Genomic DNA, 57,671 nt, shown 5'->3' with positions numbered 1-57,671 from the left:
GACAGCTTTTCTCGAGGTTCTACAGGATTGATGAGCATACACCAAACATTTCGGGACTTGGGATCGGACTTTACCTTTCGAGGGAAATTATTCTCAGACATGGAGGACAAATATGGGTGGAATCCGAACTCGGTGTGGGTAGCACATTTTGGTTCACTTTGCCCGTTGTCTAATGTGCTGCGCAGCAATTGAGAGTTAGTAATTGGCGGCGCAGGGTGTTGGGTGCCGACTTTAATTTAAATCAAATCGCCAATTGTGGTTTGTGTTAAGTTTCCTATTTATCGTAGGCTGCTTCCAATAGCTGCAAGGTACGTTCGTCGGGATTTCCATGGAAATATTTTTCCAGCACCCTTGAAAATATGGGATCAGTACCTTTGGCTTTGGCGAACAGAGTCATGCTCGAATGCAGTTTGAGGTCATCTGGCGAACCAAAGATCTGGTGTGCGCTTCCTTTGTTCAGTTCAAAAAGCACAGTTGATATTTTAATCAAGTTTGGTCCAAGTACAGGGTGACTTAAGTAGTTGCTGGCCTCTTGCAAATCGTCAATGGCATAATAAACTGCCATGTCGCTGCTTCCCAATCCTTTTATCTGAGGAAAAATATACCACATCCAATGGGAAGTTTTTCTACCCTTACTAATTTCTTCCAGTGCCAACGCATAATGCTGGTTTTGCGCCTGTAAGAATCTATCAAGTCTGCTCATCTCAATAAGTTTTTGAAGGTTGTACTCTTGCCTCGGGGCATCAATTGTTAAACATCTCTTCTTGCGAATTGTTCGGCTAGAAAATACAACGAATTACCTAGGGTGACCAATGATAAATTCATTGAAACGCTGGAGACAATCACCAGAGGCGGAATTATACTGTGTGATTATAATGCTGGGATTTACCGTTACAGATTATAGTGCGCATTTTTATTCTGTAGCTGAAGGATTACGGCCCGATGCATGTTGCGTAATTTCCCGCACCGTACTGTCTAGTTCACGCACCGAAAGTTCCATGTATCCAACAATGTCCTTCAGCTCATCTCCACCTTCTACCTCCCTTAGCAGGTTCATCAGGCCCATTATCCTCGATAGAGGTGCACGGATCACATGCGATTGAAGCCATGAAATGTCCCTGAGCTTCCGGTTCTGTTCCTCGATCCTCGCCAGATAATCGTTGCGCTCGGTGACATCAAGCACCAGCACTAGCCTTGCTAGTCTACCCGAGTAGGTAGTACTGCTGCTGGTAATCTCAGCCAAGAAGGTACTTCCGTCCTTTTTGATATGAGTGAAAGTGCCTGCCATGTAGCGATAGCTTTGTCGTGAGCGGTCGGCAATTACCATCTTGGTGTGGTGGATTTCCGTTGAAGGTCGGATGTCCATGATCGTCATGCTCAGGAATTCTTCTTTGGTATAACCATATTGATCCACCGCCGCTTGGTTAACGTCAAGGTAATTTAGGGTCTCCTGGTCAAACACAAACATGGGGAGAGGACTAATTTGGAAAAGTTCGCTATATCGCCGCCCCGCTTCGGCAAGGTCCTGTGCCCTTTCCAGTGATTCTACCTCCGCTCGCTTTCTTGCGTCGATATCCTGAATACTGCCAAATATCCTTTGACATTGGCCATTGATAAACTCGCCATCACCTAGGATACGTATCCACCTTTTTTTTCCACTGGAGCCTGCAGTTTCAAGTTCCATATCGAACGGTATGCGTTTTTTCAATAGCTTAACAAGCGAGTCCCTTAAATCAAATGGGATTTTCTCGTCGTAGCACATGTGCTCTTCAAATACCTTGGGCATGTATTCTGGGCTTATCCCGAGTACATTGTTGGCCATAGGCGACCAGTAAATATTTCCAGTAGGAAACCTCACTTCCCAGCTGCCGATTCTGGCAAGTTCGGTAGCTTCCTTCAAAAGTTCGGTAAGTTCGTTCTGTTTGGTAATGTCTTTAGCTACACAGAACAGAAGTCCTTCTTCGCTTGCCCTGCGAACTGTCCATGCAAGGTGCACAATATTTCCATCCCGGCATACGTACCTATTTTCGTAATACCTTGTGCTTGGCTTGCCGTTTCTGAACCTCGCCATGCGTGCTAGACTTTCTTTTAGGTCGTCCGGATGGATGATATCATCTATCCGCATACTTAGTATTTCCTGCTCGCTGTATCCTAATAAAACGGTCATCGCTCTATTCACTCTTTTATATCTCCGGTCGGTACCTATGGTACAGATAATGTCCACTACGCCGTCGAATATGGTCTGTAGCTCCTCCTTTAGCTGCTTTCGCTTCAGTTCGGCGGCGATATGCCCACCAAGTTCGCTGAGGTAGGAGGTTCGGAAAAAACTTCCTTTGTAAACGTCGCTGAAAGCCAATATCAATACACCAATATTCTCATCGCCAGATTTTAGCGGAATACAGCGCAAGTCGGTAGTGCCGCCACTGTCTGTTGGTGTAGTTTTCGGAGCCTCTACGTGATGATTAGTTGGATTCCAGCAAACCAGTTCTCCCGTATAAAATGCTTGATAGATAGGTCCACCTGGCTCGCCGATGTCATCTGGTGGAACAAAATCACCGGTCGCATATTTCAGCTTTCCTGTTTCGGTTGCGGCCAACCAAACAGCCATGTGGTTTACTCCTCTGGGAGGAAATGTTTGCAATGCTGCGGAAAGCGCCTTTTCCACGGTTTCCTCTCGCTGGAAAATGGTGCTGATTTCTGCTAGAAATGATCGCTGGTGCTCTGCAGCTTTACGCTTGGAAATGTCGCTGATAAAAATGGACAGCCCGTTTTCGCTTGGATAGATGCGGTTCTCCTGCCAAATTCCCAACGGACGATAGTAGTCTTCATTGATCACCGTTGTTCTTTCGCGGTGGGCGTTCTCTATTGCATGATAGGTTGCGGAACCTACCGCATCTGGAAAAACCTGCCAGATGTTCCTTCCTATCATATCTTCGGAAGGTATGCCCACAAGTGAACTTATTCGTTGGTTGACATAGGTATAGTTGAGGTCGTGATCCAGAGCGATAAATCCATCATTGATACTTTCGAGCAGACCATTCATTTGCTCGGTACGGCGGCGCAGTTCTTCATCCGCATTTTTAGCCGCCGTAATGTCGAAACGTATAGCTATATATTGATAAGGTTTTCCGTTAGGATTCAAAAAGGGAATGATCGTAGTTGCTACCCAGTAAAAGCTGCCATCTTTGGCACGGTTCCGCAGTTCGCCACGCCAAGTATCGCCGTTTGCTATGGTTCTCCAGATTGACCGAATGTAAGATGTGGGATGATAGGACGAATTGAGTATCCTGTGGTCTTGCCCGATCAGCTCATCTCTGGAATAACCTGAGATCCTGCAGAAATAATCGTTAACATAAGTAATGCTGCCCTTATTGTCCGTGATGGCAACAATAGCAGAGTCGTCGAGGGCATGCTTGTAAGCCGAAAGTTCACGGTTGGCCAGTTGTAGCTGGATATTCTCTTCCTGCTGCAGTGTGATGTCGCGGAAGTTGACAACTATTGCATTGATGCTTTTTTCATCCAGCCAATTGGTAATCAAACAATTTAGATGGATATAATGGCCGGCCGCATGTTTACAACGGAAATTACATGCCCTCGTTTGGCCCGGACACCTCAGGAGTTCGTCCAGTAGAGCCCTCATTTCCTGAAGATCCGCAGGATGAACCATTTGGTCAACTGACATCGCCGTGCGGTCGTCATCTGAAAAACCGGTGATAGCCGAAGCAGAAGGGTTCCTATAAAAAAGCTGGAGAGAGTAATCAAACAGGCTTATGCCAGCATAGCTGTGTTCTATCAAGTTACGGAACAAGCCGTCGCCAATGCTGTGATCAAGGAGCTGATTAGTGTTCGTTTTTAAAGTAGGCCGTTGTTTTTCCCAAGATAGGTGCAATCCGAATCCCTCGAGATTTCCTGCGATGTAAAGTGGGCGCAACGTAGCGGAAACTGAAAATGAAGATTCGGCGAACTTATATGTGCACAGCTGCTCCGCCTCTTCATTGTCAATAGCAAGTTTGGATAAATATTCCCAATTTAAATTTTCGAGTAGGTCTTCTATATTCTTTCCTGCGATGAAAAATCTATTTATATCACCCAGTGGGGCCGCTTTTTGACCTGGCAAGATAATCCCCGAAGTATCCAGTAACAGTACGGTTCTGTCGCTAAGTTTTGAAATCAGAAATTCGGTGAGAAGTTCATCGAGTCCGGGCGTTAATATTTTCATCTGTGAGCTTTTACGTTAAAGTATCGATAGTAGAAACAAGATAGGAAAAAACATATGATGTAACGCTATGATATTTTTTTTACAGAGATTTTTGTGCAGCACTTAGTTAACCTGTAGTAGCAATATGTTTATCACCAGAATGGTCAATATCAATATTTGGCCATCTAAGGCGATCTAAAAGGCATCAGCCATCAGCTCCTAGCTATCTTCTAATCAGAATCAGTTCTTTTGTTTGCAGTCTTTCAGAAAGCCAAGCCCTGATCTTGGTCGTGTCCGTTTTTGGAGGACTGCTGTAAAGCAGTAAAAAGCTAATCCTTACGCTATCCGTAGCGGGGTATCGTTCTACCTTTCCAAGAGTAATGTCCTCCAGATTCGGGAACAGGATTCCCATTTCCCTTACCAGACTGCGGTCGTTAACCTTGTACCTGTCGAGTTCCTGTCGGAGGTTGTTAATGGTGAGGTCTTTTTCCGAAATGGAGGCATTGCGTTTGTTGACCTCGCTGAGAATCTCGGATTTCAGGTCGGTATCATCTTGCCTGATGTTGAGCTTGGCCTTTACGCCCTTCTCTTCGAGCAGCTTGTTGTATGTACTTATCTCCTGAGCACTTAACTTCCTGTTAAGGAAGGCAAGTTCAACCTCCTTTGGGTTGGAATGGTAATTGATTTTCTTGTAGATCACCGTATAGCCTCGGCTTGTAAACTCGTTGCCGATGAATTCTTCTACGGTCTTATTGAATTTTTTCTGGTTCCATAGCGTATAGGCCAGATAGCAGCTAGGAATGATCATGACCATGATGAGTGCCGTGATGCCGTAGCGGATACGCTTCCTATACTTGTCTTCTATAATGGCAGAGGGGTACTTGAGGTATTTGACAAGTAGGAAGGTGGAAATGCAGATGAAGAAGCAATTGATGGTGTAAAGGTAGAAAGCTCCAAAGAAAAAACTGAAGTTGAAGGTGGCCAATCCATAGCCCGCCGTACAGAGCGGGGGCATGAGCGCCGTAGCGATGGCCACGCCGGGGATCGGGTTGCCCTTTTCCACTCTGGTAGAAGCAATCACACCCACTAGTCCACCGAAGAAGGCGATCAGCACATCATAGATGTTCGGGGCTGTCCTGGCTAATAGTTCGGACTGCACGTCCTTGAACGGACTGACGTAGAAATACACACAGGAAACTACCAAGCTCACCATCGTGGCAATCAGCAGGTTCTTCATTGATTTCTTCAATAGCGAAAAGTTGTAGGTGCCCAGCGCAAATCCGGCACCAACGATTGGTCCCATGAGCGGTGAGATCAACATAGCTCCGATGATTACTGCGGTAGAGTTAACATTCAAACCAACCGAGGCAATTAGTATTGCACAGGCTAAAATCCAAAGATTAGATCCTCTGAAGGAGGTGTTTACGGTCACATTGTCCAGTACCACCTGCTTGTCCTGCTCTCCGTCGTGGAGATTAATAAAATTGTAGATAGGATTATTCATTCCGATGATTTACGTCTCATTTTCCTTCCATGGGATCCTTAAAGCAACAAAAATAGGGCGTCAGCCCGTCAGTTGAGCTTGGTTTTTTTTCCGACATGGAAAATTTACTTCCATAGGTCGCCAAAAAATTAATCCCTTGCCGTTCTCGCAACTACTTTTAGTTCGTTGCTCCAATATAGCAGATTATTTTATTTTCCTCGGGCATATGTCGATTTTTTTACTGCTCGCAATATATTTAGGACTCTCTCTGTAGCCGAAGGTTTTCAGTTTCGTGGCAATGCCAAGTACAGCTAGTCTAGGGCTGTTAGATTCTGGCTTGCTAGGATCTATCTATAATTCTTAATTGCTAAATATTTTAGAAAACTAAAAAAATTAGTATATTTGTTTATGGTACAGCAAAATAGAAGGTTAAATATAACGACAAATATGGTGGCCATGGAGCGTTTGGCGCACATTTTAGAGGTAACGTTCCCAACTATGAGATACTTGGAGGCCAGTGCCGATTGCACCTATTTCTACATGGAGTTCGGTACCGCTGCCGGAAATATAGCTGGAGTGATGCGTGAACTTGATCAACTGGTGAAACCTTATATAAAAAGGTACGGAGAGCGGGGGCAGTCCTACGTATTTAATGTGCACAAGGGCAGGGAACTGATAAACATTATCCGTTACAACCAGCCTGATTATGGTTATAGAGTACAGCTGGATATTAATAATAGAGTCCAACAACTCTTCGTGGTAGACCTGCTGGGTAGCGGAGACTACTGGGTATTTAATGAAGAGTTTGAGCAGATGGGGATGATGTACCGTCCGGTGCGTAGGCCGGCTATAGGCCAGTACCGCATGGATGTTGCAACCGCCTTTTCCGATGCCAGCTATTGGACAACTTCCAGTAGGCGACTGAGACCGCACCTAGAAAAGATCGTCAGATCAATCCATCTTTCAATACAGGAATAAAGGCATGTAATTAGGGGCGCTGAAGCCATCGCAGCGCCCGCAAAATCTATTTCTTTTTACTGCCACCGTTCTTCTTGTCGTTGATATATTGTTCCAGTGTCTTGCGGTCGTTGGAGCCTGTAGCACGTTTAGCCCCAGTAACCTGTTGGATGCTCACACCCATCTTTTCTGCAATGTAGTACAGTTCGTGATTCTGAGAAGAATTCACTTTTTTCCTATCGGTTTTTAATCCTCTTTTTGTCATGGCGTTTAAGTTTTAATGTAACTGATGGGAACAGGGATAGAACAACCTAATTGCCGCTTTGTTTTACGTATGCGCAACGGTTTTCTGCTGAGTTAGCAGCTTTCTTAAATCCTTTTTATTTCGTTAGCGCTTGTTTGGCCCAGTCAGTACAACTATTTATGTAAGCTGTTCCTGTATTAAAGTACCAGCGGAAGAGATTCTTTCACAAGGCGTGAATGAACATGATGCTTAACAAGATAGGAACAGAAATGGCGATTTGTTAAGGGCACCTGCCACCGATGATGAAATTCATGTTACCGATTAACTTTGCCTTTCAATAAGATCGACATACCAGTAGCCTTGTTCGGCTTCCCCAGTTGGCGAGGGGAAAGTTCGGTAAACTTTTTCGCCCAAGATAAAATCGATCGGTTTTTTGAATATTGGCCCGTCGAATACAAAAGTATGGAACTCGCCGTTTTCGCCACAAGGATCTACACCTTTTGGAAGATCATTCATCAACTGCTCATCGATGATGCGACCACAAAAATCTTCCAAGCCATGTTGGGCGCACACGATAACGGTTTTGTAACCAAGGGCGAGAAATTCTTGCAGTACCTCCGTCGTATTTCTGTTCCACAAAGGGAATTCTGCGTTCATTCCTAGTGCTGCCAATTGTTTTTCTCTATATATTCTGAGGTCTTCCAAAAATAGATCGCCAAAGATGGCATGGGTAATTCCCTCAGCTTTAAGCGAGTTGAGATGGCTATTTATTGTGCTTTCGTAGGTAAACATATCTGGCATATCTGGCAGTTTAACCTGGTAAAGTGGTAAACCAAGGCTTTCTGCTTGCTGAATTAAAAGTCTTTGGCGTACACCATGCATGCTAACTCTATCATGCGCTTCGCTTAGTGTGGTAAGCAGGTACCTGATATCGAAATGTTGTTGCTGCAGGACATGATGCAGTGCCAAACAGCTGTCTTTGCCACCGCTCCAATAAAATAGACTGGGTATGGAATTCATTTGTCAAAGTTAGTTGATTTGAATAAAGTTGCCTCGCATATTATACTATTGGATATAAAACTTATATTAGTAACTACCAATTTAAGCCGTTACCATGTTCAAGCTATTTTTTTATAGAAAGCTTTGGGTATTAAGTTTTTTATTGATCAGTTTGTTCAGCAAAAACTTAGTCGCTCAATCTAATCACATACTATTCAAGCACCTTTCTCTAAGTCAGGGTTTATCGCAAAGCCCCATTTTTTCACTTTTTCAAGATAAGGCCGGTTTTATTTGGATTGGCAGCCGTGATGGATTAATGCGATACGATGGTTACGAATTTAAGCACTTCAAAAATGAAGGACTTGATAACAGGAGTATCAATCATAGTGATATCAGTGCCATTAAACAAGATGAAAATGGTAATTTATGGATTGCTTCTTCTAATGGACTTTGTTGGTTCGACATGCAAAAAGAAACCATCAATTATGTGCCGTTGAAAGGCTTTAATGCGGTATTTGACTTAATATTGGCTAATGATGCTACTCACCTTTTTTTAGCTACGGATAACGGTGTTTTTACTTTCAATTATCGCAATTTCACCTTAGAAGGCAAGGGACGGCTGCTCAGAGCAATCCGTGTAAATAGGTTGTACAGGGACAAAGACGGCATTATTTGGGCCGGTACAAAAAAAAATGGTGTTTTCCGTACCGATATTAAAAAGGATAGGATATATCCTTTGCCAGACGCGATTAAAAATAACAACGATATTGCAGGTGCAGATGTAATGGCCATCAAACAAGATAAGGACGGAGAGTTTTGGTTTGGCACCGGAAATTCTGGCATTTATAGGTACAATCCAAAAAGTAACGAATGTGTCAATTACAAAAACTCTTCGGAAGCCAATAGCCTGTTATCCGACTTCGTAAAAGCCATTTACGAACGTGGTAATGGAGATATTTGGATTGGCACTCGTAATGGGCTGAGCATCTATAATAAACTAAGTAAGAAATTCACTAACTACAGCCACCAAAGTGACAATCCGAGCAGCTTAAGCTATAATACCATATGGGCTATCATGGAAGATCAGTCGAAAAGCGTGTGGATTAGCACTTATGCCGGCGGAATTAACATTTACACGCCCAGTAACGCAAACTTTACCCACATTGGCGAGCAAAAATTGAAAATTCCAGGCCTAAATCATCCGGTTGTTAATGCCATATTGGGATATAAAAATAGTGGAGTTTGGGTAGGAACCGACGGTGGCGGGCTCAATTTTATAGATAGGCAAACGGGGGATATAAAATATTACTCGGTTAAAGATAGGCAGCTAAGAAACAATAGTAATATCATTAAAACGCTGTGTTATGATGCTGCTGGTAACTTATGGATTGGCACCCATGATGGGCTTTGCAAGTTTGATTATGCAAGCCACGAAGTAAAATACTTTAATATCAGTAGTGGGACTTTTTTAAGTGACATTAGAATAAATACCATTTTAGCTGACGATAATGGTATTTGGATTGGAACAGATGAAAGGGGACTAAGATATCTGCATAAAGATGGCAGTGTAAAAGAATATTATGCAGGAAAAGAAAAAAATGCTTTAACTAGCAATCACATCAATGTATTAGTTAAAGATGTAAATGGAGGGTTTTGGATAGGAACGGCCAACGGTCTTAATTTCTTTGACTTCAATACTAAAACTTTCACGCATTTTCTGACACCAAGTAGCCAAAATTTAACGAGTAATGTGGTGTTGTCACTTTTTCAAGATGCTAGAGGTTGGATTTGGGTTGGCACCCGATCAGGATTGAAGATATTAGACAAAAGTAAAAAAGCACTTGTAGGGGTAGAAATTAAAGGACTGAAAAACGAAGTAATTAAAGCGATTACACAGGATGCTGAAGGGAATATATGGGTAAGTACGGCACAGGGAATTTCCAAAATAACATTGGATAAAAAGCAAGCTAGCATCAATCAACCTCAATATAGCACACAAAATTATACGTACGAAGACGGCTTGTTGAGCAACCAATTTATGCTCAATTCTGTAGACGTAAATGCTGCTGGAGAAGTGATGTTCGGGGGAGTAAATGGAATCACATCGTTTGTGCCTAAAAACATTGTCAAAAACACCTATAAGCCAAAAGTGGTGATTACTGATTTTTTCATTCAGAATCGCTTAATTTCCTTACAAACACCTAACACACCACTCGAAGTAGCGATTGATCAAACCAAATCACTAACCTTAAATTATGATCAAGCATCGATAGGATTCAAATTTGCCGCTTTAAACTATGTCAACTCCGAAAACAACATCTACTCCTATAAACTTGAAGGTTTAGATAAGGATTGGAATAATGTGGCGCAACAACGAACGGCCAACTATACCAACCTGGCACCAGGAAATTATGTGCTCAAGATAAAAGCAGCAAATAACGATGGCATTTGGGGAGCCGAAACCACGCAGTTAAAAATCAAAATTTTACCACCATTATGGCGAACTTGGTGGGCTTATTTAATTTATGTACTAGCGGGAACATTTACTTTTATTGTAATCATCAGATTTTTTAAAAGGCAGGCCAGGTTGGAAAGAGATCTTTTCCATGAACATACCGAATATCAACGTCAGCAGCAGCTGCACCAAATGAAGCTCGACTTTTTTACGAATATCTCTCACGAAATTAGAACGCCACTCACCTTGATTTTTGGCCCTGTAGAAAAACTGCTTGCCGAGACGAAGGACAATCCCAAAATAAACAAGCAAATTTTATACATCAGAAATAATACTTCTCGCTTGTTGAGGTTAATTAATGAACTGCTAGATTTTAGGAAAACCGACACAGGTAACATGAAGCTACACGTTCAATCCTCTGATTTGGTTGAGTTTTTAGGCGAAGTATTTTCGATGTTTGATGCACTTGCGCTTGAAAAAGGCATTACTTTTCAGTTTGTTCATCAAAATCAGGAGATTCCCTTATACTTCGATAAGGACCAATTAGAGAAGGTTTTTCTTAATCTCCTGTCAAATGCGTTTAAATCTACAAGTGACAGCGGCGCAATTACGCTTAGTATAACCGACGGTGTTGATGACGTCACAATTTCGGTGAAAGACAATGGCAAGGGAATTCCGTTGGAGAGTCAGGAAAAGATTTTCTCGAATTTCTATCAAGTAGAATCCCACATCAATGCGGGTACTGGAATTGGACTATCATTGTCTAAGGCAATTGTTGAATTGCACCACGGGAAAATATCCGTCTCAAGCATGCCTGCTAAAGATGGTAAATTAGGCGCTACAGAATTTAAAGTGACTTTGCTCAAGGGATTCAAGCATTTCTCCGCCGAGCAACTCAATGCAATTCCTAAATTATTAGAAGCGAATGGGCGGCCGCTGCCAGTTTCCATTGGTCAATTAGAGGTAGAAAATAGCCTGCCGGAAGCTTTTAACGAGGCAGGGAAAAGTAAATATAAAGTTTTAGTGGTGGAAGACAATGCAGAGGTGCGGGCTTTTATTGCGGATAATTTGGCTGAAGATTATGAGGTTTTAGAAAGTGAAAATGGCAAAAGAGGTTTGGAAGTGGCAACCACCATTGTACCCGATTTAATAATCAGCGATGTGATGATGCCAGAAATGGACGGTACAGAACTTTGTGCCAAGTTAAAGGCAGATGAACGCACTAGCCATATTCCTGTGGTTTTACTAACTGCGAAATCAGCTTACGAACATCAACTAGAGGGACTTAAAATGGGAGCCGATGCCTACGTCACTAAACCTTTTGGCGTAGAGTTGCTGAAATTAAAGGTGGGTAATCTCATCAAAGCAAGAAATGCGATGAGGTTAAAGTTTAGTAAACAGATTGTGTTGGAACCTCAAGAACTAGTAATTGAGTCGGCGGATGAAAAATTCCTCTATAAAGCCATATCGATTATTGAAAAAAGCATGGAAAATCCAGACTTCGGCGTTGCAGTTCTGGCAGCTGAAATAGGCATGAGTCAGCCTGTGCTTTACAGGAAAATAAAGGCAATTACTGATTTATCTGTCGCTGATTTTATCAAATCTATCAAGTTAAAAAAGGCAGCTATGTTACTAGCTAATACCGATATGAGTGTAGCGGAGATAGCATTTACAGTAGGTTTTAGTGACAGAAGGCATTTTAGTAAAGAGTTTATTAAGATGTTTGGAAGAAGGCCAACGGAATATGCAGAATCTTTGAAGCAATAAGTTAATGTCAGGTATGGGTTTAGCCGATTATCGATATTTTATTGTTTGTTCTATTAATGCAGCTAACTTAAAAGCTGATGCTGATCTCGAACGTTAGGGGCAGCATGACGAAAGTTTACACCTATCGTTACCCTGACCAAAAAGTAGCTTCGAAGCAAATTTCCTTTAGTAACCTATCAGCTAGATTAGCGGCCAAAATTAAGTTGACTAAATCTATTTTTTAGTTAAGAAAATCATACTATCAAGAAAACTAAATCACTAGTTTTTGCATGTTTAGCAGGTCTCGTTTTAACTCAAGAAAGATGTATCTAAAAAACCTTCAGATGATAAAATCTATTAAAATAATGGTGTCTTTCATTGATTTGAATGATGAGTCGCACCAAATATTTAGATTTTTCACCCCTGTGTTAATTGTCATATCTACAACTTTGTAACAATCGAACGGAGTTTTGAAGCAGGATTTTGAAAGTGTGATGACCTAACATAGTTAATCTTAGTAATGTTCACTCCCTTGCTGCTCAGTCTTCTTTAAAACCTTTTCGATATCAACCATAATATAAACCTAAAATGAAGAAAGTACTATTTGTAGTGTTTTGCATGATCATACCTGTATGTATATGTTATGCGCAAAACGCCGTAGTTAAGGGAACTGTTACCGATTCAAAGACAGGAGAAACCATTGTTGGTGTTGGCGTAGTCATCAAAGGTACCACTAAAGCTACTCAAACCGATGTTGATGGCAATTTTTCAATAAGCGTTCCAAAAGGGGAGGTGTATCTGGTATTCAAATACCTTGGTTACGTCAGCCAAGAGGTAAAAGTTTTGGCACAGCGCAATATCGACGTTAAGCTAATTCCTGACGTAACTAGTTTAGATGAAGTTGTAGCAATTGGCTATGCTTTGGTCAAAAGGAAAGACCTCACAGGATCTGTTTCCTCTATTAATGAACGACAGTTGAAAGATGTTCCGATAAACTCAGCAGCGCAGGCATTAACTGGTAGAATTGCGGGTTTGCAAGTGACCACTTCTGAGGGTTCTCCCGATGCAGATATTAAAATTAGAATACGAGGTGGAGGTTCCATCACGCAAGATAATTCGCCGCTTTATATTATTGACGGAATTCAGGTAGAAGAGGGCTTAACATCGTTGTCGCCGCAGGATATTGAATCCATTGATGTGTTAAAAGATGCCTCCGCTACGGCCATTTACGGCGCAAGAGGTGCAAACGGTGTAATTTTAGTGACTACCAAAGGTGGTAGAGAAGGTAACACAGTAGTAAGTTACAATTACTTTGCTGGTGTTAACCAGTTGAATAAAAAACTGGAAGTAATGAAACCTTACGATTTTTTAGTCTATAACTACGAAAGGAGCAGGGGCAATGTAAGTGATAGCACCGCTTTTGCAAACAGATACGGTGCTACGTTCGCCAGTCTTTCCGCTTTTCAGAATGATAATGGTATAGATTGGCAACAAGAATTGTTAGGTAGAGATGCTTTCATGCAGACGCATAACGCAAGCATCTCTGGCGGTGCGAAGGGGACTAAATTTAACACAAGCTATTCTAATAATAGGCAACAAGGTGTGTTGCTAAATTCTGATTTTGTAAGACATACCTTAAACTCAAAGTTTACACATTCTTTAAGCAGTAAGGCTACGGTGGGCGTAAATTTTCGTTACACTGATACACATACCGAAGGTGCTGGCGTTTCGGATCCTTCAAGTGCACAGTTTAACGGTTTAAGGAATATCATTAAATACCGACCAATTATTCCGGGAGCGCTTTCTGTGGACGAAGAAGATTCAGATTATTTTAGTGAAACTAACGTAGGTAATGGTTTAGGGATTGTAAATCCAATAGTACTTAATAATGCCAGATACAGAAATAAGAAAAATGTAATCTCTAACTATAACGGCTATCTCAACTACGAATTCAATAAGTTCTTTTCCTTCCGTTCAACCATCGGGATCAATATCAATAAGTTGCAAACTGATGCATTTAACGATGTAGTTTCGGTCAATACGCTTTCCCAAGCCACGATGGTAAACCAACAAGCTAATACCCTTAATCAATCCAACGTACTCAACTTTTCAAATGCAAGATCTAAATCAGCTTTTGCGAAAAAGAATGAAATAAGCGCTTTGATTGGGCAAGAAATATTCATCTCTCGTACCAAAGGTTTGGACACCCGATTCGTAGATTTTCCTACTGGAACTGATGCTACTAAAGCACTAAATCAACCAACGCTGGGCAAAGCATTGGCAACTTATCCACAGGTAATTGCTTATAACAATAAGTTGCTGTCATTTTTTTCAAGAGCCAATTACACCTATAACAACAAATATTTAGCTACGCTGACACTTCGTGCCGATGGTTCTTCAAAGTTTGGTCCGAGCAATAAATGGGGATTCTTCCCATCAGGATCTTTTGCATGGCGCCTGTCGGAAGAAAAATTCATGAAGCCGTTGTTGACTAAAATCTCTGACTTAAAACTACGTGTGAGCTACGGGCAATCTGGTAATAACAGAATCAATGATTACTTGTACCAGACTTCATTCAGCTATACATCACTATATCCACTCAATAATGATTTAACCAGCATTGGCTATGAGTCGTTGGATTTGCCAAACCCTAATTTGAAATGGGAAACTACGGTATCTAAAAACATAGGGCTTGATGTAGGCTTGCTTAAAAATAAGATTCAATTCTCTATTGATGCCTACCAAAATGATGTGAATAATGTATTGATCAAATCGCCAGTACCTAATACTTCCGGCTATACTACACAACTTCGCAATATTGGCGCTACGTCCAATAAAGGGATAGAGCTTCAGTTGAGTGCTTACTTGGTTCAAAACAAAAACTTTACCTGGTCCAGCAACTTCAATATTTCATTCAATAAAAATGAAATCAAGAAAATTTCTGACGAACAGCTGTCTTACTTTCAAAACTCCTTATGGGGAATATCAGGCCAGTCGGCAGATTATTTAGTGCAAGTTGGGAAGCCTATAGGCAGTATGTTTGGCTACGTTACTGATGGTTTTTACACTGTTAACGATTTTAACTACGATCCAACTACACGCATCTACACACTTAAAGCTGGTATTCCAAATCCTACAGCGGCAATTGGCGTAGTGCAGCCGGGCAGTATCAAGTTTAGGGACATTGATAATAATGGCGTAGTTGATCTTAACGATAGACAGGTGATTGGAAATGCTAATCCAGATTTCTATGGTGGATTGAACCAGATGTTCACTTACAAAAACTTCGATGCCAGTATATTTTTAAATTTTCAGTTTGGTAACGATGTGTTGAACGCCAATAAGATAGAGTTTACGAATGGCTATGCGCCATCTACTAACTTGTTAGCTACCATGAATGATCGTTGGAAAACTATTGATGCTAACGGGAAAGTGCTGCAAAGGGTGGTTACTGTTGGCGGTCAAACCGTAGTTGCGGGAGCACCACCTGCAGAGTTGGCTGCAGCAAATGCCAATGCTAATATATGGATGCCGCTAAGAGGTAATTTAGGTTACACCTTACATTCGTGGGCGGTGGAAGATGGCTCTTTTTTGCGAGTGAACAACGTTACTGTAGGTTATACATTTGGTTCATCCTTATTGAAAACACTGCATGTAAAAAAGTTAAGAGTTTATGCAACGGTTAACAACTTGGCTATTTTAACTAGCTACACGGGTTACGATCCGGAAGTGAATACCAGACGTGCCACGCCTTTAACGCCTGGAGTCGATTATTCAGCCTATCCAAGAAGTCGTACCTACTTATTCGGAATCAACCTAGGTCTATAAACCAAAAATCAAATATTAATAAGTGATGATGAAAATATTAACAATCAACTATAGCACGGCGAATAAGATGTTTTTGCTGCTTTTTGTTGCTTTGGTTTCGGTTTCCTGTAAAAAATTCCTAACCGAAGAACCTGTTACGGCGGTTTCAGAAAAGGCGGCATTCAGTAATCCGGTAAATGCCAAATACGCGGTCTTAGGTGTATATAGCCAATTGTCAGGAGATAATGGCTTTGGAAATAGGCTTAGCCAAATGTATCCCTACGATACCGACGAGATGATTTGCGGTGCCAATATCAATATTCCAGATAACAACTCAAGAGATTTGGCTAGGTATAGCATTACGGCCAATAATGCAGTGTTAGAAAAACCTTTCGTGCAGTTGTATACAGGCATTGAAAGAGCAAATATCTGTATTAAAAACATTCCGACAATGGAACAGTATGCCAACGGTTCGCCGTCTGAACAAGCTGAATTGAAACGCCTACACGGAGAGGCGCTTACGCTAAGGGCTTTGTTTTATATGGAGTTGATCAAACATTGGGGAGATGTACCTGCAAGCTTTGAGCCTTCCGCTGATCAAGCTACACTTAACCTGCCAAAAACGGATAGAGATGTCATTTACGACCGATTGTTAGAAGATTTAAAGAACGCTGCAGCAATGGTGCCTTGGCGACGTGATGCTGGCGTAGCCGATGATGAACGAATTACCAAGGGCGCAGTGAAAGCGCTAAGAGCTAGAATCGCTTTGTACAGAGGTGGCTATTCGCTCAGAAAATCCAAGCTAATGGAAAGAAGAGCCGACTACCGAAACTTCTATCAAATTGCGAGAGATGAATGCAGAGATATTATGGCGGTGAGAAATAAACATACGCTGAATCCGAGTTTTGAGGCAGTTTTTAAAGATGCTTTACTTGCTCATAAATTGGAACCCAATGGAGAAGTGCTGTTAGAGGTAGCCATGGCTGGAAATAATTCAGCAACGGATAGCAAACTGGGCGCTTGGTGCGGACCAAGAGTCAACGGCTTTGGTAATTTTAGAATTTTAGTTACTCCAAATTATTTCTACGCTTTTAATCCGCTAGATAAGAGAAGAAACGTAACCACTGCGCCTTATTCTGTAAATAATACTTTAATGAAAGTTGGTGCTTCTATGGTTAACATCGCTGATGGAAAATTTAGGAGAGATTGGATTACGCCAGCCATCCCTATTGATGTAGGTGCCACTTGGTATGGTGTAAACTGGCCAATTATAAGGTTTTCTGATGTGCTTTTAATGTTCGCCGAAGCTGAAAATGAACTGAATGATGGTCCGACGGCAGAAGCCATTGCGGCTGTTAATGAAGTGAGAAGAAGAAGCTTCGCTAAAGGCGTGAAAGAAATTAGGGTAACCAACGGAGGATCGGGATATACCACAGTGCCAACTGTTACCATTACAGGCGGAGGTGGTAGCGGTGCTATGGCAACAGCAACGGTTTCCTCGGGTAGAGTGACCAACATCTACGTAGCAATGCCGGGTGATGGTTACACCTCATCGCCAGTGGTAACTATAACGGGTAATGGTTCAAATGCAGTAGCAGTGGCTGATATATCCACCGATAGCGATGCCGACTTAACTGCCGCTCAAACACAAGGTAAACTGTCCTTTTTGGAAGCGATCCAAAATGAAAGGTTACTAGAATTTGGTGGTGAAGGCATCAGAAAGTACGACTTAATCAGATGGAATTTGCTGCATACCAAAATACTTGAAGCCAGAGAAGAAATGTTTAAGATGATGAGAAGGGAAGGTAAATACCAAAATTACCCGACCTACCTCTTTTTCCGCACCAACTCAACGGATTTAGTATTTGGTAACTCTCCTTATGCGCCTTCGCCAACATCAATTACTGGTTTTACCAGAGTGAATTGGCTGCAAGCGCTTAGCGATGTTTTCATCAATAAACTAGCTGCTGATTTTCAGCCCTACCGTAGTGAATTATATGCCTTGCCGCAATCTACCATAGAAAGTAATAGAGTTTTATCACAAGATTATGGATATTAAAATTAAACGAGAACGCCATTTGTGCTACGCTGCTGTGTTGTTTTTACTAATAACAATCATACAGGCTTGTACCTCTTCGGCGCAAAAGTTGGAAACTACAATTCAAGCCGGTAGCGGCTGGAAGCAATTAGATTCCTTGTTAAAAGATATCGTACAACCAGTATTTCCTGATCAGGATTTTAACGTAGTTGATTTCGGCGCAATTGGTAATGGTAAAGCGGATTGTAGCAAAGCGATTAAGGATGCTATTGAAGCTTGCCAAAAAGCCGGCGGTGGTAGAGTTATTTTTCCAGCCGGAAAGTATTATAGTGGACCTATTCATTTGAAAAGTAATGTTAATCTCCATTTGGTGAAAGACGCAACTATCTTATTCTCCACCAATCCAGATGATTATTTGCCGCTAGTTTATACGCGTTGGGAGGGAGTGGAGTTGATGAACTATTCGCCGCTGATCTATGCGTTTGAACAGGAAAACATCGCAATTACTGGAGAAGGAACTTTAGACGGCTGTGCTTCTGCTCAAAATTGGTGGCCTTGGAAAGGTTTGCCAGAGTATGGTTGGAAGCCAGGAACGCCAAACCAAAAAGATAGTGGTAACCGACCAGCTTTGTTTAAAATGGGTGAAGACGATGTTCCCGTTAAAGATAGAAAGTTTGGAAAGGGCCACTATTTGCGCCCTCAATTTATACAGCCTTATAAATGTAAAAACGTCTTGATTGATGGTGTCACCATTGTCAATTCACCAATGTGGATCATCCATCCAGTGTTATGCGAAAATATAACCGTTAACAACGTACGTATTGATAGCGATGGACCTAACACTGATGGTTGCGACCCTGAATCTTGTAAAAATGTACTCATCAAAGACTGTTACTTCAATACTGGAGATGATTGTATTGCACTAAAATCGGGCAGGAACCGCGACGGGCGTAGGATAAATGTGCCTTCGGAAAATGTCATCATCCAAAACTGCACTATGGCAAACGGACACGGAGGCATTGTGATTGGAAGCGAAATATCTGGCGGAGTTAGAAATGTATTTGCCGAAAACTGCAAAATGAGCAGTCCGCTATTGGATAGGGCTTTCCGATTAAAAAGCAGTTCAAAACGTGGAGGTATCACAGAAAATATATGGATTAGAAATATCGAAGTTGGTCAGGTAAAGGAACAAGCTATTATGGCGACCATGTTTTATGAAGATGAAGGCGCATTTATGCCGGCATTCAGAAATATTGAAATAAGCAATATGAGAGTTAAAAAGGGAGGCAACATCGGCATCGTGCTGGAAGCTTATCCTACTTCAAAAGCAAACCAAATCCGGCTAATTGATATACAAATCGACAGCGTGAAATACCCTTATCATCTATATAACACTCAAAATGTGAGCTTTCAAAACGTTAAAATCAACGGAAAAAATTACAACGACGCTCAAAACAGTAACCAAAAAGAAATAGCTATACCTATTGCCCGTTAACTATGTTTAAAAAATATCTCTATATTTTCTTTGCGATTTTGTTGAGCTGCAACTTAGTGTTGGCGCAGCGATCAAAAACAAAACTGCCTGTTAAGCAATGGTTATCCACAGCTGCTGAGCAATATCAATCTTTAATTGCGCAGTGTCCTGACAGTGCCAGTTACCCACGAAGTGTCGACGGAAACGGAAAAACCATTTTCGTAAAGAGTAAAGATTGGACAAGTGGCTTCTTTTCGGGAAACTTGTGGCATTTGTATCTGTTAACCGGTAATAAAAAATGGATAGCTCCTGCAAAAAAATGGACTGAATCTTTAGACAAAGAAAAGTATAACGGTGGCACACACGATTTAGGTTTCATGATGTATTGTTCGTACGGTACGGGTAATCTTGCCCAGCCATCGGAAGCCTACAAACAAGTTATTATTCAATCAGCAAAAACCTTGGTTACACGCTACAGCGATAAAGTAAACGCGATAAAATCTTGGGATTTCGGTAAAGATAAATGGCAGTATCCAGTAATTGTTGATAATTTGATGAATTTGGAGTTATTGCTCGAAGCCACCAAACTTACGGGTGATAGTTCTTTTTATCATGTGGCGATCAACCATGCGGATACCGATTTAAAATATCGCTTTCGCCCTGATAACAGTACTTATCACGTGCTCGATTTTGAAACAGAAACTGGAAAATTACGAAACAGAAGAACGTATCAAGGTTATGCAGATAGTTCATGCTGGTCGCGTGGACAAGCTTGGGCCATACACGCTTTTGCCAACATGTACGAAAAAACCAAGTTGCGCAGGTATTTAGAAGCTTCTGTAAAAGCTGCAGATTATTTCATCGCAAAAACTGCCGAAGGCGATGGCATACCAGCTTGGGATTTTAACGACCCTTCTGTAAAAGTACCTAAAGATGCTTCGGCTGCTGCGGTAGCTGCTTCTGGGTTAATTATGCTCAGCAAGTATGTGCCCAATAAAAAAACCGTGTATCTAAAAAAGGCGGAAGCAATGTTAAAAACCTTGGGCTCGCCAGCGTATTTGGCCGAAGCTGGGACAAATAATTTTTTTCTTTTGAAACACTCCACTGGTAACTGGCCAGCAAAAAGTGAGATTGATCAACCCTTAATTTATGCAGACTACTACTTTTTGGAAGCCCTGTATCGACATAAAAACTTATAACAGCAGCAACATGAATAGCAGATATATTTTTACTTTTTGGTGCTTACTGATTTTGATTAATTGTAGTGCTTCTTATGCGCAAAATGCCAATAGGAATGTGCTAAAAGATTTCACCGAAGCGAAATTAAAGGAAACTCTTTTAACAGCGGAGCAATGGAAACCTTTTCCTCAGTCGCCACAACAATGGAAAAGCAAATACCCAGAAGTAATGTTAAAAAACATCGTTAGTATTGGCGAGGAGGCTTTGAAAAAAGAATATCCAACCATCACCGCTACCATTACTTTAGATTATTTGCGAAATGGAAATAGCAAAGCCAGATACGAAAAACAACTGTTCGATAGGAGAGAGATGCTCTGGTCTTTATGTCTTGCGGAATCGGTTGAAGGTAAAGGCAGGTTTTTAGATAAGATCATTGATGGCATTTGGACCATTTCAGAAGAGAGCTTCTGGGGCAGCACATCTATACTTCATATGCAAAAAGCCGGAAAGGGTTTGCCTGATGTGGAAGATCCAGTCGTAGATCTTTACGTCTCTGAAACAGCTTCGCTACTAGCTTGGGTTGATTACTTTAATGGCCCCGCTTTGGATGGCGTTTCTAAGCTTATTCGTCAACGCATTCGCCATGAAGTAAATCGAAGAATGTTTAATCCAATGCTAACGGCAAAGTATTTCTATCTAGTGAAAGAAAATCCAAATAACTGGGCGCCGTGGATCATGTCTAACTACATTAATGCGCAGTTGTTGCTGGAGAGAGATGAAACTAAACGCACAAAAGCCATCAGTTTTGCAGTTAAATTGATCGATAAATACCTTAATGGTTTGGGTGATGATGGTGGTAGCGACGAAGGCCCGGGCTACTGGTTCAGAGGTCCTGTTTGCGTGTTCGATGCGTTGGCACTACTTTACGATGCTTCGAATCATAAATTGACCGCCTATAACCATCCCTATCTGCAAAAAATAGGTTCGTATATCTACCGAATGCATTTGGGTGGAGAAAACTACATTAACATTGGAGATGCTGTTCCAGCAAGGAAAATGGATGCTTTAGTGATTTTTAGGTACGGCGAAGCTACAGGTGATCAAACCATGATGAATTTCGGTAGCTGGAATTTCCATAAGTATTACGATCAAAAGGATTCACCATTTTTGAATGATTCAAGGAACTCAAAATCGAGAGCATTATACAACATGGCGGCGATTAGTGCTTGCGCTAACTACGCCTATCAACCGCCAAGTGTAACAGATAATTGGATTTCAGATATCCAAATCATGTCGTCAAGAGCGGAAAATGGTTTAATTGTAGCGGCCTATGGCGGTCACAATGGTAAAAGCCATAACCATAATGACGTCGGCAATTTTTTGTTATACCTTGATGATGAACCGATAATTATCGATTTAGGCGCCGGAGCTTATACCGCTAAAACTTTTTCAGATGATCGGTATTCGCTATGGTTTAATACATCGTCGTACCACAATTTGCCTACAATAAATAATCAAGGTGAAGCTTCTGGGAAAAAATATGCGGCTAAACAAGTGGAATATACTAAAAGTGCTAACAGCACCAGCATTAAAATGGATCTTTCAGGTGCTTATCCTCAAACAGCGGGAGTGCAGCAATGGCTACGCCAGCTCAATTTAGATAAGAAAAAAGGAGAGCTCACCATTACGGAAGATTACCAGATCAATCCGCCAGTAAAAAGTATAACCGAAAGTTTCATGACCGTATGTGATGTGGATTTAGCTACACCAGGGAAAATAGTGTATGCAACAGCATCAGGCAAAAAAGTACTAATGGATTACGATAAAAATGCTTGGGAAGCAAAAAAAGAAATGATGGATTTGAACAGTGTAGAAAGTTCAAAATTTAAAGAAAGTTGGGGCGGGAAACCCATTTGGCGTGTGCTTTTAACCAACAAACTTAATGCGCCAAAAGCTACTACCACCTTCAAATTCAATAAAATGTAAAACCAATGCGCTGCTTTTAAACTATGGCAGTACTTATAGAAACTAAAAAAACCAATCACTTAAACCCTCAAATATGAAAAGTATAATTTTTACGCTAGCTATTCTATTCACTACCTTTGCAGGTTTTTCGCAAAACTTTAGGGAAGATTTTGACTACGCCTTAGGTAATATCATAGGAAATAATAATACTCAAGCCGGTACAGCATGGTCTGAAAATAATAACTATCCATTGACTGGCGGTAACCAAATTCAAGTGGTTAATACAGGTTTAAATTTCCCTTTGTATAACGGAAAAGGCAATGCCATTTTAATTAAGCGCTACACAGATGAAGGTGCCGGAGCTCAAATTCCATTTAAAACCGGCGCACCATATATCATATCAAGTTCAGCCACCAGCGGTACCATTTATGTGTCGTTTTTAATGTCAATTAGTAAGCTGCCAGTTGGCAACGTACATTTTTTCTACTTGGGTAACAATAGCTCAGGTAGGGGAAGAATCCTGCTAAGAAAAGCTTCTGGTGTAAATGCTTTTAACTTTGGCTTGCTCAATAATGCTAGTGGTAATATCGCTTGGACTGACAATAGCATAACTTACGATCCGCTACAAACTTACATGGTCGTGCTGAAATATGTTAGGGTTGCTTCTGGCAACGATCAGTTGAGCTTGTTTGTGTTTAACAGCACCGATGGCGGCTCGCTCACAGAACCTGCTACACCTAGATTGTTTGATGATACTCATAACCAAAAGCCAACAATCAATGGCATTGGTTTTAGACAACAAAGTACTTCCACTACTGATGATATTGAGATTACTGTAGATGGAGTTAATGCCTCAACTACTTGGTCTGGCGCAGTTACGTTACCGGTTGAACTTACTTCGTTTACTGCTGAAAAGAAAGGCAACGGTATACGCTTAAATTGGGCAACTACTTCCGAAGCGAATAATTCTCATTTTGAGGTGTTGCGGGCAAGCGACAATCTAAATTTCACTAAAATAGGGCAGGTAAATGGAGCTGGAAACTCCACTTCGGTAAAAAAATATAGCTTCTTTGATGCCAATCCGCTACGAGGAGTTAATTATTACCAATTGAAGCAGGTAGATTATGATGGAAAATTTGAAAAATCAGACATCGTACATGAGACAATAGAACTAACAACGGAGAAGTTGGTCGTTGCATCCTTAGCCGACAAAAGTGTTCAGTTGTCGTTCCATTCTACATCGGCAGGTTCTGCTAAAATTCAGCTGCATAATAGTTCTGGACAAACCATCTTAAATAAACAAGTTCAAGTTACCAAGGGCAACAATGATATCACTATTAAGCCAAGCGAATTACAAAAAGGTTTGCTGGTAATTTCCTTAGCTACGCCTTCAGATAGTTATCGTTCAAAATTCATTAATTAAAGCATTAACGCCACGTGAATTTTGTCGATTTGAAACAAAATAAAATTGAATAAATGAGATTAATTGCAATAGTACTTTGCTTGCTTTTAGGTAAAGTGATTGAAGTAAAAGCACAAGATTCTATCCCGCCGAAAAAATTAATTTGCCCAGCTGGTTATACGGAAAAACTTGATGTGACGGCTTTTAAGGTAAATGATTGGGAAGGTAAAATGGACATCTATTTGCCACCAAAAGAACTTGGTTTGGCACCTTTGGTCATCAACATTCACGGCGGAGGTTGGAATAAGGGGACTAGACAAGCTGCGGTAGGTGGTTTATATGGTTTTTTGAAGAAGAATTATGCCATCGCCAATATTTCTTACCGGTTGACAGGTACGGCTACTGCACCAGCTGCCATAGAAGATGTACGTGCAGCGCTTTTTTACCTGCTTAGAAACCTAAAAGAGTTAAATATTGATCCTGATAAAGTAGTGTTGATGGGCGGTTCGGCGGGGGGACATTTAGCATTGATGTGCGGATTATTAGGCAATAATCACATTTTCGACGATGTTGCTGGAAATAACAGACCAAAGGTTAAAATTGCTGCTATTATTGATAAATACGGTATTTCCGACGTTTGGGATTGGGCAAATGGTCCCAATAAAACCAGCATTTCTGCTAGAAAATGGCTTGGAGATAAAGCAGATGATCGGGAGTTTGCAAATTCGGTATCACCCGTTAGCTACGTGAGCAAAGATAGCCCTCCGGTTTTCATAGTCCATGGCGATGCAGATCCCATTGTTCCCATTTCGCACTCGGAAACGCTATATCAAAAATTACTTGCAGCAGGGGTGAAAACAGAATTTCAAATTGTAAAGGGCGGTTTACATGGTAAATTTTCTCCTGAAGACGATAAGGAAATCGGTAGGCGTATTATGCAATTCCTAAATTCTTTAAAGATTCATCAATAAATTAAAATGTAAGGTTAAAATGAATTGGTTATGGAAAAAATGAAGTTAAGCCTCAACTTGAGACTGAAAAACGAGTTGATCAAGTACGTTTTGTATTCAAAAGTACTGGTGGTTTTTTTACCATTATTTTATTGCTATGGTTGTAAATCACCTGAGATTACCAATAATGCCCAACCTACAAAAGTGGAAACGAAAGCTGTTACTAGCACATTTAGCACTACGGACACCTTACTTGCGCAAAATTTTAATAGTTCTTCGAGTTTACCAACTTACATCAGTGCTACGCCAAACTATACACAGTTCAATAGCATCGGCGCAACAACCGGTAGCACGGTACAGGTTACAAATAACAAACTGCGTTTTACCCGAAATACTGGAGGTAACGCTCATTTTTCGAGAACCAGCGATTTCACTTCGATACCATCCATCATCCAATATAAGTTTGACATTGAAGTATCTGGTAATTCTGCGTTCCAAACAGTAGCTACTTTTCAGGTTGGCGAAAATTTTTCATCTGGAAATACTTCATCAGGTACACCATTAGAAAGTGATGCTAATGTCAACGCTAAAATTGCTATCTACACCACTGGTACCAACGGTGTTTTCAGTATCAAAGATAAAGACCTTAGGTCGGCTAATTTTGCTGGAAATCAAACCGTAACTTGGCTGATTAACGAGTCGGATACCTTGATTCGCTATGCATCACCTGATGGGAAAACCGAATTGGTTTCGGCTAACAGTTGGGACTTGTGGTTGGGAAGCACTAAAGTTTTTGATGATAGACCAGCGATCACTGCTTCAAAAGCACTAAAAAATCTAAAGTTTGCGTTTACTGCGGGTACAGGTGTAACCATCGATTTAGATAATATCTCGGTACTTAACCTCAGTCAATCACAAAACACTGACATTGCCGTTCCGCTATTCAGTTCTGGATTTGAAAACTCCACTTACCTTGCGCTTCAACCAAACAATACCATTTTATACAGAGGCACCGATTTTTCTGTCGCTGCGCCAAATAATTGGGAAAGCTTAGCTCCGGAAATTGGAAATGTGAAGATCAATTTCGAAGGAGGAGACACTACACAGCGAAAAGCAAAGATCGTTAACGATCCTACCAATCCAAACAACAAGGTGTTATATTATTGGTTGGCAAAAGCAAATGCACTTAACTTCGTAAAAGGACGAGTGCAAACCGATGCCTATGATGGTACTGGAGTAAAGGAGCTTTATCAATCGGTACGCATGTACCTCGGAGATGGCTTTAACACCATCAAAAACTGGAATAAAGAATGTGATTGGCTTACTATTTTCGAGTTTTGGAATAACAAAGCTTGGGATGATGCGCCAAATCCTTTCAGAATCAAAGTAACCATAGCGAAACCTAGCGCAGCCGTTGGTACACCGCTTAATTTCAGAGTTACGGCTCAAACTTACAACACCACAACCGGCAACTTTTCTAATAAATGGGAGGCAACTAACACCAGTTATACCGTGCCTGTAATGCAATGGTTCACTATCGATTATTACTATAAAGAAGGAGATGGAAATAATGGACGGTTTTATTTGGCGATAAAACCCGACGGAGGCGCAAAAACGGTGCTTTTTAATGAAGTGAATTGGACACAATCGCCAACAGACACTGCGCCTGATGGACTAACCGACGTGAATATTATGAAACTTTACACTTCGAAGGATTTACTCGTGTATTTGGGACAAAATGGTAAGGTGCTAGAAATTTACTGGGACAATCTACAGGTATGGAAAGATAAACGCCCGTAATCAACTTAAATAAGAACTAACATGATCAATAAACGACGCGAATTCGTAAAACAAGCAGGCCTTTTAACGGCATATTCATTTCTCGTACCAGTGCTAAAAGCCACGGCTGCAACTGTGGGTAAAAAAGATATTAAGATTTTACTGAGATCGGCTTGGCAAACCGTAAATATTGGTGATACCGGCCACACTTTTGGTATCATGGAACTTTTTAAGGAATATCTTCCCGCTGCAAAAGTGGTGTTGTGGGCTCGTAATTTGGAATTAGGGGCGGATGAACTGATGGCAAAAACTTATCCGAACTTAGAGATTATTAACGGGACCCAGGTTGGCAGCAACGGCGTTCCTGAAGACCCACGATTGAAAGCAGCTTTTGAAGAGTGCGACATCATGGTGCATAGTTCGGGATATAACGTTACCGCCCGAAGAGAGTTATGGGAATGGTGGAATGCCACTAAAAAACCATTTGGTGTTTATGGAGTGTCTCTTGATGAAGCAGATGATAAGCTGAAAGAGTTAATCAATAAAGCGTCGTTTTTTTATTGCAGGGATAGCGAATCGTTAAGATATCTACAGTCGCTCAAACTCAGTTGTCCTATTCAAGGTCTAGCTTTTGACGCCACATTTGCCATTCAACTGGAAAATGAAGCGTTGGCAAAATCCTATCTCCAATCGGTAGGACTTAAAGATGGCGAATTCATTTGTGTAATACCAAGACTGCGCTATACTCCTTACTGGCAAATGAAAAATAAAAAGCCAACTGCAGAGGAGGAAGTAAAAGAGGCGGTATCTAATCTTTACAAAGAAACAGATGCAGCTAAATTGAGGGAGGTGATTATTGAATGGGTTCGAACAACGGGTTTTAAAGTATTGGCTTGCGCTGAAGTAACTTACCAAGTAGGTTTGTCTAAAGAGGTTTTAGTTGATCCGCTGCCTGAGGATGTGAAGAAAAATGTGGTTTGGCGATCCACGTTTTGGAACCCAGATGAGGCGGGATCGATATACGCTAAATCAAGAGCGATTGTCACTTACGAATTGCACTCTGCCATCATTTCGTTCTCTAAAAACATCCCTGCTATACATCTCAAACAGTCAACCGATACTAGAAAAGGACAAATGTGGAGAGACATAGGTTTGGGAGATTGGTATTTCCAAATCGATGAGACGCCAGGTTCGCAAATTGCAACGGAGTTAATGAAAATACATAGCAACTATCCAGCTGCTCTTCAAAAAATACAGCAATCAAAAAAAGTGGTAAAACGTGTTCAGCATGATACCATGAACGCGATCAAAAAAACTTTAAAATAACGATAATGAAAATCAGAATATTACTGGTGGTTTTAGCCATGCTATTTATCAGGGCTAATTTGGTAGATAAAGTAACCGTTTTTATGGTTGGCGATTCTACTATGGCAAATAAAAAGCCAGAAAAATCTCCCGAAACCGGATGGGGACAAGTGTTTGGCAGTTTCTTCAATGATAATGTAAGAATAGTAAATACCGCGATGGATGGTAGGAGCACTAAAAGGTTTGTAAACGAGGGCAGATGGGATAGGGTATTGGAACGTTTAAAGCCTAACGATTATGTATTTATCCAATTCGGGCATAACGATGCTAAATTAGACAAGGAAGGTACGGGAGTTTCTCCACAAGAATTTGAAACTTACCTAGTTAAATTTGTTAACGATTGTAGAGCGAAAAAAGCAATTCCGGTGTTGATTACCCCTGTTATGCGCAGAAGTTTTCGCAATAATAAGTTTTACGATTCGCATGGTGAATATCCTCAAGTGACCAAAAAAGTAGCAAAAGATATGGATGTTGCTTTAATAGACCTACATCAAAAAAGCGAAGTGTTGATTTCAGGTTTAGGATCGGAACCTTCCAAAAAGTTATTTATGTGGCTTGATTCTGGGGTTAACGCAAATTATCCTTCAGGAAAAAGAGACAATACCCATTTCAACGAATATGGCGCTCAACAAATAGCTCAACTCGTGGTAAATGAAATAAAGCAGTCGAATTTAGATTTGAAAAAGTACATTAAATGAGCAGCAGATCTATTGTTATCATCAGCTGTTTGATTTTATTCAGCGGCGTTGTAAATGCACAAACCAAACTTCCATACCTAGATAGAAATTTGCCTGATGAAACCCGGGTTACGGATTTAATCAAGAGAATGACTTTGGAGGAAAAAATAGCCCAGATGTGTCAGTACGTCGGTATTGAGCATATCAAAAAAACAGAGAAAAAGTATCGGGATAAAAACCAGTTGAAGAATAATGACACCTACGGAGTTTATCCTAAGTTGGGCATAGCAGGTGTAGAGAAAATGGTGGAAACTGGTTTAATTGGTTCATTTCTACATGTGGTTACTGCAACTGAAGCTAATTATTTGCAAAGTTTAGCGCAAAAAAGCCGTTTAAAAATTCCTTTGATAATTGGGATAGATGCCATACACGGCAACGGATTAGTGGAAGGCAGCACTATATATCCATCCCCAATTGGCTTATCAAGTACTTGGGACACTTTGTTGGTTAAAAAAACTGCTCGTTATACCGCAATTGAAATGAGAGAAACTGGTTCGCAGTGGGCTTTTTCACCGAATTTAGATGTGGCAAGAGATGCAAGATGGGGACGTATCGGTGAAACTTTTGGTGAAGATCCTTTTTTGGTGAGCATGATGGGCGTATCGATGATTAAAGGATTGCAGGGCGAAAACGGATTAATGCGCAATGGAGTACTGGCTTGTGCCAAACATTTGGTTGGTGGTAGCCAGCCAGTTAATGGTTTAAACAAGGCACCAACGGATATTTCTGAACGTACGCTGCAGGAGATCCACCTACCACCATTCAAGGCCGCCGTAAATCAGGGGGTTTATACCATTATGCCTGCTCACAACGAAATTAACGGGATTCCTTGCCATGCAAATCAATATTTGATGGAAGAGCTGTTGCGCAAGAAATGGAACTTTGAAGGTTTTTACATTAGCGACTTTATGGACATAGAGCGCTTGGTTGAAATCCACGGCACAGCTGCCGACCAAAAGCAGGCTGTTGCACTTACCGTAAAAGCCGGAATGGATATGCATATGCATGGGCCGAACTTTTTAGAGCCCTTATTGGAATTGGTAAAAAGTGGTGAAATTTCGGAAGAACGAATTGATGCTTCGGTGAAACGCATCTTAATGGCAAAGTTTAAGTTAGGACTTTTCGAAAATCCTTTTGTTCCCGAAAAATCAGCTGCATTGTTCAATCAAACGCATCAGCAGGCAGCACTTGAGGCGGCCCATAAATCTATCGTACTGCTTAAAAACGATGGTATTTTACCTTTAAATGCATTGAAAGGGAAAAAAATTCTGGTAACAGGCCCAAATGCAAACAACCAGTCTGTTTTAGGAGATTGGAGCCTTAAGCAACCAGATGATAAGGTGTTAACGGTTTATCAAGGCATTGCTAAAGAAGCTGAGCTGCGTGGAGCTGCCACAACCTATTTTGATGCCGGCCAATCGATTTTGGAAATGCAACCCGATTTAATTAAGCAGGCTGGAGAGAAGGCAAAAGAAGCAGATATCATAGTGGTGGTAGTGGGCGATAATTCTTTGAGATTTGAAGCCAAAAGAACAGCGGGCGAAAATGTTGACAGAGACAATATCGGATTACCAGGTTTGCAGCAGCAATTGGTGGAAGAACTACACAAATCAGGTAAGCAGGTGGTGGTGGTGCTGGTTAACGGAAGGCCGCTAAGTATCCCTTGGATTGATGAAAATGTATCCGCTATTGTAGAAGCTTGGGAACCAGGTAGTTTTGGGGGCAAAGCAATAGCAGATGTAGTGTTTGGTAATGTTAATCCGAGCGGCAAGCTAACGGTAACTTTTCCTCAAAATGCTGGACAAATTGCTAGTTATTACAATCATAAGCCATCGCAGTATATTAACAAATATATCGATAGTAAAACCGGTTTTCTATATAGCTTTGGCTATGGTTTAAGTTATACCAACTATAGCTACAGCGACATTAAACTAAGTAAAACTCAGGTGAAAGACGGAGAAAGCTTTGAAGCTTCAATTGAAGTTACTAATAACGGCAAATTAGCTGGCGAAGAAGTAGTTCAGTTATACATCAATGGCTCAACCAGCGAAGTGAGCAAACCAGTGAAGGAACTTAAGGGATTTTATCGGGTGAAACTTTCGCCAGGTGAAAAGAAAACTGTAAAGTTTAAGGTTTCTCCGGAGATGCTTTATAACTACGATAAAAACATGAATTATGGTCTTGAACCAGGTGATTTTAAAATAATGATTGGGTCTTCTTCGCGAGAATCAGATTTAAAAGTGCAAACGTTAAAAGTGAATAAGTAACCGTTCAACCGTTCGATAGGCCGTATTCCAATTGGGATTTTTTTAAAGTAATTTTAATTTTAAGGTTAGTTATAAGTAATAATAGCTAATTTGTGATGCCGAGGCAAAAAAAACGTTGCTTCGGTTTTTACACATTAGCTCCGCCTTAAAATTTTACCAAAATGAAATTAATCCGTTATGGAAAACCAGCTCAAGAAAAAATAGGGATAAATATAGACGACAAAAATTACGATCTATCAGGATTTAATGAGGATTATGACGAGCGTTTTTTTGAAAATAATGGCTTACATCGCCTACAAGAATACTTGGAAGCAAACCGTTCTAGCTTAAAGGAAATTCCAGCAGATGCCAGAATTGGGGCTCCAATTGGCCGCCCCTCAAAAATTGTGTGCATTGGGTTAAATTACTTAGATCATGCCGCAGAAACTGGTGCGGCTATTCCAAAAGAGCCTATTATTTTTTTTAAATCTACTTCCGCTATCGTGGGGCCATTTGATCAAATTATGTTACCTAAAGATGCTGAAAAAACGGATTGGGAAGTAGAGTTCGGAATAGTAGTTGGCAAAACAGCAAGATATGTTGAAGAGGTAGACGCGATGGATTACGTTGCGGGATACGTTTTAATAAATGATGTTTCTGAACGTGAATTTCAGTTGGAAAGAGGCGGGACCTGGGATAAGGGCAAAGGCTGTGATACTTTTGCGCCTATTGGGCCATATTTAGTAACTAAGGATGAAATACCTGACATTTCAAATGTAAAGTTATGGCTGTCTGTAAACGGACAACTGTATCAGAATGGCAACACTAAAAACTTGATTTTTTCTGTCCCAAAACTTGTTGCTTATGTTTCACAGTTTATGACTTTGCTGCCGGGCGATGTAATTTCTACTGGTACACCAGCTGGCGTTGGTTTAGGATTTAAGCCGCCAATCTATTTGAAAGCTGGCGATGTGGTTGAATTGGGCGCCGACGGATTGGGAATTGCCAGACAAAAAGTAGTTGAGTTTAAGCTGTAGTTACTTTTAGCGGCAGCCATAACAAATGAACTTCGGTCCGCTAACCAGCGTATCTAGATTTTTTGATACGCTTTGTACCCAATAATAGCCATTAAGTACTTGATTTGGGTGTTTGCGTCAACCGTAGTCACTTTTTCATGTTGTGTAGGTATTAACCTTAAAATACATTATCATGATAAGTAGAGTAGCGCATGCATGGTTGGATTATCTATCTGCCTTAGTGTTAATTTTTGCACCTTGGGCCTTAAAGTTTAGCGATTCCGATGAAGCAACAGCCGTTTCAGTGGGGAGTGGATTTGTAGTTTTGCTACTGTCAATCGCTACAAAGTATGAAGGTGGCTTATACCGAAGAATTTCCATGTCAATGCATTTAAATTTAGACGTTTTCCTAGGCATTTTTCTGGTCGCTTCACCGTGGTTATTTGCCTTTAAAGACAAAGTTTTTGTTCCTCACTTGGTGATAGGTACAGTAGCAGTTTTAGCAGGTTTATTCACTAAAAGACAGTCTACTTCCAAGCAGTCGAGCTGGCAATGATCCTAGGATTCGCTAATAAGTTTTTAGTTTGTAGAGATCGGGATATCAATGTCGATTTCTGTCCTTCCCGGCGTAGAAGTGACTTTCATAAATCCTTTCAGCAGGCTAATTTTATCTCGTATTGAACGTAAGCCAATTCCTTTATGTCCTGTTTTACTAGCGTCGAAACCAATACCATTATCGCAAATATTGATGTGAATGAGTTGTTGTTGCACTTTCAATGTAATTTTGGCGTGAGTGGCTTTAGCATGCTTGCCGATATTCAACACTAGCTCCTGTATGGTACGGTAAACCGCCAACTCCAAATATTTGGGCTTTAGCAGTTCTAGACCTTCAAAATCAAACGAAAAAATAATTTTGGCTTCCATTTTATGACATACATCTTCAATAGCCGCTCTAATGCCAAAATCATTCAGTACAGTAGGCATAAGCTGATGTGATATTCGCCTTGTCTCTTTAATACCTTCATCCAAAAGTTGGGAAGTATATTGTTTCGTTTCCAAAAAACCATCTGGATTCGCTGATGCTAATTGCACATTTAAGGTAGAAAGGTTCAACTTTACGCCATAGAGCAATTGTCCAAGGCCATTGTGCAAACTTTCTGATATGCGTTGCCTTTCTTCTTCTTGTGTACTCAATATAGCTCTAAATATTTCAAGTTGTTTTTCTTCTTTCAACAAACGTTTCTCTTCTTCCAGCTGAGCTTTAAGTTCCATCAACTCAATTTCCCGGGAAATATCTTGGGATAAACTGATGACATGAGTTGGCTTACCGTTATCATCTGTTTTATAAATAGTTCTTTTGGTGCGCACCCAAGTAGGTTTGCCTGCAGCATTAAGAAGTCTGAAGGTAAGCTCTTTCACTTCCCCTGGCTGCGATGACAATAGCTCTTCAATATGCTTTTCAAATCTCTCTCTATCTTCGTGAAATACAAATTTGTCGAATAGCTTAGTGCCCATTTTGCTCAGTTCGTCCATGCTTTTTCCAAATAGTTTGAGCACTTTCTCATTAGCGTAAACCATTTGCATACGTTGTAATTCTATCACATACAGCATTCCTGGAGCTGCATCGGCAATGCCCTGAATTAAAGCGATATCTCCCAATACGTAGTCGTTATTGATCATATGACTCTCATTTTCCATAACACATTACTTTGCTGTAATAAAGCGTTTAAGTGGTGCATTTTGTTTTAAATAGAAAAAAATACTCGAAACAGTCAGGTGCTTAGCCTTATATATTAAGTAGATATACTAATTAGCGTATAAATCGCTTTCTTCAGTTTTGTATTATAACTGGCAAAATGATCAAGAACAAAAGCTCAACACTTGATAAATTGATTAAAGTTTTGGTAATCGAAAGTGACGTTGATTTACGGCACATCCTTTCAGAACTTTTTGATTTGGAAGGCTACGAATTTAAAATATACGAGAAATCGGTGGATATTGTAAATCTTGTATCCACTTACCAGCCTGATGTTGTTTTACTTGACTACAGATTGCCCTTAGTAAATGGGGGTGAACTATGTGATCGGTTAAAACATGATAGGAAAACAAATGGTATTCCGGTAATTATTTATTCGGCGTCTCCGGCTTCCGCTCTGCCGAAGTTATCAATTGACTACGATGCTTTCATCGCTAAGCCTTTCGATTTAAACGAGCTTTTATCGAGTATCGAAAATTTGGTAAGGCTGCCAAGAGCTAGGTAGAATTAATGTAACATTTGAGCTTACTGTTTGCTATTTTAAGTCAATGTGCTAATTTTGGTGCATTGAAAAAAGCAATACACATATTACTCTTAACCTTTTATTTGCTTTCAAGCACCGATATGCAGGAGCTTGCTAAACTGCCAGTGCTTTTTCAGCACTATTTTGAGCATAAGAGCGTAGATCGTAAAATGACTTTTTTCGCTTATTTGGAACATCATTACAACGAAACTGGACACGGTAACGACGGCGACGGTGATCGGGATAAACAACTTCCGTTCAAAACACACGAATTTTGTAACGTTTCCTTCATAAGCCCTGCTTTACCACCTTCTGGAGGTTTAAGTATTCAAAAATTTGCTCAGGTAATTGTCAAACAACAAATGCCAATCGACAACGAGCCGAGTTCCTATTCGGCATATGCCGGAAAAATTTGGCAACCGCCAAAACTTCTAAATCTACATTTCAAAGCTTAATTGGTAATAGCCCTTAGCGATTTTTGATGTTGATATCAGCATTAAAAATCAATAATTCGCTATAACACCAATTTATATATTTTCATTTTGACCAGCATTTAATGCTAAAGTTATTGAATTAGTAGACGTTTTTATCACAATATTTCATGTTGAATAAAATCATTGAGTTTTCTATTAAGAACAAACTCATCATTGGGCTTTTTACAATTGGCCTAATCATATATGGTAGTTTCGAATTGACCAAACTACCCATTGATGCGGTACCTGACATTACCAATAATCAGGTACAAATCATCACTATCGCACCTTCTTATGGAGCAACCGATATTGAGCGTTTAGTCACTTTTCCTGTGGAGCAAGCAAATAGTAACATTGCAGGAATTAAGGAGATTAGGAGCTTTAGCCGTTTTGGGCTTTCCTTGGTAACCCTAGTTTTTAACGATAATGTGGACGTGTACTGGGCCAGACAACAGGTAGCCGAGCGGTTGTTAATTGTACAGGAGCAAATTCCTAAGGGTATTGGTAAGCCAGAAATGGGGCCCATATCAACAGGTTTAGGCGAGATTTACCAATACGCAGTTAAACCGAAAAAAGGTTACGAAAATCGATACGACATTACCGAACTTCGTACCATACAAGATTGGATTGTTCGACGTCAACTTCTGGGCGTTAAAGGCGTAGCCGAAGTGAGTAGCTTCGGTGGCAAACTAAAGCAGTATCAAGTAACTATTGACCCCAACAAACTTGTAGCGCATAACGTCACCATGTCAGATATTTTTGATGCCCTTGAAAGCAACAATCAAAATACTGGCGGTGCCTATATTGAAAAGCAATCAAGTGTGCTTTACATCCGTAGTGAAGGTTTGATTGGCAATAAAGAGGATATCGAAAATATTGTAGTTAGAAGCGATCCAGAAAGCACACCATTGCTAGTTAGGGACGTGGCTAATGTGGAAATTGGATTTGCAACCAGGTATGGAGCTTTAACTTTTAATAACGAAGGGGAAGTTTCAGGTGCCGTAGTAATGATGTTGAAGGGGGCAAATAGTAATGTTGTTATCGATAATATTAAGTCCAAAATCAAACAAATTGAGCAAACACTTCCAGAAGGTGTGGAGATTGTACCTTTCTTAGACAGAACCAGTATGGTAAACAATGCCATTAAAACGGTAGAAACCAACTTGCTAGAAGGAGCTCTTATCGTAGTCTTTGTATTGGTTGTGTTTTTGGGCAATTTAAGAGCTGGTTTCATAGTAGCTTCGGTAATCCCGTTATCTATGCTTTTCGCCATTATCATGATGAATATTTTTGGCGTTAGCGGTAATTTAATGAGCTTAGGTGCTTTAGATTTTGGATTGATTGTAGATGGTGCAGTGATTATTGTAGAAGCGGTGATGCATCAACTCAGTCACAATAAAAAGTTTGCCGGCATTAATGCGCTCAAACAACCCGAAATGGATTTTGAGGTAAAAAGTGCCTCTTCCAAAATGATGAATAGTGCGGTTTTTGGTCAAATCATAATCCTAATTGTTTACCTGCCAATATTTAGTTTGCAGGGTATCGAAGGGAAGATGTTTAAGCCAATGGCACAAACGGTAGCCTTTGCATTGTTAGGTGCATTTATTTTGTCTTTAACTTACATTCCTATGGTGTCCAGCTTGTTTTTGAGCAAAAAAATCAAAACTAAGCCCAACATCTCTGATAGGGTAATGGCCAAGGTAGAAAAAGTTTACGCCAATACGCTTCAAAAAGTGATGGTTTTTCCAAAAACGATTATCGCTGCAGTATTGGGAATGTTTGTAGCTGCTATTGTCGTACTTACACATTTAGGAGGCGAGTTTATTCCGTCTATTGAAGAGGGTGATTTTGCGGTAGAAACCAGAGTGCTGGCTGGAAGTAGCCTATCAACCACGGTAGAAAACGTGCAAAAGGTAGCTGCAATTTTAAAAAGCCGCTTTCCAGAAGTTAAAAACATTGTAACTAAAATTGGAAGTAGCGAGGTGCCAACAGATCCCATGCCGATAGATGTGGGAGACATGATCGTAAACTTAAAGCCTAAGAAAGACTGGACTTCTGCAAAGACATTTGAAGAATTGGCGGAAAAGATGGGAGAAGCAGCTAGCGAGGTTCCAGGGGTGACTACCAGTTTTCAATTTCCTGTGCAAATGCGCTTTAATGAGTTGATGACTGGAGCTAGGCAGGATGTGGTTTGCAAGATTTTTGGAGAGGATTTTGACACCTTAGCACGCTACTCGAAAAAGCTAGGGAATATGATAAGAAAAGTGGATGGTGCTACGGAAATCTATGTGGAGCAAATTTCTGGGATGCCGCAAATTGTAATCAAATATAACCGAGCTGTAGTTGCCCAATACGGATTAAACATTGCCGAGATCAACAGGAATGTGAACACGGCATTTGCAGGCCAAAGTACAGGTTTGGTTTTTGAAGGCGAAAAACGTTTCGATTTGGTGGTTCGCTTGCAAAATGATAAACGATCGAGCATCAAAGACGTACAGAACCTGTTGATACCTACGCCTAATGGTGCACAAATTCCGTTGTCGCAAATTGCGGAGGTATCGTTGGTGAATAGCCCAAGTCAAATACAGCGGGAAGATACCAAGCGAAGGATTTTGGTTGGATTTAATGTAAATGGTAGGGACGTGGAAAGTATCGTAAATGAACTTCAAGCTAAAGTGCAGAGCGAAATTAAACTTCCTACAGGCTACAGCATCACCTATGGCGGCTCTTTCGAGAATTTGAATGAAGCCAAATCAAGGCTGATGATTGCCGTTCCCGTTTCTTTGATATTGATTTTTCTACTTCTTTATTTCGCCTTTGGCTCAATTAAATATGGTTTGTTAATTTACACCGCTATTCCTTTATCTGCTATTGGAGGCATATTTTTATTGGCTTTACGCGGTTTACCATTTAGCATCAGCGCTGGTGTAGGTTTTATCGCTTTGTTTGGTATTGCGGTACTAAATGGAATTGTACTCGTTGCCGAATTTAATAACATCAAAAAATCAGGAGAACAAGACATGAGAAAAGTAGTGCTCAAAGGTACAAATACCCGCCTAAGACCGGTACTGATGACGGCCTTTGTTGCTTCATTGGGATTTTTGCCAATGGCTTTAAGTAATGGCGCAGGTGCTGCCGTTCAGCGACCACTAGCTACAGTAGTAATTGGAGGTTTAATGATTGCTACGCTACTTACGCTTTTTGTGCTACCAATTTTATATGTGAGCTTCGAAAAAGGCTTAATTTTTGTTAAAAAAACAACATCAGTAGCAACAATAGCATTATTAGCTTTTTGTGTTTCATCAGCTTCTGCGCAAAAGCCAATTATATTAAAAGCTGCGTTAGATAGTGCTTATCAACACAACAAAAGTTTAAAAAGTGCACAGCTGAAAGCAAGTTATGGCGAACAACTCACCAAAACTGCCAATGCCATTTCGCCAACCAGTATTAGTGGCGAATACGGAAAATTCAACAGTAATTTAGTTGATAATAAGATCAGCATTAACCAAAGTTTTAGTTTGCCCGGTGTTTATGCAAAGCAGAAAGATCGACTTTTAGAAGAATGGAAAATTGCAATAATTCAGCAGGAGTTAAGTAAAGCAGAAGTAACGAAACTTACTTCGGAAGTTTTTTACGATTTGCTTGCCATTCAACAATATGAAAAGTTATATCAACAAGCGGATACTGCCTATCAAAAGCTTCAAAAACTGGCTGATGTGAGGTTGAGGAGTGGAGAAAGTGGTATGTTGGAAAAGGCAAGTGCACAAAATCAGTTGTTGCAAATTGATACTAAACTGAAAAACATTTTAGTTGAAAAAGCACTTAAACAACAACAGTTGTCTTTTTTATTAAATACCAGTGATTTGCTAAAACCGGTGGCCGAAAGTTTGGTAGCTACCATGAAGCTAGCCGATACCATTTCTTGGGTCAATCATCCTTTAATTAAGCTGCAAAAGCAGGAAGAGAAGTTGGCTCAATCCCAAACGGAAATTGAAAAATCAAAGTTACTGCCCGAATTTAACGTTGGCTATAACAATACAACATTGAGAGATAATGTCAACTTCACTTCGAGCGATCGGTTTCAATCCGTGCAGCTTGGTTTAAGTATCCCTTTGCTTGGCGGTGCACAGCGTAACAAAGTGAAAGCTGCGAAAGCGTACGAAAACTATCGCAAAGCTGAAACCGACCAAACAACGCAACAACTAAATGCTCAGTTAAAAGCGGTTTATCAACAATATCAGCAGCAACGCGTTTTGGTCCAAAATTTACAAAGCAACGGCTTGGCAACTGCAAATGCCATTACACATACACTAAACCAGCAATTAAAAAATGGCCAAATCAATTATTTAGAATGGACCATGCTTAACAATGAAGCAATTGCTATAAAAGAGAGTTGCTTAGAAGCCATACAGCGGTTAAATAAAAGTATTATAGAGCTTAATTATCTTTTGGCTCTTTAAAATCATTTACTTGTTTGAATAATTTAAAATGAAAAAGTATTTATACATCACAATAATGAGCGCTACAGCATTTTTTGGTTGTAACAACGATAAACCAAAGGATGAAACCACGCAAACGCTTAACGAAAATGAGGTAAGCCTAACACAGCAGCAAGCAAAGAACATTAACCTAGAGGTGGGCGGAGTAGCTTTCTCTAATCTTAATGAAACGCTCAAACTTCAAGGAAAAATTGATGTCCCTCCGCAAAATCTAGTGTCGGTAAGTATACCATTGGGTGGCTACCTAAAATCTACTAAGATGCTGCCCGGTACACATGTCAACAAAGGTCAGGTGATAGCGGTTATGGAAGATCCTCAATACATTCAGTTGCAACAGGATTATTTAAACGTCAATAATAAGTTGAGTTATGCTGCTAAAGAGTTGGCCCGTCAAAAAGAGTTAAATATAAGTAAGGCAAATAGCGATAAAACATTGCAGCAAGCAGAAACTGAGTACAACAACTTGCAGATTGAACAAAACGCATTAATAGAAAAATTAAAGCTGATCAACATCAATGCGGCTCAGTTAAAGAGCGGGAAAATTTCAAAATCGGTAAATGTTTATTCGCCAATTAACGGTTACGTAAGCAAGGTAAACGTTAATATCGGCAAGTATGTTACTCCGTCAGATGTGATCTTGGAACTAATTAATCCTACAGATATCCACCTCAATCTTACTATTTTCGAAAAGGACTTGAGTAAAATTAAAGTTGGTCAGCACGTTTTAGCCTATACAAATGTTGATCCGGCGAAAAAATACGACACTGAAGTAATTTTGATTAGCCACAATGTTAGTGAAGGAGGAAGAGGAGAGGTACACTGTCATTTTGAACAATATGATCAACGTTTAATGCCGGGGATGTATATGAATGCAGAGTTGCAATTTGGAAATCAAAAGGTGCAAACCTTACCCGAAGATGCGGTAGTTAGCTTTGAAGGAAAGGACTATGTATTCGAAGAAAACAAACCACTTAATTTCACGATGGTAGAAGTTAAAGTTGGAGCTACAGCAGAAGGTAAAACCGCTGTTGTTACTGATCTAAAAGCCAAAAAGATAGTAGTCAAGGGTGCTTACTCATTATTGATGAAACTAAAAAACGCCGCTGAGGACGAGTAGTATTAAAACGCATAAAGCCCCGATCGGGGCTTTATCGTTTCAGAAGAAACATAGTGGAGAGCTAATCCAGGATCAATTATTTATGTTTGTCGCTAACAAACTGGTGTTAGTTTGTTTTCTGCGATATAATTCGTTCATCATTTCATTGTCGCTAATATTTCTGGCCCATTCAGGTCTAAATTCAAAATACCTTAAGTTAGGCATTGCTGTTTGCCTGCCAGCCCATACAAGCCCTATCGATTCGCCCAACTTCGCCACTTTGTCGTAAAGTACATCATGATCTACGTACTTCAATTTTCCGGAAGCTGAACTTTCATAAATCCCAATGCCAAATGCCAGTCCATGATTATGATAGGAAAGTTTGATTTGATCAGTAGCTTCTTGTATGGCAACAAAGTCGAAAGACAGTTGATCCATCAAATAATTCCTGATAATCGTATTTCTGTTAATAATTTTAACATAAAAGCCATTTGCTGCACATAGGCTGATTAATCTCTTAACTAATGGAAGTAACTCTTCGCAAATATTATTCACATCCGATATGGAATAGAGCATCATGTCAGCATTTAAATCTGAGGCAGTATCGCTCAACTGGAGAGTAGGGTAACTATTCACTTTTTTTTGTTTAAATGGTTAATGAGCACTGTTAATCCGACAATGCTAAGTGACAAAAAAGGTGAAGTATTAAATAGGATGCTTTTGCGGTTAATGTTAAACAGGCAGAAACGCCTGAGGTATCAGGTATTTTTACCTGGTTGCGATTTGATACTGTATAAATGTCAATTTTTTACCGGATAGGTGAGCTTTCGACCTAATTCCCTAATTGATCAATCTCAATTAATTTATGTTTTAATGCGTACAAAACCAAGCCAGCGGTATTTCTGCTGCCTGTTTTAAGTAGTAAGTTGTTACGATGCCCTTCTACCGTTCTATTGCTCAAAAAAAGCTTTTCTGCAATTTCCGCACTGCTGAACTGTTTGCAAATCAATTGCAATACCTCTCTCTCCCGTGGTGTCAGTAAACTTTCATCTTCGTTCAAACTAGCTGTCTGAGGTTTTTTGATCAGCCCTTTGCGCATGATTTCCAGCATAGGAAGCGTAAAATAGAAATCATTTTTATATACTTCCCTAATGGCTTTTTCTACTTCTTCGGGCTCGGCATTTTTCGCTAAATAGCCATTTGCTCCAGCTTGTATGGTTGATAGGATGTGGTGTTCGGCTTCGTGAATAGTTAAAATAATTACACCAATTTTAGGATGACTTTGCTTAATAATTTTAAGCGCATCAAGTCCGTTCATTTCTGGCATCGATAAATCCAATAAAATAATATGGATTTCTTCAGTTTGTACAGCCAAAAGTTCTATTAACTGTTTGCCGTTTTCGGCTTCAAAAATAATTTCAACATCGTCAAAGGAGTTCACCAGTGCAATCATCCCTTTTCTAAAAAGCTTCTGATCATCGGCGATGGCGACGTTTATTTTCATTTTTTTGATCGTTAATTGGTCTTAGTGATCGTGATTTAAGTCTATAATATCGAAACCATAAGTGGTAAATTTCCTCTGGTTTCAATTTTTAAAAACAATATCCTTGATAAGCAATACTAACAAGTAAATGTTACTTCAATCATTATTACAAATATCTTTTTTTTGCTAGATTCGACCAAATAAAACTATTAAGAATAATAAACCATTCATTACTCACAATTAAATTAAACACATGAATTCAAGAATTAACGTGCCAACTATTCCTGTTGATGAAGCAGTGGACAGGGTTACTCGCTTTCGCGATCAACTGATTGAACAAGTTCCAGAAACAAATATTCCAAGAGCTGTTTTCATTCCAATGAGCGACTTATTAGCCATTATCAATAGCTACAACGTAGTAGGAGCTGATGGCGCAGATATCAACAAATTATCTGGAGTGAGAGCATATTTTGCGGTGAAGGAAACCGATACTGATTTGCCAGATGATATTACTGCTGTAATTGTTCCGGTAGATAAAGCCGGAAAAGATATCATTTACAAAGATGGAAATGGAAGCGGAGAGGATGAGAAAACAGAAATCTACGATTTTACTCAACCTTGCCCAAGTACCTGCGATGATACAAGTCCTCTATTTGTAAAATAATGCGTCGTGATCTTTTTGCCGGAATTATTGTTCCGCTAAGTATATTACTTCCTATAGGCATATTTATACCTCGGTATAAATACGCCTCTAAGGAGTTAAAGGCAATTTTTTATTATCTTGTAATGGTTTCGTTAATCAGTTTCGTAGCCATTATATTGAAAAATCAAAAAATAAATAACCTCCCTTTATTGCATGTCTATACTATTTTAGAGGCCGGTTTTATCTTTTATTATTTCAAAACTGTCTTTAAAAATGAATCTGCCAACAGAATCGTTAACTTTTTAATGGTTATTTTTCCTGCGCTGTGCATCGTTAACTTTTCTTTTTTCCAGAGCATTTACAAGTTTAACACCTATACACGTCCGTTGGAGGCCATTTTAATAACCATTTTGTGTATCATTTACTTCTTTAAAAGTGGCTTTTTTGAGAGATGGATTAAAATGCCTGTAAATTGGATTAATATGGGGATTATGTCGTATTTTCCAGCTGCAAGTATCATATTTATTTTATCGAACACATTTGTGTTTAAAAGTTATGATAGAGATTTAAATATTTTAGTTTGGGATTTACATGCCTTGTTAGTGTTAATTATGTATTTGCTTTTTGCGAAGGCCTTTAGCTTAATACGTATTAAACCAGAGGATAATACTTAGCTATAACACCAAGATATCGCGATGCCTAAAAGCTTATTCATGGGGTATATTGTTCCCCTAAGTATACTGGTTCCTATTGTAACCTATTCTTTGAAGGCCAAATGGGCCACTGATACGCTTAGGTTGCCATTCTATTTTTTGATAAGTTCTGGCTTAATTAATTTGGCCGCAATAATAATGATCGAAAAAGGCAAATCAAACTTACCATTGTTGCATCTGTATACCATTGTTGAAGCCACATTTTTCCTTTTGTATTTCAGGTCAATTTTTGTGAACAGTGCGATTAAAAATACGCTGACAATCGCAATTTTTGCCTTTCCAATATTTTGTATCATTAACTTCGTTTTTTTGCAAAGTATATTTACCTATAACACCTACACCAGACCGCTAGAGGCTATCATTATCACGATAGCGTGTTTGACTTATTTTTACAAAAGTGGCTTCAGCGAAAATTGGTTGAGTTCGCCAGTTAATTGGATTAACATGGGGATTCTTATTTATTTCCCAGCTGCTACGATTATTTTTATATTATCTAATTATTTTACTTTCGTTAAACTACATAGGGAACTGGTTCATCTCATTTGGAATATACACGCCTTTTTAGTTTTAATGATGTATTTATTTTGGACAAAGGGATTTAGCTTGATGAAAAAAAATGGTTGATAACGTTTATTTGCTGATATTTTACGGTGTAGTTTTACTGCTGGTGCTAGTAGCTTCCTTTTTATTGTTTTATATCAGGAATCAAAGCGTTGTTTGGAAACAAAAAAGACAATTGCAGGAAACCCAATTAGCACAGCAAAAGGAACTTTTAAATGCTGTTATCGATTCGCAGGAAATGGAAAGGAAGCGAATAGGCCAAGATTTGCATGATGAAATTGGAGGCACGCTGTCGGCTATTAAGTTGATGCTCAATGCACTCAAAAGACAAATTCCTGTGGAACACGTAGAAACTTTAACAGATGCGAAAGAACTTATCGATAAAATGATTGTAGACGTACGCCATATCTCGCATGATCTTTCTCCGCCAGGTCTATCCGTATTTGGTTTGTTCCCAACGGTGGATGCTTTTGTAACGCTGATTAATAACACCGGACAAATTAAAATTACAATGTCGCAAGTGGGAGACGTTGAAGCATTACGGTTACCCGAAAAAACTGCTTTAGCTTTGTTCCGAGTATTAACGCAGCTGGTGGATAATACGATTAAACATGCGCAGGCTACAGCTATAAGTATTTCATTTCAACTCGCTGAAAAGCTTTCTATTTCGTATCAAGATAACGGCACGGGCTTCGACCTTGAGGTGTTGAGCAAAAGGGGCGGCATTGGAATGCAAAACATCCAAAGTCGCTTACAAATGGTAAACGCCGAATATCAAATCAACACCGCTCCCGGAAAAGGTTTCAATGTTGAAATTGAGCTTGATTATGATCAAAAATAGGTGGCGTTTATGCCAATGCCTTTTCTAGATCTGCAATTAAATCATCAATATGCTCTAAGCCTACGGAAATACGAATCAGGTTTTGGGGTGTTTTGCTAGTTGGTCCTTCTACCGATGCACGGTGTTCAATCAAGCTTTCTACGCCGCCTAAACTCGTAGCCTGAGTAAAAATTTTTACGCTATTTACCACCTTTCTGGCAGTTTCAGCATCACCTTTAGTTAAAATAGAAAGCATGCCTCCAAAACCACTCATCTGCTTTTTAGCGATGTGATGTTGCGGATGCGAAGCCAATCCTGGATAGTATACCGCTTCTATTTTAGGGTGGTTATCCAAATACTTAGCTAGTTTTTCTGCGTTATCACAATGTCCTTTGATACGATAAGCCAAGGTTTTGATACTTCTAATTAGTAGAAAGCAGTCAAAGGGTGACGGTACAGCGCCACCAGTTTCCTGTATGTTCTTAACTTTCTCCCAAAATTCATTTTTAGCAGCAAAGGTTAGGCAACCGCCCAATACGTCACTATGTCCTCCAATATATTTAGTGGTGGAGTGCATCACAATATCGGCTCCTAAAGCAATAGGATTTTGTAAAATCGGCGATGCAAATGTGCTGTCCACGGCAAAAATTAGTTGATGCTTTTTTGCAATTTCGCTAATCAAGGCAATATCACAAATTTTAAGTAGCGGATTGGATGGTGTTTCTACCCAAATTAACGATGTATTTGGTTGGATGTACTGTTCAATATGATCAACAACAGTTAAATCGATGAAGTCGAAAGTTAGTATTCCTTCGAAAATGGTCATTAATTGTTTCTTAAATCCCCAGTACATATCATCGGGTGCAATAATGTGGCTTCCTGGCTTCAAGGCCTGAAAAACCGCCATTCCCGCTGTATTTCCAGAAGCAAATGCGCAACTGGTAACTCCGCCTTCCAACTCGGTGATTACTTTTTCCAACGCAGTTCTATTTGGATTGCTTACTCTGCTATACATATGGCCGCCAGGATATCCACCATCATCGCCCCTGAAAAAAGTGGTGCTCAAATGTATCGGCGAAGTAACATCTCCTGTAGTGGCTATTACATGGTTAGCTGCATGGATAGCAGTAGTTTCTGGCTTCATTATTTTTTATTTTACTGTTAGATAAACAAATGTAGGGTAAAACGTGTAATTATGTAATATTTGGCAAGATTTGTGCAAAGAGTTCACAAAAATTATACAATTGGCATTACGGCCGCCAAAATTTATACTAAAAATTACAACAATGAAAAAACTACTTTTAGCTATCGCATTATTTTCGGCATCATTGGTGGTGTTGGAAAGCTGCTCTCCTAAAGCCACAACTGGCGCTACCTCGGTAAGAAGAGGAAATGTTACCGGTAATTGGATGTTAAACAATATCAGCTTTGAAGGTATTCCTGATGTAGCTGTGCGTTCGTTTTTGGGTGAAAGTTCCTACAAGTGTTTTGTTGGTAGCACTTGGAGTTTAACTAACAGCGGAAACGGTAGCTATAATTTGCCTGCTAGCGCAAATTGCGGCGCAAAGTCACAGGATATTTTCTGGTCAGTGAATAGTTCGGATGGAACGTTTCAATTTAAAAAGTTGTACGAAGGAGATAAAGCTAAAAACGTAACCGAGGGTTACCGTATGATGTTAACCAACGCAGATGATAACACGATGACTATAAAATCGCCGATTGAGTACAGTGGTAGCACGGCTTACGTAGTAATGAACTTCGTAAAGTCTGTAAAATAGAACTCGGCAACTTCAGCATATAGGGCTGTCTCAAAAGTTTAAATTTAAGCTTGAGGCAGCCCTCTTAGTATAAATACGATGCGATAAACGTATTTATTCCCGAAAATCAATTACCCGGAACTTTTATAGCGCTTATTCGTTCAGCATATATATTTAATAGAGAAGCTATGAACGAACAACAAGATCCAAAGAATTTATTTCCGGCTCCGCCGTTTGATACGCCTAAACAACAACATCCGGGTACCGAAGCACTCATGAATCCAAAGGCAGATCATGGTGAGGATAGCTACGTAGGCTATAACCGCTTTAAAGATAAAAGTGTTGTAATCACTGGCGGCGATTCGGGCATTGGAAGGGCAGTTGCAATTGCTTTTGCTAGGGAGGGTGCAAACGTGCTGATCAGCTACCTGTCCGATGAAGAAGATCAAGATGCTGAAGTTACGGCGAACTACGTTAAAGACGCCGGAAGGAAAGCCGTTTTAGTTAAGGGCGACATTACTGACGAAAGTCACTGTAAAAGTATAGTAAGTAAAGCAGTTGAAGCTTTCGGAAAAATCGACATATTAATCAACAACGCTGCTTTCCATATCAGTAGAAAAACCATTGAAGATATACCAACTGACGAATGGGACTACACTTTTGATACTAACGTGAGGGCTATTTTTCACCTATGCAAAGCAGCAATACCTCATATGCCTAAGGGAAGTAGTATCATCAACACCACTTCTGTAACCGCGTTCGAGCCTTCTGAGGACTTGCTGCCTTACTCGGCAACCAAGGGAGCGGTGATCAATTTCACCTCAAATCTCAGCCAAATTTTACTGAAACAAGGTAAGGGAATTAGAGTTAATGCAGTTGCTCCTGGACCAGTATGGACGCCGTTAATTCCAGCGACGAAATTTAATGTAGAAAGTTTTGGAAAAAATACCGCAATGGAACGCCCAGGTCAACCTGTGGAAATTGCACCCGCTTTCTTGTTTTTAGCATCTGCTGAGGCAAGTTATATCTCCGGGGCGGTTTTGCCTGTTACAGGCGGACGTATTACGATCTAATTCCTTCTAAATAAGAAAGCACCTCGGTAACCACTTGTAAGGCATAGTCTTTTTGTGCTTCGGCTGCCGAGGTCTCTTTGCTGTGAAGTTTGTAGCTATGCACAACTTTATTGTTTAAGTATATTGCCATATAAGCATATAACTCGGTCACATCTTTTTCAGGCACCGGACTAGCATAGCCCGTGATACCAATTCCCATTTTACTGTTAAAGAGTTCAGCGGCTTTAATAGCCATTGTTTCGGCTGTTTCTTTAGACACGCAATTGCATTTAGCAGCTTCGATATAGTCTAAATTTAAATGTTTTACTTTCTGGCCAATATTATAAGCCGTAATTCCACCGTTAAATATATCAAGTGCGCTTGGCATTTGGCTCAACAAAAATTGTAAATAACCAGCAGTTACGCTTTCTGCAGCTGCGATGGTAATTGTTGCATTTTTGCAGCGTTTGCTAAGTTCATCAAGGGTAAGTTCAGTAATGTTCATATGCAAAAAACAGATATCAGCTGGTGTTTGTTTAGCTGTTTGATACTTGAATAACTTGTTTTAAAACAAGTATTTATACTTAACTTTTGAGTATAAATGTCCTTTTTATGAAAGATATGTTGTCGGATATTAGATTTACTAAATTACCGCTTCTAGGAATTGTTAATGTTTGATTTATAATGGTTTATTATGGTGAGTTCAACAAATTCTAACGCTTCTATTGAAAAAATGCAAATGAAATTAAGCGAAAGACATTCGCTAGTTGAAAGTTTGAAATTAGTATATGCTGCAGAACAACAGTGGCTAACTGTATTGCCAATTATACAGCTTGCAGTAGCGAGTGACGATTTGCTTGAGCTGATGGAAAAATTCCAAAAAGATGTAAGGGAACACCTCTTTCGCCTAGAAAGTATATTTGAGTTGCTCCAAGCGGAAGTAGTAGTAACCGATAATAAAGACATGGAGTATCTTATCGACGAGTGTTATGATATCATCGACGTGACTCCACGCCATAGTTTCATTAGGGATGCGGGTTTGATTGTAGGGATGCAACAGGCTCAGCAATATCAAATTACTGCACTTACTTCATTATTGGCGCAAGCGATGGAATTAAATGAAGAAAAAATAGTTAATCTAATCAAAATTATCATACACCATAAGCAATTAGAGGAAGAACAGTTGGCCATGGCTGATGCGGGAACTATGCTCGATGAAATTGTGTAGCTATTGATCTTCGTCATGCTGATTTCACCTTTTTTTTGTTTTGGTTTTACTGCATAATAAGCTTTATAAATGATTAAGATAATTATGGCTATATTTAAGCTCTCAATTGCAATTAGCGCTTATGCATAAAGAAAAGGATTTACAGGTGGTTGAAAACCCATCTAACAAAATCTTGATTGAAGATTTTGAACTGGATGCGGTAGTTTTTTCAAAAATCGCCGATGCCGTGCCGGATATGATCTATGTTACTGATATTCAGCAAATGCGTAAAATTTACACCAATGCTGCGATACATCATTTGTTTGGATTAAACCAAAATCAAATAGAACAGCTAGGATTGCGTTTTTTTGAAAAAACAATCCATCCTGCAGATCAGGAGATGTACTTCAAAAGCTTGGAAAGGCTGAAATATTTAGAAGATGATGAGCTAGACGAGCTGACTTACAGAGTGATCGATAAAAACGGAAATACGCATTGGATCGCCACTAGAAGGAAATTATTGAAGCGTGATTATCTTGGAATTCCATTACAAATTGTAGGCATTTCGCAAAATATTACTCCTCAGCTTGAACTTCAACAGGAGAAACAACGCTTGATTGATGAGCAGGCGAAGGCCGAAGTGGTACAACAGCAATTGCTATTTAAAGCAATCATAGATGCGCAAGAGGAGGAACGAAGAAACATCGCCGAAAATTTGCATAATGAAATAGGTCAACTTCTTTTTGCCGCACAACTTAAGCTCGGAGTAGAAGAGACCGAGAGCAGGGCATTGCTTCAAAAAGCAATTAAAAAAGTTCGAGAAGTTTCTTTTGAGCTAACACCAGTTTTGCTGTCTGACATGGGCCTTGAAGAAGCATTAAAAGATTTGTTGGAGAGAAAATTAGACCCTCATCATATTTCTTTCAACTTAAGCTTTACTATAAAAGAGTTCAGGTTAAACAGAAATTTAGAAGTGATTGTATACCGTATTATTCAAGAACTTTTAAATAATACCTTAAAACATGCTAAAGCCACTCATGTAAATGTACTCATCATGCAAAAGGATGACGAGCTTTATGTAAGTAAAACCGATAATGGTTTAGGATTGGATAAAAACATACTATTGGATACTAAAAAAGGCTTTGGTTTAAAAAGTATTGTGAACAGGATTCATATTTTAAATGGAGTCTTCGAAATTTTTTCGAGTCCAGATAAAGGAACTAAAGTTTTAATGAATATCCCACTAAATGGCGCAGAATAGTACTAAACAAATTAATATATTGTTGGTTGATGATCATCACCTAGTGCGTGATGGGATCAAATCTTTATTGGTTAAATATCCATATTTTAATGTAATAGGTGAAGCAGCTGATGGAATAGAAGCTTTAAATATGATTTCACAGGGGGATCATCAAATAGATTTGGTATTGGTGGATATCAACATGCCCAACATGGGAGGATTGGAACTTTGCCGAAAAGTCAATGAAGCTTTTCCATCCGTTAAAGTATTAATTTTATCCATGCTTGATCACGAAAAATACATTTCACAAGCTTTGCAGGCCGGAGCAAAAGGATATTTGCTCAAAAGTGTCAATGAAGAAGAGTTAGTTTTTGCAATAAGACAGGTTATCTACAACTCTTTTTATATCTGCTCTGAATTGAGTTATCATTTGCTGGGTAAAATGTTGTTAGGTACCAAAATAATCGCGAAGTCCCAAAGCACATCAAAAGTAGAATTTTCATCTCGAGAGATAGAGATTTTAGCGCTAATTGCTGAAGGTTATACTAACTTAGAAATCGCCGACAAATTATTTACCAGTAAAAGAACCGTTGAGGGGCATCGGCTACAAATGATTAATAAAACGGGGGTGAAAAATACAGCAGCATTAATTAAGTACTGCTTAGTTAATGGGGTGCTAAGTTTTCAAGCAGATTAAGGTGGAGTTACCTGTTTAGCAATTTCGTTTCCTATTTGTTCCACAACTTCTTTTGATAAATTGCCCCACAGTTGTTCCCAATTCCCATAAGTTTCATTTCTAACTTGGCTAATTTCTTTTTCTCCAATTACGCAAGAGTAATAAGGGACACCATCTGAAGTTTCTAATTCAACAATTTTAATGTGTTTCTTTTGCTGATCTATTTCAGCAATGATATAAAATTCTTTATTTGATGATTCCATGATATGCTCGTTTAAGTGGTAACATTAATTTGATCTAAATTCTTTATGGAGTATTATGTTAAATCTGATGTAATAAATCTTCCTTAATCACATTATCTTTATAAGTAACAGCTCATCGCATTTTTGGTTTAGCCAGAGTTGAGCTATTTACAAACATCTTCTCTTTAAAAGTGTTATTTTCTAAAATCAAAATTCAATTATGAGGATTACAGTTTCCAGAAAACCAGTTAAAGTATATCCAGATCCTAGCAGAGTAATAGCAAGGTTTTTTTATAATGGTGATGAACGAGCAAGGGTCGTTATTTCGAAGGTGATGAGCCTCAGCGAGAAACAAGTTTTTGAGATTGTATCGCCCTTACTACAGGAATTTTCTAAACGACACAGGAATATCACCAAAGTATTTTTGAGGCACTGCCGAAAGGTACAGTGGCTTATCGAAGAGATGGGATATGCCTACGATGAAATGGACGAATTTGTAAGATATTTGATAGGCTCTTACTTTACCCACGAGTATTCTATAGAATCTGCCGCATTTTTCAACCCTTCGATAGTGGAAGATCCCGACCAAACGAATTTGGTAGAGGGCGAAAAGCGGGTAATTATCAGCTTTAGGGCAGTAGGCGAGGGACACATTTCTTCTGTAGTATTTAGGCGTGCTTTAATTGATGCGCATAATAATATTCAAGTGCTACCTGCAGGAATTTATATTGACGAAGCTGATGTAGTGAAAAATGCCATTTATAACAAAAGCTTGTTCCTTAAAAAAGCGGAAGATGCAGGAGTTTCTGCTGAGGTAATTTCGAATATTAACCAACATTTGGGTGATAAATTTGATTATACCCAGCTACGAAGATTGGTAATGGATGCAAAGGAAAAACAACAGGAAGATGCTGACCAGTTAGCTTACGACAGGATTTTGTGGTTATCAGATACCTACCACGAGATTTGCTTTTCTAAGGATACCGATATTTCTGATAGAGTAATTTTTCCTATTTCGGAATTTGAGCGGAAAGGTATTGAAGATGCCAGGTTCGTCCGTTTTACAAAAGAAGATGGGAGCATCACTTACTATGCTACTTACACCGCTTTCGACGGCGCATTTATCATTCCTAAATTAATGCAAACCGACGATTTTTACGATTTTAAAGTGAGTCCGCTGCATGGCAAAGGAGCACAGAATAAGAACCTGGCATTGTTCCCGAAAAAAATTAAAGGTAAATACGCCATGATGTCTAGGATTGACGGGTGGAACAATTACCTGATGTACTCGGACAAAATTACGGTTTGGGAAGAACCTATTAAATTACAGCAGCCGCTTTATCCTTGGGAATTTATTCAAATTGGTAATTGCGGCTCGCCCATTGAAACAGAAGCTGGCTGGTTGATTATTACGCATGGCGTTGGTCCAATGCGGAGGTATTGCTTAGGTGCTAGTTTATTAGATTTGGATGATCCATCTATAGAAATTGGTAGATTGCACGAGCCATTGCTAGTTCCAAATCCGGATGAACGAGAAGGTTACGTACCTAATGTTCTTTATTCGTGTGGATCAATTATTCACAACGGCGAATTGATTATTCCATACGGCTTATCAGATTATTGCTCGTCGTTTGCTACAGTAAACTTGAAACGTTTGTTAGAGCGCATTATGGAAACGAATAACGGAAGTGCGGTTTAGCTGAGCTTAAGCCATAAAAAAAATGCCCCGAGGTTATCTCGGGGCATTTTTTTTATGGTTGTTCTATTTTGCTAGAAAGTCTACTTTAAATTGCCGGTCGTCCTTTAAATAACGATATTCAATTTCTAAAGCCTTAAAAACTACCAAATGGGAGATGAAGTAGGCTAAAGTACTTTCAGCACCTTGGTTTCGGTTAACGCCATTGGATTGTAGTCCATCTGCACAACCCTTAGTTTCGTCATCATATAAAGGCAAACTCAAGCTGTTTTCGCCAAGAAACCAACGGTAGCTTTGGTAAAGATGTTTCATGTATTTCACGTCATTAGTCACCTCATAAGCTTTGAAATATACCAACACCATCGCCATCGTTTCTATTGCCTGCTGGTCGTATTTAGCCATTTCTTTGTCCTTCTGCAGCCAACCATCGTTACCAACTGGGTTTAAAAATCCAAAACTTAAAGTCTTTTGGGTTAAGAAATCCAAACTTTCCAAACCAATGGTTAAGGCCTGATGATTTTTGCTGATATCGTAATGGCATAACAAAGCTAGCGGTAACATGGCATTATCGTATGTCATTTGTTGTTCGAACCAATGCCAGTTTTGTTCCTTATTATCCTGATAAGCACTAATTAGCTTAGCCGATAAATTAGTTGATATTTCATGCAAATAAGTTTCGTGCGGATTAGCTTTTAAGTAATGATGAATACCGATAATGGTATTAGCTACTCCTCTTAGGTGCTGTAATTTGCCGAATTGGGCGGTAGATTTGATGAATAACTCGTTTGCAAACTCTTTGTAGGAGTTATTCGGTGCATAGTTAACCAGATAACCAAGCGCCCAAATCGTCCTGCCAAAAGCATCTTCTGAACCTACTTCATCTAAATAGTTTCTGTTGAAGCTTAGAAAATTTCTAAAGCTACCATCGTCATTTTGCATGTACTGGATGTAGCTCATGTAAATTGGCAACAAATCAAGGGCTTCCTTACTTTTATATTGCTCAAACGCCATTAAAGCCATCATCAATGCCCTAGCATTGTCGTCTAAACAATATCCTTCTTTAAAATTAGGTATGCCGTATTTTGCATGTTGGATAATTCCTGTATCATCTGTCAATAATCGGATATGATTTAAACTGAAGGCAGGAATGCTATCCACATCGATCATGCTTTTACTTGCAGCATCAGCTTTCTGTTTGTCCGAAATTGCCCGCTCCATAACTTTAACGTAGCTTTTGCCAATACTAGGCCAACGTAACGACAGGCCGTACTGGTAGGCGTTATATTTTAACTCAGCAAGATGGTCTGGGTTTTCGAAAAGATCGTTTACTAAACTACTCAATCGTTCGCTATCTCTAAAATCGAATAATAAGCCACGTTTTTGAGCTAGCAGTTCTTGTGCATGCCAATAAGGTGTGGATATTACGGCTGCTCCGGCGCCAACTGCGTACGAAAGGGTACCACTAGTAATTTGTGCTTCGTTTAAATATGGAGTAATATAGATATCAGTAGCTGATAAGTAGTGATGCAACTCCTGCTCGTCTACAAATTTGTTTACAAACACTAAGTTTTTTTCTACATTCAGTTTTTTAGCTAAAGCGGTCAAACTGTCTCTATACTCTTCACCATCATTTTTAACCACTCCTGGATGCGTATTTCCTAAAATAACATACTTCACATCTGGATTTTTTGCAACGATTTTCGGAAGGGCTTCCACAACGGTTTCCAGTCCTTTTCCACGACTAATTAAGCCGAACGTAAGCAGCACTTTATTACCTTTAAATGGCGCTGTTGCCTTTATAGGATTGTCCACCGCAGGTTCCAAATCAGGTACTCCGTGCTCAATATATTGAATCTTGTTTTTTGGAATTTGATAAATGCTGGTTAAAAATCCGATTGCTTTTTGGCTCATTACCACAATTCGCGAAGAACGCTTAGCTATTTGCTGAATGATGGTTTGTTGTACATAGCTCGGATGTTTAAGTACTGTATGTAAAATACTGATCATCGGTACCTCTACATTTGCCATTAATGTGAGCAAATATAAACCGCTATCGCCGCCGTAAATACCAAACTCATGTTCAATTACACACGCATCAACACCGCTATTATTGATGTAATCAGCAGCTTGCAGGTAATCATCTTGGTTGTTTTTACGGATAATATATTTCACCTCCTCTGGATAGTTGTATTCGTCGAGGTTGTCGGTGTCGTTCATTGCAACAACAAAACTCTCTTTTGAAATAGCTTTGTGTTGGTTGATCGCATTGGCTAGGTTAGCATTGAACGTAGCGATGCCACATTCGTTAGGTAGTGAGGTACTAATATAAGCTATTTTCATCGTTTTACTTTTAATATGAATTGCGTTAAGGGAGCGGAAATTGGTTTCAGAAGGCGTTTTATTTTAATTTCTCTTTTATTTTACGAACGGCATTTAAATGCGCATTGATCACTGGAACAGTTTTGCTTGCGAACGCTTTCAAATCAGGGTCGGTTCCTTCTCTAGCTTCGTGTTCCATAAAAGCTAACACCTTTACATGGTCTTTTTCCATTACATCTAAATACAATTTATCGAAGTCGGTACCAGATTTTTCTGCCAGCTCGTTGCGTGTTTTTTGATGTTCACTGCTCATACTTACTGGTAAACTAATGTTTTTACTTTTTGCTAGGGCCATAAGTTCATCATTCGCTGCACCGTGGTCTTTTAGCATCATATTAGCGTACGTTTTAATATCAGCGTTGCTGGTTTTGCTAATTGCCAAGTTGGCGAAGTTAATTTCTGCCAGTCCGGCATCTGCGGCATTAGTAGCAAATTCTGCTTCGTTTTCTCTAACCGTGATAATGTCGCCACTGTTGGTTGTAGTGTCTTTAGTAGCATTAACACTATCTGCCAATTCTTTTGCATCTTTAGGTTGCGAGTTGCAGGCAATCATCACTGTGAAAGCCACACTATAAAGGAAAAAAAGTAAATTTCTCATGCTGTATAAATTAATTTTGCCATCAAATTGTTTTAGCGTAAGGAAAATATTTAGGTATCAGTGGTTAGATGTCAGGTATTAGGTATCGGGAATTAAGTATCAGTGGTCAGGTATTAGGAACTAGGTATTAGTAGCTAGCGTTTAGCTAGTTTTTGCAATCACAGCAATTAATCATTAACCATTAATCATTAACCAAACAACTACAAAATATCACGTCAAGAAAAAGCCGATGCTGACATCCGCCAGCACCGGCGTCAAACAGAAAAACTTATGCCATTACGTTAGCCTCAGACATTGCAATGTCCGTAAGCTTGGTATCCGTTTCTTTTTCTTGCTCCAAAGTCATAGCCAAAAGCTCTTTTGCTTCGGTATGCTCCATTAAGGTAGCGTAGGTTACTAAACACCCGTAGCTAGCAATTTCGTAATGTTCTACTTTTTGAGCTGCAGCAATTAAGGCAGCATCTAAAGCGTCATCTCCCTCAAACTCATCCATAATTTCTTCAGCTTCATTAAGCAAACCTTCCATAGCTTTACATTTTTTAGCTCTAGCGGTAAGATTGATACTAGCGAAAACCTGTTTTAAGCGTTCAATTTGCTCTTCGGTTTCAGCATAGTGAGCGGTAAAAGCATCTTTAAGACTAGCACCAACGGCTTTGTCGGCCATTTTTTTCAATCCTTTAAGCAATTGTTTTTCAGCACCTAATACGTCTCTCAATTCATCTACAAATAATTCATGTAAGTGATTGTTAGGCATGTTACCTGTATCTTTTTGATTTTTCATAATAATTAAGTTTTTGTGATATGTTTTCGATTTGTACCTAATAAAGAAAACGGAGCACAATATTGTTTTTACAGGAAAGAAAACAGGTATTTTGTGAATTGTAGAGAAGTACAAATACCTATTTTACAGGGATTGATAAACATTTTTTTCAGTTGATGCTTTAATAGTTAACTAAACTTGAAAAAAATGGCAAAATATTCTAAAAAGGCTGGCGAAAAAGTAGGTGAAGCCATGCACGAAATGAAAGAAGGTAAGCTTAAAACGGGAACTGGCAAAAAAGTTACTTCCAAAAAACAAGCCGTAGCCATTGGCCTATCCGAAGCTAAGGAGGCTGGCGCAAAGGTTCCTAAAAAGAAATAATTGAGAAGCACTAAAGGGAGAACGTCACTGATTCTCCTTTTTAGCTGTATCCGTATTTGGGTGGATAAATTCTTCTAGTTTTACTTTCAAGGCGTTGAATTTGTCGCCGGTAGCTTTAGATTTTTCCCTCAGCTCTTTCGATTTTTCCAAAAGCTGATCAGTCGCCAGTTTGTTTTTATTAGACTTTTCCATGCTTATTGTGTTTACTCAAATATAACCATTAGTAGTAGCTAAAAAAACATTACAATCAAATCGGGTAGTATGAACGCAATATATGGGTGTTTCTACTTGCTAATTATAAAAAAATGCCGTCATCTGTAGTTGCACATATCAGTTATCAACTAGCGAACCAAGAGTTAAAAGTGATTTTTAATTCTGGGGATGTTTATATCTATCACAACGTTCCCGAAAAAATTTATAAGGAATTTAAAGCGTCTATTTCTAAAGGTACGTACCTCAATAGAAAATTGAAAAAATTGTTCAAAGGCGAGAAAATTAGTTAGCAGGTGCAAGCAGTTGATATACGGTAAATACCTGAGATTACCATTTTAATACCTGAAATACATCAGCTGCTAAACTTTTGCAGCGCTTCTACTATTTATAACATGTTAACCAATTTCTAAACATAAAAATAAGAACGATGAAAAAAATAGTTGGATTATGCCTCTTGGCAATCGGTACAATTGCCTTCGGCTGTAGTTCGGAAAATAAACAGGATGAGATGAAAGATACAGCTATGGCTGTAGATACGAGTTTCATGGATATGGACACTACTACTAACACAGATACTAGTGGAATGGACAGCTTGCATAGGGATAAATCAGTTAATGCAGATAGTGTTAGGCAATAACCTAATTAAACATTTTTATCATGGAAATACAATTTGAGCAAAATAGGGATTTTAATAAGCGCCATAGGGATGAACAAGAGCCTGTAAGCGATACGCATGAAGGGCAAAAAGGGCAGCCACAAGGCGAAGAAGGAAATCCGAACCAACGTTTTGCAAACCGCGAAAGTTTTCAGAAAGATCATTCTGAATTAGACAGACGACCTGCGGATGTGGCCAATGGTGATGC

General features: G+C 39.5%; 49 protein-coding genes and 1 pseudogene (2 of these 50 cut by a window edge). 33 read left to right on the top strand and 17 right to left on the bottom strand.

The features are described 5' to 3' along the window. A protein-coding gene (locus ACY2A0_RS19295; RefSeq protein ID WP_461791750.1) for a PAS domain S-box protein crosses the window boundary here: on the top strand, positions 1-173 show its end. Its footprint begins 3,541 nt before the window's first position; 173 of the gene's 3,714 nt are visible here — the last part of the coding sequence; the start codon falls outside the window, past its left edge; it ends in the stop codon at positions 171-173. 101 nt (positions 174-274) lie between these two features. Here ACY2A0_RS19295 and ACY2A0_RS19290 read toward each other — a convergent pair whose 3' ends face one another. The 4 genes and pseudogenes from ACY2A0_RS19290 to ACY2A0_RS19275 all read right to left on the bottom strand — a co-directional run bounded on the left by ACY2A0_RS19290 (position 275) and on the right by ACY2A0_RS19275 (position 5,702). Beyond that, positions 275-703: a DUF1810 domain-containing protein gene (locus tag ACY2A0_RS19290; RefSeq protein WP_461791006.1), complete on the bottom strand. Its 429-nt coding sequence runs from the start codon at positions 701-703 to the stop codon at positions 275-277. Positions 704-913: 210 nt separating this feature from the next. Then, positions 914-3,043, bottom strand: a complete 2,130-nt coding sequence (locus tag ACY2A0_RS19285; protein WP_461791759.1) for a PAS domain S-box protein — start codon at positions 3,041-3,043, stop codon at positions 914-916. Positions 3,044-3,073: 30 nt separating this feature from the next. Then, positions 3,074-4,219: pseudogene (locus ACY2A0_RS19280) on the bottom strand (PAS domain S-box protein); the annotation flags it as partial. Positions 4,220-4,421: 202 nt separating this feature from the next. After that, on the bottom strand, positions 4,422-5,702 hold the full coding sequence (locus ACY2A0_RS19275; protein ID WP_461791749.1) for a DUF389 domain-containing protein: 1,281 nt from the start codon (positions 5,700-5,702) through the stop codon (positions 4,422-4,424). Positions 5,703-6,089: 387 nt separating this feature from the next. Here ACY2A0_RS19275 and ACY2A0_RS19270 point away from each other — a divergent pair, with 387 nt between their 5' ends. Further along, positions 6,090-6,659, top strand: a complete 570-nt coding sequence (locus ACY2A0_RS19270) for a hypothetical protein (RefSeq protein ID WP_461791003.1) — start codon at positions 6,090-6,092, stop codon at positions 6,657-6,659. A gap of 46 nt (positions 6,660-6,705) precedes the next feature. On the opposite strand, the gene ACY2A0_RS19265 is transcribed toward ACY2A0_RS19270, so the two are convergent. Together ACY2A0_RS19265 and ACY2A0_RS19260 are read right to left on the bottom strand one after the other, a co-directional pair. Continuing rightward, on the bottom strand, positions 6,706-6,903 hold the full coding sequence (locus tag ACY2A0_RS19265; protein WP_461791002.1) for a hypothetical protein: 198 nt from the start codon (positions 6,901-6,903) through the stop codon (positions 6,706-6,708). 300 nt (positions 6,904-7,203) lie between these two features. Further along, complete coding sequence (locus ACY2A0_RS19260; protein ID WP_461791001.1) at positions 7,204-7,902, bottom strand: Dph6-related ATP pyrophosphatase; 699 nt, start codon at positions 7,900-7,902, stop codon at positions 7,204-7,206. Between the two features lie 94 nt (positions 7,903-7,996). Between ACY2A0_RS19260 and ACY2A0_RS19255 the strand changes: the two genes are divergently transcribed. The 14 genes from ACY2A0_RS19255 to ACY2A0_RS19190 all read left to right on the top strand — a co-directional run bounded on the left by ACY2A0_RS19255 (position 7,997) and on the right by ACY2A0_RS19190 (position 32,596). After that, positions 7,997-12,103, top strand: coding sequence for a hybrid sensor histidine kinase/response regulator transcription factor (locus ACY2A0_RS19255; RefSeq protein WP_461791748.1), 4,107 nt, complete (start codon positions 7,997-7,999; stop codon positions 12,101-12,103). Positions 12,104-12,670: 567 nt separating this feature from the next. After that, positions 12,671-15,910: a SusC/RagA family TonB-linked outer membrane protein gene (locus tag ACY2A0_RS19250; RefSeq protein ID WP_461790998.1), complete on the top strand. Its 3,240-nt coding sequence runs from the start codon at positions 12,671-12,673 to the stop codon at positions 15,908-15,910. Positions 15,911-15,935: 25 nt separating this feature from the next. Then, positions 15,936-17,948, top strand: coding sequence for a RagB/SusD family nutrient uptake outer membrane protein (locus ACY2A0_RS19245; protein WP_461790997.1), 2,013 nt, complete (start codon positions 15,936-15,938; stop codon positions 17,946-17,948). Further along, entirely contained in the window at positions 17,938-19,422 is a 1,485-nt protein-coding gene (locus ACY2A0_RS19240; RefSeq protein WP_461790996.1) for a glycoside hydrolase family 28 protein, read from the top strand. Before ACY2A0_RS19245 ends, ACY2A0_RS19240 begins: the two co-directional genes overlap by 11 nt. Before the next feature lie 2 nt (positions 19,423-19,424). Next, a complete protein-coding gene (locus tag ACY2A0_RS19235) occupies positions 19,425-20,600 on the top strand; it encodes a glycoside hydrolase family 88 protein (protein ID WP_461790995.1) in 1,176 nt (391 codons plus the stop codon). Continuing rightward, positions 20,551-22,566 (top strand): heparinase II/III domain-containing protein, encoded by a 2,016-nt coding sequence (locus ACY2A0_RS19230; protein WP_461791747.1) that lies wholly within the window; start codon positions 20,551-20,553, stop codon positions 22,564-22,566. The genes ACY2A0_RS19235 and ACY2A0_RS19230 overlap by 50 nt, the downstream gene beginning before the upstream one ends. Before the next feature lie 73 nt (positions 22,567-22,639). Beyond that, positions 22,640-23,968, top strand: coding sequence for a hypothetical protein (locus ACY2A0_RS19225; protein WP_461790993.1), 1,329 nt, complete (start codon positions 22,640-22,642; stop codon positions 23,966-23,968). A gap of 53 nt (positions 23,969-24,021) precedes the next feature. Further along, positions 24,022-24,918, top strand: coding sequence for an alpha/beta fold hydrolase (locus ACY2A0_RS19220; protein ID WP_461790992.1), 897 nt, complete (start codon positions 24,022-24,024; stop codon positions 24,916-24,918). A 30-nt stretch (positions 24,919-24,948) separates the two neighbouring features. Next, complete coding sequence (locus ACY2A0_RS19215; protein WP_461790991.1) at positions 24,949-26,697, top strand: hypothetical protein; 1,749 nt, start codon at positions 24,949-24,951, stop codon at positions 26,695-26,697. 21 nt (positions 26,698-26,718) lie between these two features. Beyond that, positions 26,719-28,002: a polysaccharide pyruvyl transferase family protein gene (locus ACY2A0_RS19210; RefSeq protein WP_461791746.1), complete on the top strand. Its 1,284-nt coding sequence runs from the start codon at positions 26,719-26,721 to the stop codon at positions 28,000-28,002. A gap of 5 nt (positions 28,003-28,007) precedes the next feature. Next, positions 28,008-28,739: a rhamnogalacturonan acetylesterase gene (locus ACY2A0_RS19205; protein WP_461790989.1), complete on the top strand. Its 732-nt coding sequence runs from the start codon at positions 28,008-28,010 to the stop codon at positions 28,737-28,739. Beyond that, complete coding sequence (locus ACY2A0_RS19200) at positions 28,736-31,045, top strand: glycoside hydrolase family 3 N-terminal domain-containing protein (RefSeq protein WP_461790988.1); 2,310 nt, start codon at positions 28,736-28,738, stop codon at positions 31,043-31,045. Before ACY2A0_RS19205 ends, ACY2A0_RS19200 begins: the two co-directional genes overlap by 4 nt. A 161-nt stretch (positions 31,046-31,206) precedes the next feature. Further along, positions 31,207-32,061: a fumarylacetoacetate hydrolase family protein gene (locus ACY2A0_RS19195; protein ID WP_461790987.1), complete on the top strand. Its 855-nt coding sequence runs from the start codon at positions 31,207-31,209 to the stop codon at positions 32,059-32,061. Positions 32,062-32,233: 172 nt separating this feature from the next. Further along, positions 32,234-32,596: an SPW repeat domain-containing protein gene (locus ACY2A0_RS19190; protein WP_461790986.1), complete on the top strand. Its 363-nt coding sequence runs from the start codon at positions 32,234-32,236 to the stop codon at positions 32,594-32,596. Positions 32,597-32,619: 23 nt separating this feature from the next. On the opposite strand, the gene ACY2A0_RS19185 is transcribed toward ACY2A0_RS19190, so the two are convergent. Next, the gene (locus ACY2A0_RS19185; RefSeq protein ID WP_461790985.1) at positions 32,620-33,738 is read right to left on the bottom strand and encodes a sensor histidine kinase; all 1,119 of its coding nucleotides are present in this window, start codon (positions 33,736-33,738) and stop codon (positions 32,620-32,622) included. Between the two features lie 158 nt (positions 33,739-33,896). Between ACY2A0_RS19185 and ACY2A0_RS19180 the strand changes: the two genes are divergently transcribed. The 4 genes from ACY2A0_RS19180 to ACY2A0_RS19165 all read left to right on the top strand — a co-directional run bounded on the left by ACY2A0_RS19180 (position 33,897) and on the right by ACY2A0_RS19165 (position 40,408). Then, positions 33,897-34,301, top strand: a complete 405-nt coding sequence (locus tag ACY2A0_RS19180; protein WP_461790984.1) for a response regulator — start codon at positions 33,897-33,899, stop codon at positions 34,299-34,301. A 62-nt stretch (positions 34,302-34,363) separates the two neighbouring features. Continuing rightward, a complete protein-coding gene (locus ACY2A0_RS19175; protein ID WP_461790983.1) occupies positions 34,364-34,774 on the top strand; it encodes a hypothetical protein in 411 nt (136 codons plus the stop codon). A 146-nt stretch (positions 34,775-34,920) separates the two neighbouring features. Continuing rightward, a complete protein-coding gene (locus ACY2A0_RS19170; RefSeq protein WP_461791745.1) occupies positions 34,921-39,252 on the top strand; it encodes a CusA/CzcA family heavy metal efflux RND transporter in 4,332 nt (1,443 codons plus the stop codon). Positions 39,253-39,280: 28 nt separating this feature from the next. After that, complete coding sequence (locus ACY2A0_RS19165; protein WP_461790981.1) at positions 39,281-40,408, top strand: efflux RND transporter periplasmic adaptor subunit; 1,128 nt, start codon at positions 39,281-39,283, stop codon at positions 40,406-40,408. Between the two features lie 72 nt (positions 40,409-40,480). On the opposite strand, the gene ACY2A0_RS19160 is transcribed toward ACY2A0_RS19165, so the two are convergent. Then, positions 40,481-41,023 carry a M15 family metallopeptidase domain-containing protein gene (locus ACY2A0_RS19160; protein ID WP_461790980.1) on the bottom strand — a complete coding sequence of 181 codons (543 nt, stop codon included), beginning with the start codon at positions 41,021-41,023 and terminating at the stop codon, positions 40,481-40,483. A gap of 196 nt (positions 41,024-41,219) precedes the next feature. Beyond that, the gene (locus ACY2A0_RS19155; protein WP_461790979.1) at positions 41,220-41,891 is read right to left on the bottom strand and encodes a response regulator transcription factor; all 672 of its coding nucleotides are present in this window, start codon (positions 41,889-41,891) and stop codon (positions 41,220-41,222) included. A gap of 232 nt (positions 41,892-42,123) precedes the next feature. Between ACY2A0_RS19155 and ACY2A0_RS19150 the strand changes: the two genes are divergently transcribed. After that, entirely contained in the window at positions 42,124-42,534 is a 411-nt protein-coding gene (locus ACY2A0_RS19150; protein WP_461790978.1) for a hypothetical protein, read from the top strand. Then, the gene (locus ACY2A0_RS19145) at positions 42,534-43,187 is read left to right on the top strand and encodes a hypothetical protein (RefSeq protein ID WP_461790977.1); all 654 of its coding nucleotides are present in this window, start codon (positions 42,534-42,536) and stop codon (positions 43,185-43,187) included. Before ACY2A0_RS19150 ends, ACY2A0_RS19145 begins: the two co-directional genes overlap by 1 nt. A 131-nt stretch (positions 43,188-43,318) precedes the next feature. Here the strand turns inward: ACY2A0_RS19145 and ACY2A0_RS19140 are convergent, their stop codons facing one another. Further along, positions 43,319-43,522, bottom strand: a complete 204-nt coding sequence (locus ACY2A0_RS19140) for a hypothetical protein (protein WP_461790976.1) — start codon at positions 43,520-43,522, stop codon at positions 43,319-43,321. A gap of 320 nt (positions 43,523-43,842) precedes the next feature. Between ACY2A0_RS19140 and ACY2A0_RS19135 the strand changes: the two genes are divergently transcribed. Continuing rightward, the gene (locus tag ACY2A0_RS19135) at positions 43,843-44,628 is read left to right on the top strand and encodes a sensor histidine kinase (protein ID WP_461790975.1); all 786 of its coding nucleotides are present in this window, start codon (positions 43,843-43,845) and stop codon (positions 44,626-44,628) included. Between the two features lie 7 nt (positions 44,629-44,635). On the opposite strand, the gene ACY2A0_RS19130 is transcribed toward ACY2A0_RS19135, so the two are convergent. Beyond that, the gene (locus ACY2A0_RS19130) at positions 44,636-45,751 is read right to left on the bottom strand and encodes a trans-sulfuration enzyme family protein (RefSeq protein WP_461791744.1); all 1,116 of its coding nucleotides are present in this window, start codon (positions 45,749-45,751) and stop codon (positions 44,636-44,638) included. A gap of 142 nt (positions 45,752-45,893) precedes the next feature. Here ACY2A0_RS19130 and ACY2A0_RS19125 point away from each other — a divergent pair, with 142 nt between their 5' ends. Together ACY2A0_RS19125 and ACY2A0_RS19120 are read left to right on the top strand one after the other, a co-directional pair. Continuing rightward, the gene (locus ACY2A0_RS19125) at positions 45,894-46,385 is read left to right on the top strand and encodes a hypothetical protein (protein WP_461790973.1); all 492 of its coding nucleotides are present in this window, start codon (positions 45,894-45,896) and stop codon (positions 46,383-46,385) included. A 167-nt stretch (positions 46,386-46,552) separates the two neighbouring features. Further along, on the top strand, positions 46,553-47,437 hold the full coding sequence (locus tag ACY2A0_RS19120; protein WP_461790972.1) for an SDR family oxidoreductase: 885 nt from the start codon (positions 46,553-46,555) through the stop codon (positions 47,435-47,437). Here ACY2A0_RS19120 and ACY2A0_RS19115 read toward each other — a convergent pair. Next, positions 47,427-47,921 (bottom strand): CinA family protein, encoded by a 495-nt coding sequence (locus ACY2A0_RS19115; protein ID WP_461790971.1) that lies wholly within the window; start codon positions 47,919-47,921, stop codon positions 47,427-47,429. The two genes, ACY2A0_RS19120 and ACY2A0_RS19115, sit on opposite strands and share 11 nt — an antisense overlap. 189 nt (positions 47,922-48,110) lie before the next feature. Here ACY2A0_RS19115 and ACY2A0_RS19110 point away from each other — a divergent pair, with 189 nt between their 5' ends. The 3 genes from ACY2A0_RS19110 to ACY2A0_RS19100 all read left to right on the top strand — a co-directional run bounded on the left by ACY2A0_RS19110 (position 48,111) and on the right by ACY2A0_RS19100 (position 50,560). After that, complete coding sequence (locus tag ACY2A0_RS19110) at positions 48,111-48,644, top strand: DUF892 family protein (protein ID WP_461790970.1); 534 nt, start codon at positions 48,111-48,113, stop codon at positions 48,642-48,644. Between the two features lie 121 nt (positions 48,645-48,765). Next, complete coding sequence (locus ACY2A0_RS19105) at positions 48,766-49,884, top strand: sensor histidine kinase (protein WP_461790969.1); 1,119 nt, start codon at positions 48,766-48,768, stop codon at positions 49,882-49,884. After that, positions 49,871-50,560, top strand: coding sequence for a response regulator transcription factor (locus ACY2A0_RS19100; protein ID WP_461791743.1), 690 nt, complete (start codon positions 49,871-49,873; stop codon positions 50,558-50,560). The genes ACY2A0_RS19105 and ACY2A0_RS19100 overlap by 14 nt, the downstream gene beginning before the upstream one ends. Here ACY2A0_RS19100 and ACY2A0_RS19095 read toward each other — a convergent pair. After that, the gene (locus tag ACY2A0_RS19095; protein WP_461790967.1) at positions 50,557-50,802 is read right to left on the bottom strand and encodes a hypothetical protein; all 246 of its coding nucleotides are present in this window, start codon (positions 50,800-50,802) and stop codon (positions 50,557-50,559) included. The genes ACY2A0_RS19100 and ACY2A0_RS19095 overlap by 4 nt on opposite strands. Before the next feature lie 199 nt (positions 50,803-51,001). Between ACY2A0_RS19095 and ACY2A0_RS19090 the strand changes: the two genes are divergently transcribed. After that, positions 51,002-52,480: a glycoside hydrolase family 130 protein gene (locus ACY2A0_RS19090; RefSeq protein WP_461790966.1), complete on the top strand. Its 1,479-nt coding sequence runs from the start codon at positions 51,002-51,004 to the stop codon at positions 52,478-52,480. Between the two features lie 63 nt (positions 52,481-52,543). Here ACY2A0_RS19090 and ACY2A0_RS19085 read toward each other — a convergent pair whose 3' ends face one another. The 3 genes from ACY2A0_RS19085 to ACY2A0_RS19075 form a co-directional block, all read right to left on the bottom strand. Beyond that, positions 52,544-54,817, bottom strand: coding sequence for a glycosyltransferase family 4 protein (locus ACY2A0_RS19085; protein ID WP_461790965.1), 2,274 nt, complete (start codon positions 54,815-54,817; stop codon positions 52,544-52,546). 58 nt (positions 54,818-54,875) lie between these two features. Beyond that, on the bottom strand, positions 54,876-55,454 hold the full coding sequence (locus ACY2A0_RS19080; protein ID WP_461790964.1) for a DUF4142 domain-containing protein: 579 nt from the start codon (positions 55,452-55,454) through the stop codon (positions 54,876-54,878). 268 nt (positions 55,455-55,722) lie between these two features. Continuing rightward, a complete protein-coding gene (locus ACY2A0_RS19075; protein WP_461790963.1) occupies positions 55,723-56,235 on the bottom strand; it encodes a ferritin-like domain-containing protein in 513 nt (170 codons plus the stop codon). A 186-nt stretch (positions 56,236-56,421) separates the two neighbouring features. Here ACY2A0_RS19075 and ACY2A0_RS19070 point away from each other — a divergent pair, with 186 nt between their 5' ends. Continuing rightward, complete coding sequence (locus ACY2A0_RS19070; RefSeq protein ID WP_198659505.1) at positions 56,422-56,595, top strand: DUF6496 domain-containing protein; 174 nt, start codon at positions 56,422-56,424, stop codon at positions 56,593-56,595. Between the two features lie 24 nt (positions 56,596-56,619). On the opposite strand, the gene ACY2A0_RS19065 is transcribed toward ACY2A0_RS19070, so the two are convergent. Continuing rightward, the gene (locus tag ACY2A0_RS19065) at positions 56,620-56,787 is read right to left on the bottom strand and encodes a hypothetical protein (RefSeq protein WP_461790962.1); all 168 of its coding nucleotides are present in this window, start codon (positions 56,785-56,787) and stop codon (positions 56,620-56,622) included. Between the two features lie 113 nt (positions 56,788-56,900). Here ACY2A0_RS19065 and ACY2A0_RS19060 point away from each other — a divergent pair, with 113 nt between their 5' ends. The 3 genes from ACY2A0_RS19060 to ACY2A0_RS19050 all read left to right on the top strand — a co-directional run. Then, complete coding sequence (locus tag ACY2A0_RS19060; RefSeq protein WP_461790961.1) at positions 56,901-57,098, top strand: KTSC domain-containing protein; 198 nt, start codon at positions 56,901-56,903, stop codon at positions 57,096-57,098. Positions 57,099-57,235: 137 nt separating this feature from the next. Then, complete coding sequence (locus ACY2A0_RS19055) at positions 57,236-57,445, top strand: hypothetical protein (RefSeq protein ID WP_461790960.1); 210 nt, start codon at positions 57,236-57,238, stop codon at positions 57,443-57,445. 20 nt (positions 57,446-57,465) lie between these two features. Continuing rightward, positions 57,466-57,671, top strand: partial view of a hypothetical protein gene (locus ACY2A0_RS19050; RefSeq protein ID WP_461790959.1) — the 5' portion only. Its footprint extends 163 nt past the window's final position; 206 of the gene's 369 nt are visible here — the first part of the coding sequence; its start codon is at positions 57,466-57,468; its stop codon lies beyond the right edge, outside the window.

It is taken from the genome of Pedobacter sp. (assembly GCF_965249885.1).
GTDB lineage: Bacteria > Bacteroidota > Bacteroidia > Sphingobacteriales > Sphingobacteriaceae > Pedobacter.
The sequence above is the reverse complement of the archived record's forward strand: the minus strand, read 5'-3'. Positions and strand labels throughout refer to the sequence as shown.

Excerpts from the sequence above, each read along its gene's own strand:
- ACY2A0_RS19165 (WP_461790981.1), top strand. The coding sequence starts at position 39,281 with ATGAAAAAGTATTTATACATCACAATAATGAGCGCTACAGCATTTTTT.
- ACY2A0_RS19125 (WP_461790973.1), top strand. The coding sequence starts at position 45,894 with ATGAAAAAACTACTTTTAGCTATCGCATTATTTTCGGCATCATTGGTG.
- ACY2A0_RS19055 (WP_461790960.1), top strand. The coding sequence starts at position 57,236 with ATGAAAAAAATAGTTGGATTATGCCTCTTGGCAATCGGTACAATTGCC.
- ACY2A0_RS19155 (WP_461790979.1), bottom strand. The coding sequence starts at position 41,891 with ATGAAAATAAACGTCGCCATCGCCGATGATCAGAAGCTTTTTAGAAAA.
- ACY2A0_RS19275 (WP_461791749.1), bottom strand. The coding sequence starts at position 5,702 with ATGAATAATCCTATCTACAATTTTATTAATCTCCACGACGGAGAGCAG.
- ACY2A0_RS19225 (WP_461790993.1), top strand. The coding sequence starts at position 22,640 with ATGAAAAGTATAATTTTTACGCTAGCTATTCTATTCACTACCTTTGCA.
- ACY2A0_RS19065 (WP_461790962.1), bottom strand. The coding sequence starts at position 56,787 with ATGGAAAAGTCTAATAAAAACAAACTGGCGACTGATCAGCTTTTGGAA.
- ACY2A0_RS19200 (WP_461790988.1), top strand. The coding sequence starts at position 28,736 with ATGAGCAGCAGATCTATTGTTATCATCAGCTGTTTGATTTTATTCAGC.
- ACY2A0_RS19120 (WP_461790972.1), top strand. The coding sequence starts at position 46,553 with ATGAACGAACAACAAGATCCAAAGAATTTATTTCCGGCTCCGCCGTTT.
- ACY2A0_RS19140 (WP_461790976.1), bottom strand. The coding sequence starts at position 43,522 with ATGATACAAAATATTGGAAAGGCAAAAATTGCGATTGTCAGCGTATTT.
- ACY2A0_RS19235 (WP_461790995.1), top strand. The coding sequence starts at position 19,425 with ATGTTTAAAAAATATCTCTATATTTTCTTTGCGATTTTGTTGAGCTGC.
- ACY2A0_RS19265 (WP_461791002.1), bottom strand. The coding sequence starts at position 6,903 with ATGACAAAAAGAGGATTAAAAACCGATAGGAAAAAAGTGAATTCTTCT.
- ACY2A0_RS19245 (WP_461790997.1), top strand. The coding sequence starts at position 15,936 with ATGATGAAAATATTAACAATCAACTATAGCACGGCGAATAAGATGTTT.
- ACY2A0_RS19255 (WP_461791748.1), top strand. The coding sequence starts at position 7,997 with ATGTTCAAGCTATTTTTTTATAGAAAGCTTTGGGTATTAAGTTTTTTA.
- ACY2A0_RS19240 (WP_461790996.1), top strand. The coding sequence starts at position 17,938 with ATGGATATTAAAATTAAACGAGAACGCCATTTGTGCTACGCTGCTGTG.
- ACY2A0_RS19085 (WP_461790965.1), bottom strand. The coding sequence starts at position 54,817 with ATGAAAATAGCTTATATTAGTACCTCACTACCTAACGAATGTGGCATC.
- ACY2A0_RS19220 (WP_461790992.1), top strand. The coding sequence starts at position 24,022 with ATGAGATTAATTGCAATAGTACTTTGCTTGCTTTTAGGTAAAGTGATT.
- ACY2A0_RS19105 (WP_461790969.1), top strand. The coding sequence starts at position 48,766 with ATGCATAAAGAAAAGGATTTACAGGTGGTTGAAAACCCATCTAACAAA.
- ACY2A0_RS19145 (WP_461790977.1), top strand. The coding sequence starts at position 42,534 with ATGCGTCGTGATCTTTTTGCCGGAATTATTGTTCCGCTAAGTATATTA.
- ACY2A0_RS19100 (WP_461791743.1), top strand. The coding sequence starts at position 49,871 with ATGGCGCAGAATAGTACTAAACAAATTAATATATTGTTGGTTGATGAT.
- ACY2A0_RS19110 (WP_461790970.1), top strand. The coding sequence starts at position 48,111 with ATGGTGAGTTCAACAAATTCTAACGCTTCTATTGAAAAAATGCAAATG.
- ACY2A0_RS19260 (WP_461791001.1), bottom strand. The coding sequence starts at position 7,902 with ATGAATTCCATACCCAGTCTATTTTATTGGAGCGGTGGCAAAGACAGC.
- ACY2A0_RS19180 (WP_461790984.1), top strand. The coding sequence starts at position 33,897 with ATGATCAAGAACAAAAGCTCAACACTTGATAAATTGATTAAAGTTTTG.
- ACY2A0_RS19115 (WP_461790971.1), bottom strand. The coding sequence starts at position 47,921 with ATGAACATTACTGAACTTACCCTTGATGAACTTAGCAAACGCTGCAAA.
- ACY2A0_RS19170 (WP_461791745.1), top strand. The coding sequence starts at position 34,921 with ATGTTGAATAAAATCATTGAGTTTTCTATTAAGAACAAACTCATCATT.
- ACY2A0_RS19095 (WP_461790967.1), bottom strand. The coding sequence starts at position 50,802 with ATGGAATCATCAAATAAAGAATTTTATATCATTGCTGAAATAGATCAG.
- ACY2A0_RS19250 (WP_461790998.1), top strand. The coding sequence starts at position 12,671 with ATGAAGAAAGTACTATTTGTAGTGTTTTGCATGATCATACCTGTATGT.
- ACY2A0_RS19075 (WP_461790963.1), bottom strand. The coding sequence starts at position 56,235 with ATGAAAAATCAAAAAGATACAGGTAACATGCCTAACAATCACTTACAT.
- ACY2A0_RS19060 (WP_461790961.1), top strand. The coding sequence starts at position 56,901 with ATGCCGTCATCTGTAGTTGCACATATCAGTTATCAACTAGCGAACCAA.
- ACY2A0_RS19130 (WP_461791744.1), bottom strand. The coding sequence starts at position 45,751 with ATGAAGCCAGAAACTACTGCTATCCATGCAGCTAACCATGTAATAGCC.
- ACY2A0_RS19210 (WP_461791746.1), top strand. The coding sequence starts at position 26,719 with ATGATCAATAAACGACGCGAATTCGTAAAACAAGCAGGCCTTTTAACG.
- ACY2A0_RS19185 (WP_461790985.1), bottom strand. The coding sequence starts at position 33,738 with ATGGAAAATGAGAGTCATATGATCAATAACGACTACGTATTGGGAGAT.
- ACY2A0_RS19080 (WP_461790964.1), bottom strand. The coding sequence starts at position 55,454 with ATGAGAAATTTACTTTTTTTCCTTTATAGTGTGGCTTTCACAGTGATG.
- ACY2A0_RS19135 (WP_461790975.1), top strand. The coding sequence starts at position 43,843 with ATGGTTGATAACGTTTATTTGCTGATATTTTACGGTGTAGTTTTACTG.
- ACY2A0_RS19150 (WP_461790978.1), top strand. The coding sequence starts at position 42,124 with ATGAATTCAAGAATTAACGTGCCAACTATTCCTGTTGATGAAGCAGTG.
- ACY2A0_RS19230 (WP_461791747.1), top strand. The coding sequence starts at position 20,551 with ATGCAGACTACTACTTTTTGGAAGCCCTGTATCGACATAAAAACTTAT.
- ACY2A0_RS19190 (WP_461790986.1), top strand. The coding sequence starts at position 32,234 with ATGATAAGTAGAGTAGCGCATGCATGGTTGGATTATCTATCTGCCTTA.
- ACY2A0_RS19285 (WP_461791759.1), bottom strand. The coding sequence starts at position 3,043 with ATGAATGGTCTGCTCGAAAGTATCAATGATGGATTTATCGCTCTGGAT.
- ACY2A0_RS19215 (WP_461790991.1), top strand. The coding sequence starts at position 24,949 with ATGGAAAAAATGAAGTTAAGCCTCAACTTGAGACTGAAAAACGAGTTG.
- ACY2A0_RS19270 (WP_461791003.1), top strand. The coding sequence starts at position 6,090 with ATGGTACAGCAAAATAGAAGGTTAAATATAACGACAAATATGGTGGCC.
- ACY2A0_RS19290 (WP_461791006.1), bottom strand. The coding sequence starts at position 703 with ATGAGCAGACTTGATAGATTCTTACAGGCGCAAAACCAGCATTATGCG.
- ACY2A0_RS19090 (WP_461790966.1), top strand. The coding sequence starts at position 51,002 with ATGAGGATTACAGTTTCCAGAAAACCAGTTAAAGTATATCCAGATCCT.
- ACY2A0_RS19070 (WP_198659505.1), top strand. The coding sequence starts at position 56,422 with ATGGCAAAATATTCTAAAAAGGCTGGCGAAAAAGTAGGTGAAGCCATG.
- ACY2A0_RS19205 (WP_461790989.1), top strand. The coding sequence starts at position 28,008 with ATGAAAATCAGAATATTACTGGTGGTTTTAGCCATGCTATTTATCAGG.
- ACY2A0_RS19195 (WP_461790987.1), top strand. The coding sequence starts at position 31,207 with ATGAAATTAATCCGTTATGGAAAACCAGCTCAAGAAAAAATAGGGATA.